The organism is Pseudoalteromonas sp. SG43-5 (assembly GCF_014164345.1).
Lineage (GTDB): Bacteria > Pseudomonadota > Gammaproteobacteria > Enterobacterales > Alteromonadaceae > Pseudoalteromonas > Pseudoalteromonas distincta.
Genome location: NZ_JACJFA010000011.1, coordinates 57,672 through 115,342, shown reverse-complemented (window position 1 = coordinate 115,342; position 57,671 = coordinate 57,672). Strand labels below are relative to the sequence as shown.

53 protein-coding genes and 1 pseudogene (2 of these 54 cut by a window edge) are annotated in these 57,671 nt (G+C 39.7%); 31 read left to right on the top strand and 23 right to left on the bottom strand.

Going from position 1 to position 57,671, the window contains the following annotated elements:
* The 3 genes from ubiD to H5161_RS12880 form a co-directional block, all read left to right on the top strand.
* Nucleotides 1–252, top strand: the 3' portion of a protein-coding gene (ubiD, locus tag H5161_RS12890) for a 4-hydroxy-3-polyprenylbenzoate decarboxylase (RefSeq protein WP_182769466.1). Its footprint begins 1,215 nt before the window's first position; only the last 252 of its 1,467 coding nucleotides appear in the window; its start codon lies off the left edge, out of view; the stop codon is at nt 250–252.
* A 109-nt stretch (nt 253–361) separates the two neighbouring features.
* Nucleotides 362–1,075, top strand: a complete 714-nt coding sequence (gene fre, locus H5161_RS12885) for an NAD(P)H-flavin reductase (protein WP_149594663.1) — start codon at nt 362–364, stop codon at nt 1,073–1,075.
* A gap of 167 nt (nt 1,076–1,242) precedes the next feature.
* On the top strand, nt 1,243–1,653 hold the full coding sequence (locus tag H5161_RS12880) for a CBS domain-containing protein (protein ID WP_138489806.1): 411 nt from the start codon (nt 1,243–1,245) through the stop codon (nt 1,651–1,653).
* A 54-nt stretch (nt 1,654–1,707) separates the two neighbouring features.
* Here the strand turns inward: H5161_RS12880 and add are convergent, their stop codons facing one another.
* The 8 genes from add to cyaY form a co-directional block, all read right to left on the bottom strand.
* On the bottom strand, nt 1,708–2,709 hold the full coding sequence (gene add, locus H5161_RS12875; RefSeq protein WP_182769465.1) for an adenosine deaminase: 1,002 nt from the start codon (nt 2,707–2,709) through the stop codon (nt 1,708–1,710).
* Between the two features lie 127 nt (nt 2,710–2,836).
* Nucleotides 2,837–5,524, bottom strand: a complete 2,688-nt coding sequence (locus H5161_RS12870) for a CHASE domain-containing protein (RefSeq protein ID WP_182769464.1) — start codon at nt 5,522–5,524, stop codon at nt 2,837–2,839.
* Nucleotides 5,525–5,575: 51 nt separating this feature from the next.
* Nucleotides 5,576–6,685 carry a heme biosynthesis HemY N-terminal domain-containing protein gene (locus H5161_RS12865; protein ID WP_182769463.1) on the bottom strand — a complete coding sequence of 370 codons (1,110 nt, stop codon included), beginning with the start codon at nt 6,683–6,685 and terminating at the stop codon, nt 5,576–5,578.
* A complete protein-coding gene (locus tag H5161_RS12860) occupies nt 6,682–8,523 on the bottom strand; it encodes a uroporphyrinogen-III synthase (RefSeq protein ID WP_182769462.1) in 1,842 nt (613 codons plus the stop codon). The genes H5161_RS12865 and H5161_RS12860 overlap by 4 nt, the downstream gene beginning before the upstream one ends.
* Nucleotides 8,524–9,462: a hydroxymethylbilane synthase gene (gene hemC, locus H5161_RS12855; protein WP_024594617.1), complete on the bottom strand. Its 939-nt coding sequence runs from the start codon at nt 9,460–9,462 to the stop codon at nt 8,524–8,526.
* Between the two features lie 35 nt (nt 9,463–9,497).
* The gene (locus H5161_RS12850; protein WP_182769461.1) at nt 9,498–10,475 is read right to left on the bottom strand and encodes a DUF2914 domain-containing protein; all 978 of its coding nucleotides are present in this window, start codon (nt 10,473–10,475) and stop codon (nt 9,498–9,500) included.
* A 22-nt stretch (nt 10,476–10,497) separates the two neighbouring features.
* Nucleotides 10,498–11,154: an alpha/beta hydrolase gene (locus tag H5161_RS12845; protein WP_002960978.1), complete on the bottom strand. Its 657-nt coding sequence runs from the start codon at nt 11,152–11,154 to the stop codon at nt 10,498–10,500.
* Nucleotides 11,151–11,474, bottom strand: a complete 324-nt coding sequence (gene cyaY / locus H5161_RS12840; protein WP_002960979.1) for an iron donor protein CyaY — start codon at nt 11,472–11,474, stop codon at nt 11,151–11,153. Before cyaY ends, H5161_RS12845 begins: the two co-directional genes overlap by 4 nt.
* 168 nt (nt 11,475–11,642) lie before the next feature.
* On the opposite strand from cyaY, the gene H5161_RS12835 reads away from it, so the two are divergent.
* The 8 genes from H5161_RS12835 (at nt 11,643) to H5161_RS12800 (ending at nt 17,763) form a co-directional block, all read left to right on the top strand.
* Nucleotides 11,643–11,837, top strand: a complete 195-nt coding sequence (locus H5161_RS12835) for an LPS translocon maturation chaperone LptM (RefSeq protein WP_024594615.1) — start codon at nt 11,643–11,645, stop codon at nt 11,835–11,837.
* A complete protein-coding gene (lysA, locus tag H5161_RS12830; protein ID WP_002960983.1) occupies nt 11,838–13,091 on the top strand; it encodes a diaminopimelate decarboxylase in 1,254 nt (417 codons plus the stop codon).
* 64 nt (nt 13,092–13,155) lie between these two features.
* Nucleotides 13,156–13,986 (top strand): diaminopimelate epimerase, encoded by an 831-nt coding sequence (gene dapF, locus H5161_RS12825; RefSeq protein ID WP_002960987.1) that lies wholly within the window; start codon nt 13,156–13,158, stop codon nt 13,984–13,986.
* Complete coding sequence (locus tag H5161_RS12820; RefSeq protein WP_182696170.1) at nt 13,983–14,594, top strand: DUF484 family protein; 612 nt, start codon at nt 13,983–13,985, stop codon at nt 14,592–14,594. The genes dapF and H5161_RS12820 overlap by 4 nt, the downstream gene beginning before the upstream one ends.
* Complete coding sequence (locus tag H5161_RS12815) at nt 14,591–15,535, top strand: tyrosine recombinase XerC (protein WP_024594613.1); 945 nt, start codon at nt 14,591–14,593, stop codon at nt 15,533–15,535. The genes H5161_RS12820 and H5161_RS12815 overlap by 4 nt, the downstream gene beginning before the upstream one ends.
* Before the next feature lie 10 nt (nt 15,536–15,545).
* On the top strand, nt 15,546–16,253 hold the full coding sequence (locus tag H5161_RS12810; protein ID WP_182753011.1) for an HAD-IA family hydrolase: 708 nt from the start codon (nt 15,546–15,548) through the stop codon (nt 16,251–16,253).
* Between the two features lie 28 nt (nt 16,254–16,281).
* Entirely contained in the window at nt 16,282–17,385 is a 1,104-nt protein-coding gene (locus H5161_RS12805; protein WP_182769460.1) for a retroviral-like aspartic protease family protein, read from the top strand.
* Between the two features lie 21 nt (nt 17,386–17,406).
* Nucleotides 17,407–17,763, top strand: coding sequence for a HopJ type III effector protein (locus H5161_RS12800; protein ID WP_182769459.1), 357 nt, complete (start codon nt 17,407–17,409; stop codon nt 17,761–17,763).
* A gap of 22 nt (nt 17,764–17,785) precedes the next feature.
* Here H5161_RS12800 and H5161_RS12795 read toward each other — a convergent pair whose 3' ends face one another.
* Together H5161_RS12795 and H5161_RS12790 are read right to left on the bottom strand one after the other, a co-directional pair.
* Entirely contained in the window at nt 17,786–18,181 is a 396-nt protein-coding gene (locus H5161_RS12795; RefSeq protein WP_182769458.1) for a GNAT family N-acetyltransferase, read from the bottom strand.
* Nucleotides 18,182–18,221: 40 nt separating this feature from the next.
* Nucleotides 18,222–18,527 carry a DUF6482 family protein gene (locus tag H5161_RS12790; protein WP_002961002.1) on the bottom strand — a complete coding sequence of 102 codons (306 nt, stop codon included), beginning with the start codon at nt 18,525–18,527 and terminating at the stop codon, nt 18,222–18,224.
* Between the two features lie 89 nt (nt 18,528–18,616).
* Here H5161_RS12790 and H5161_RS12785 point away from each other — a divergent pair, with 89 nt between their 5' ends.
* The 3 genes from H5161_RS12785 (at nt 18,617) to H5161_RS12775 (ending at nt 21,015) form a co-directional block, all read left to right on the top strand.
* Nucleotides 18,617–19,315 (top strand): pseudouridine synthase, encoded by a 699-nt coding sequence (locus H5161_RS12785; protein ID WP_182769457.1) that lies wholly within the window; start codon nt 18,617–18,619, stop codon nt 19,313–19,315.
* Nucleotides 19,316–19,422: 107 nt separating this feature from the next.
* The gene (locus H5161_RS12780) at nt 19,423–19,797 is read left to right on the top strand and encodes a BlaI/MecI/CopY family transcriptional regulator (RefSeq protein ID WP_007377323.1); all 375 of its coding nucleotides are present in this window, start codon (nt 19,423–19,425) and stop codon (nt 19,795–19,797) included.
* 9 nt (nt 19,798–19,806) lie between these two features.
* Entirely contained in the window at nt 19,807–21,015 is a 1,209-nt protein-coding gene (locus H5161_RS12775) for a TonB family protein (protein ID WP_182769456.1), read from the top strand.
* A 73-nt stretch (nt 21,016–21,088) separates the two neighbouring features.
* Here H5161_RS12775 and H5161_RS12770 read toward each other — a convergent pair whose 3' ends face one another.
* On the bottom strand, nt 21,089–21,472 hold the full coding sequence (locus tag H5161_RS12770) for an MAPEG family protein (protein ID WP_182696178.1): 384 nt from the start codon (nt 21,470–21,472) through the stop codon (nt 21,089–21,091).
* Nucleotides 21,473–21,711: 239 nt separating this feature from the next.
* On the opposite strand from H5161_RS12770, the gene H5161_RS12765 reads away from it, so the two are divergent.
* Nucleotides 21,712–22,590, top strand: coding sequence for an EamA family transporter (locus H5161_RS12765; RefSeq protein ID WP_404936165.1), 879 nt, complete (start codon nt 21,712–21,714; stop codon nt 22,588–22,590).
* A 66-nt stretch (nt 22,591–22,656) separates the two neighbouring features.
* On the opposite strand, the gene H5161_RS12760 is transcribed toward H5161_RS12765, so the two are convergent.
* The 4 genes from H5161_RS12760 to H5161_RS12745 form a co-directional block, all read right to left on the bottom strand.
* On the bottom strand, nt 22,657–22,974 hold the full coding sequence (locus H5161_RS12760; RefSeq protein ID WP_182769455.1) for a multidrug efflux SMR transporter: 318 nt from the start codon (nt 22,972–22,974) through the stop codon (nt 22,657–22,659).
* Nucleotides 22,974–24,506, bottom strand: coding sequence for a bifunctional GNAT family N-acetyltransferase/carbon-nitrogen hydrolase family protein (locus H5161_RS12755; protein ID WP_024595458.1), 1,533 nt, complete (start codon nt 24,504–24,506; stop codon nt 22,974–22,976). The genes H5161_RS12760 and H5161_RS12755 overlap by 1 nt, the downstream gene beginning before the upstream one ends.
* An 88-nt stretch (nt 24,507–24,594) precedes the next feature.
* The gene (locus H5161_RS12750; protein ID WP_182769454.1) at nt 24,595–25,443 is read right to left on the bottom strand and encodes an MBL fold metallo-hydrolase; all 849 of its coding nucleotides are present in this window, start codon (nt 25,441–25,443) and stop codon (nt 24,595–24,597) included.
* A 58-nt stretch (nt 25,444–25,501) separates the two neighbouring features.
* Complete coding sequence (locus tag H5161_RS12745; protein ID WP_182769453.1) at nt 25,502–27,787, bottom strand: penicillin acylase family protein; 2,286 nt, start codon at nt 27,785–27,787, stop codon at nt 25,502–25,504.
* Nucleotides 27,788–27,943: 156 nt separating this feature from the next.
* Here H5161_RS12745 and ycaO point away from each other — a divergent pair, with 156 nt between their 5' ends.
* The 7 genes from ycaO to folX all read left to right on the top strand — a co-directional run bounded on the left by ycaO (nt 27,944) and on the right by folX (nt 36,634).
* Nucleotides 27,944–29,704, top strand: a complete 1,761-nt coding sequence (ycaO, locus tag H5161_RS12740; protein ID WP_024595461.1) for a 30S ribosomal protein S12 methylthiotransferase accessory factor YcaO — start codon at nt 27,944–27,946, stop codon at nt 29,702–29,704.
* Nucleotides 29,705–29,819: 115 nt separating this feature from the next.
* Nucleotides 29,820–33,182 carry an ATP-binding protein gene (locus H5161_RS12735; protein WP_182769452.1) on the top strand — a complete coding sequence of 1,121 codons (3,363 nt, stop codon included), beginning with the start codon at nt 29,820–29,822 and terminating at the stop codon, nt 33,180–33,182.
* 43 nt (nt 33,183–33,225) lie between these two features.
* Nucleotides 33,226–33,855, top strand: coding sequence for a YceH family protein (locus H5161_RS12730; RefSeq protein ID WP_182694489.1), 630 nt, complete (start codon nt 33,226–33,228; stop codon nt 33,853–33,855).
* Nucleotides 33,856–33,923: 68 nt separating this feature from the next.
* Nucleotides 33,924–34,754 (top strand): ammonia-dependent NAD(+) synthetase, encoded by an 831-nt coding sequence (gene nadE / locus H5161_RS12725; protein ID WP_182769451.1) that lies wholly within the window; start codon nt 33,924–33,926, stop codon nt 34,752–34,754.
* Between the two features lie 222 nt (nt 34,755–34,976).
* Entirely contained in the window at nt 34,977–35,696 is a 720-nt protein-coding gene (gene folM, locus H5161_RS12720) for a dihydromonapterin reductase (protein WP_039486916.1), read from the top strand.
* 22 nt (nt 35,697–35,718) lie between these two features.
* A complete protein-coding gene (gene folE, locus H5161_RS12715) occupies nt 35,719–36,273 on the top strand; it encodes a GTP cyclohydrolase I FolE (protein ID WP_002962341.1) in 555 nt (184 codons plus the stop codon).
* A gap of 4 nt (nt 36,274–36,277) precedes the next feature.
* Nucleotides 36,278–36,634, top strand: coding sequence for a dihydroneopterin triphosphate 2'-epimerase (gene folX / locus H5161_RS12710; protein ID WP_002962340.1), 357 nt, complete (start codon nt 36,278–36,280; stop codon nt 36,632–36,634).
* 16 nt (nt 36,635–36,650) lie between these two features.
* On the opposite strand, the gene H5161_RS12705 is transcribed toward folX, so the two are convergent.
* Together H5161_RS12705 and H5161_RS12700 are read right to left on the bottom strand one after the other, a co-directional pair.
* Nucleotides 36,651–37,085, bottom strand: coding sequence for a YqaA family protein (locus tag H5161_RS12705; protein ID WP_182769450.1), 435 nt, complete (start codon nt 37,083–37,085; stop codon nt 36,651–36,653).
* A gap of 226 nt (nt 37,086–37,311) precedes the next feature.
* Nucleotides 37,312–37,677 (bottom strand): DUF4870 domain-containing protein, encoded by a 366-nt coding sequence (locus H5161_RS12700; RefSeq protein WP_182769449.1) that lies wholly within the window; start codon nt 37,675–37,677, stop codon nt 37,312–37,314.
* 185 nt (nt 37,678–37,862) lie between these two features.
* On the opposite strand from H5161_RS12700, the gene H5161_RS12695 reads away from it, so the two are divergent.
* The 4 genes from H5161_RS12695 (at nt 37,863) to H5161_RS12680 (ending at nt 41,595) form a co-directional block, all read left to right on the top strand.
* Nucleotides 37,863–38,564, top strand: a complete 702-nt coding sequence (locus H5161_RS12695; protein WP_007580506.1) for a spondin domain-containing protein — start codon at nt 37,863–37,865, stop codon at nt 38,562–38,564.
* A 10-nt stretch (nt 38,565–38,574) separates the two neighbouring features.
* The gene (locus H5161_RS12690) at nt 38,575–39,309 is read left to right on the top strand and encodes a spondin domain-containing protein (protein WP_182769448.1); all 735 of its coding nucleotides are present in this window, start codon (nt 38,575–38,577) and stop codon (nt 39,307–39,309) included.
* Nucleotides 39,310–39,371: 62 nt separating this feature from the next.
* Nucleotides 39,372–40,097, top strand: a complete 726-nt coding sequence (locus H5161_RS12685) for a response regulator transcription factor (protein WP_007580488.1) — start codon at nt 39,372–39,374, stop codon at nt 40,095–40,097.
* Nucleotides 40,098–40,107: 10 nt separating this feature from the next.
* Nucleotides 40,108–41,595, top strand: coding sequence for a cell wall metabolism sensor histidine kinase WalK (locus tag H5161_RS12680; RefSeq protein WP_182769447.1), 1,488 nt, complete (start codon nt 40,108–40,110; stop codon nt 41,593–41,595).
* Nucleotides 41,596–41,638: 43 nt separating this feature from the next.
* Here H5161_RS12680 and H5161_RS12675 read toward each other — a convergent pair whose 3' ends face one another.
* Complete coding sequence (locus H5161_RS12675) at nt 41,639–43,813, bottom strand: S9 family peptidase (RefSeq protein WP_182769446.1); 2,175 nt, start codon at nt 43,811–43,813, stop codon at nt 41,639–41,641.
* Between the two features lie 190 nt (nt 43,814–44,003).
* Here H5161_RS12675 and H5161_RS12670 point away from each other — a divergent pair, with 190 nt between their 5' ends.
* Together H5161_RS12670 and H5161_RS12665 are read left to right on the top strand one after the other, a co-directional pair.
* Nucleotides 44,004–44,474 (top strand): DUF2721 domain-containing protein, encoded by a 471-nt coding sequence (locus tag H5161_RS12670; RefSeq protein ID WP_007377300.1) that lies wholly within the window; start codon nt 44,004–44,006, stop codon nt 44,472–44,474.
* 92 nt (nt 44,475–44,566) lie between these two features.
* Nucleotides 44,567–45,019: a cytochrome c gene (locus H5161_RS12665; RefSeq protein WP_024595584.1), complete on the top strand. Its 453-nt coding sequence runs from the start codon at nt 44,567–44,569 to the stop codon at nt 45,017–45,019.
* A 114-nt stretch (nt 45,020–45,133) separates the two neighbouring features.
* Here the strand turns inward: H5161_RS12665 and H5161_RS12660 are convergent, their stop codons facing one another.
* A complete protein-coding gene (locus tag H5161_RS12660) occupies nt 45,134–48,289 on the bottom strand; it encodes an efflux RND transporter permease subunit (RefSeq protein WP_182696054.1) in 3,156 nt (1,051 codons plus the stop codon).
* Nucleotides 48,290–48,303: 14 nt separating this feature from the next.
* Nucleotides 48,304–49,482: an efflux RND transporter periplasmic adaptor subunit gene (locus H5161_RS12655; RefSeq protein ID WP_182769445.1), complete on the bottom strand. Its 1,179-nt coding sequence runs from the start codon at nt 49,480–49,482 to the stop codon at nt 48,304–48,306.
* Between the two features lie 288 nt (nt 49,483–49,770).
* Between H5161_RS12655 and H5161_RS12650 the strand changes: the two genes are divergently transcribed.
* Nucleotides 49,771–52,278, top strand: a complete 2,508-nt coding sequence (locus H5161_RS12650; protein WP_182769444.1) for a zinc-dependent metalloprotease — start codon at nt 49,771–49,773, stop codon at nt 52,276–52,278.
* Nucleotides 52,279–52,347: 69 nt separating this feature from the next.
* Here H5161_RS12650 and H5161_RS12645 read toward each other — a convergent pair whose 3' ends face one another.
* Both H5161_RS12645 and H5161_RS12640 read right to left on the bottom strand, forming a co-directional pair.
* Entirely contained in the window at nt 52,348–53,136 is a 789-nt protein-coding gene (locus H5161_RS12645; protein ID WP_182769443.1) for a PhzF family phenazine biosynthesis protein, read from the bottom strand.
* Nucleotides 53,137–53,208: 72 nt separating this feature from the next.
* On the bottom strand, nt 53,209–53,823 hold the full coding sequence (locus tag H5161_RS12640) for a PQ-loop repeat-containing protein (protein WP_182720423.1): 615 nt from the start codon (nt 53,821–53,823) through the stop codon (nt 53,209–53,211).
* A 290-nt stretch (nt 53,824–54,113) separates the two neighbouring features.
* On the opposite strand from H5161_RS12640, the gene H5161_RS12635 reads away from it, so the two are divergent.
* The gene (locus H5161_RS12635) at nt 54,114–55,247 is read left to right on the top strand and encodes a PepSY domain-containing protein (protein ID WP_039486942.1); all 1,134 of its coding nucleotides are present in this window, start codon (nt 54,114–54,116) and stop codon (nt 55,245–55,247) included.
* 49 nt (nt 55,248–55,296) lie between these two features.
* A pseudogene (locus tag H5161_RS12630) lies at nt 55,297–56,455 on the top strand (tetratricopeptide repeat protein).
* Between the two features lie 16 nt (nt 56,456–56,471).
* On the opposite strand, the gene H5161_RS12625 reads toward H5161_RS12630, so the two are convergent.
* On the bottom strand, nt 56,472–57,671 hold the final stretch of the coding sequence (locus H5161_RS12625) for a hypothetical protein (protein ID WP_182769442.1). 1,617 nt of this gene lie beyond the right edge of the window; 1,200 of the gene's 2,817 nt are visible here — the last part of the coding sequence; the start codon falls outside the window, past its right edge; the stop codon is at nt 56,472–56,474.

Genomic DNA, 57,671 nt, shown 5'->3' with positions numbered 1-57,671 from the left:
GATTGGGAAGATGTTATTTGGGCTATAACTACCCGAATGGATCCAGCGCGTGATACAACATTAATAGAAAACACACCTATTGATTATCTCGATTTTGCATCGCCAGTCTCTGGCCTTGGTTCAAAAATGGGAATGGATGCTACCAATAAATGGCCTGGCGAAACCACCCGCGAATGGGGCGAGCCTATTGTTATGGATAAAGACACCAAAGACCGCGTAGATGATATTTGGGAAAGCCTTAATATTCTTTAAGTGTTTATATGTAAGTACATAACAGGCTATAAAATAACCCTGCAGATATGCTAGAATCTAGCTATTCGATTGCGTATCTGCTGTTAAAAGCGCTGCTAAAAGGTAAAAAATGCAAACATTAAAAGCTGAAGTTGTAGCTATCAGCCCACTTACAGAATTTGTTCATAAAGTAATTTTAAAGCCACAACAACCTGTGACCTTTGAAGCTGGCCAATACATGCAACTCGTATTAGGCGAAAAAGACAAACGTGCTTTTTCTATAGCTAGTCGCCCTTCACAGTGCGATGCAATAGAACTGCATATTGGCGCCTCAGGTGCCGATTCGTATGCAATGCAATCGTTAGAGCATTTACGAAACGCCCATACCACAGGGCAGTTAGTAGACATTGAAGCTGGCTTGGGTATTTCACAGTTGCGCCTGCAATGTGAGCGCCCTATTATTTTACTCGCCGGTGGTACTGGTTTTTCATACGCAAAATCAATGGCTGATCATTTAGCTGAAATAAAATGCGACCGTCCTGTGTTGTTTTACTGGGGCGTAAAAGAAGAATCTGCTTTATACGCACACACAGAAATGCAAGCATGGGCAGATAGCCATGAGAACTTTAAGTTTATTCCTGTAGTAGAAAATCCATCTGCTAATTGGCAAGGACACACTGGCTACGTACACAAAGCAGTAATGCAAGATATTGTGTCACTAGAACCATACGATATTTATATGGCAGGTCGTTTTGACATGATAGGTATTGTCCGTGATGACTTTATTACTCATGGTGCAATTCGTGAAAACATGTACGCAGATGCATTCGCATTTATCAAATAATTGAAATTTACTTTCAGTTATAAATAAAGGCACCTAATCGGTGCCTTTATTTTTATAACAATAAATATTTAATAGTTAAAACCTATCAACTCCATCAATATAAACAATTTCCTAAATCCCTATCTATAAACCATACTTTGTATAGAACATCAGCGGGAGAGACCCAAATGCTAAATACAAAAGTAAAAGATTTTATGCAACGCAAGTTGCCAAATATCACACCAGATACAGAAATGACGACAGCCATAGCAGAACTACAAAAATTTAAACTACTTGGCGCACCAGTATTTGATAAAGATAAATGCTTAGTTGGATTTATATCAGAGCAAGAGCTGTTACAACCACTTACGCAAAGCAGTTATTTTTGTGATGGGATGGTTAAAGTATCGCAGCTTATGCAAACAGAGGTAGTGACCGTCAGCGGCGATACCAACATTATTGAGCTTGCACAGCAGATGCAGCCTGGTAAACCAAAAAACTACCCTGTTGTAGAGGGCATTAAAGTAATCGGTATGATCAGCCGAGCAGATGTACTTAAAGCACTTTACGATAATTACATAAGCTGCCAAACACACTAAATTGCAGATACAAAAATGCCGCTTATATAAAGCGGCATTTTTAATGCTCTTACATTAACGTGCGCTAACGAGTGATAAAAGTTCTTTTTTATCGCCATCGCTTAAAAATGCTATTTCTAACGCATTTTTTTGGGCTTTTTCCATATCAGCTTGAGATAAGCCTGCTTTAGGTGCAGCAACGGTATATTCATACTCAATTTCAATACCTTCAACCGCAGGATCATCAGTATTAATACACGCTAAAATACCATGATCTAAAAACTGTTTAAGTGGGTGCTTAGTTAAATCGTTTACTGTACTGGTTTGAATATTACTTGTTAAGCATGACTCAATACCAATACGGTTATCGCGTAAATAATCCATTAGTTTTGGATCTTCAATTGCTTTAACGCCATGCCCTATTCTGCTCGCACCCAACTCATTAATTGCTTGCCAAATACTTGGAGCGCCAAGTGCTTCTCCAGCATGAATAGTCGAAGCTAAATACGCATTTCGTACTTGTTTAAAGTGCTCTACAAACAACTCACCCGGGAAACCAATTTCGTCACCGGCTAAATCAACAGCGACTAAATCATTTTTAAATGCGAGTAATGCATCAAGCTCTTTTTGACACGTTTTTACGCCATAAGTACGCGATAAAATACCAATCAAGTTAGCTTTTATATTTGCGCCCTTTGTTGCTGATTTAATACCATCAACAACTGCCTCTGCAACGCCTTCTGGGTGTAAACCTTGGCTTTGTGCCATGTAGTAAGGGCTAAATCGAAGCTCCACATAATCAAGACCTTGTGCTTGTGCATCTTCAATGTTTTCAATTGCGATACGTCTACACGCATCGTAGTCGCCAAGCACAGTAACTCCCCAATCTAACTTTTGTAAAAAAGCCATGAGGTTTGGTTCAGGATCAATAACTTGAACATGAGGGATTAATGCTTCAACGTTATCTGCAGGTAGCTCTATATTAAACTGTCGACCAAGTTCTAATATGGTTTGCGCACGTACATTACCGTCTAAATGGCGGTGAATATCTAGCAAAGGTAATTTTCTATTGATCATAATAGCAACCCAGTTTAGTTAAATTTGCGCGCATGATACGCAGATACAGTTATTTTTCAAGTCTATATGATTTGCGGTAAGTTTTAGCGGTCATATGTCTGCTTTTTGTGCAAAAAAATGATATGGCTTATTTTCCTGATAAGTGATGCCAAAGAGTTTTAAAAAGCGTATTTGCATCAATAGGTTTGGTAATATAGCCATTCATTCCACAGGCTAGTGCCTTTTTAACGTCATCGTCATGGGCGTTCGCCGATAGCCCTATTATGGGTAAATCAATTAACTCTAAATCACGACGAATTACTTTTGTTGCTTTGAGTCCATCCATTTTTGGCATTTGAATATCCATAAGCACAATGTCGTAGCTATTTTCGGCTAGCTTTTCTATGGCTTCAAAACCATCGTTAGCAATGTCGGCAATACAGCCTTTCGTTTTTAAAATAGCATTAGCAACATGCTGATTAAGTGGATTATCTTCTACTAAAAGTAATTTATAGCCTGTAAATGATAATGTACTTACGTCTATTTCGTTGTATTGCTGCTGAATTTGCTCTGCCTTTGGTAAAGGCGATATTAGCGGCAAACTAAATGTAAATGTAGAGCCTTTACCTTCATAACTAACTAAATCAATTGCACCACCCATTAACTCAACCAGTTTTTTGCAAATACTTAACCCTAAGCCTGTACCACCATATTGGCGTGAGGTTGAGCTATCAGCTTGTGCAAACGGTTTAAACAATTGTTTTTGTGCTTCGCTACTAATACCAATACCCGTATCGTTAATACTAAAATAAGTCATTTTTTTCGATTGCCAAATTTTCAGAGTGATTTCACCTTCCCCTGTAAATTTAACCGCATTATTGAGCAGGTTCAGCAGCACTTGTTTTAAGCGGATTGGATCGGTATTAATGACCAAATTTGATGTTTTATCAAAATCGAGACTTAACTTTATTGATTTAATATCAGCCTCAAATTGAAGTAAATTAAGCATTTCATCAGCTAAACTCGCTACATTAATAGGCTCTTGCATTAAGTCTAGCTTGCCTGCTTCCATTTTTGAAAAGTCGAGCACATCGTTTAATACCCTCAGTAAAACACCAAGTGCCCCATCTGCTTGCTCTATGTAACTTCTAGCTTGTTGCCAATCGTTTTGCTGGAGCGCTAAATAATGCAGCCCTTTTATACCGTTAATAGGGGTGCGGACTTCGTGGCTCATGTTTGCTAAAAACTGCCCCTTTATATGACTCGCTTCATCTGCTTTTTGTTTTTCTTTGCGTAGTGTATGTGTTTGCTTGGCCACTTGTTCGCGAATTTGTATGTTTGTACCAGTAACTGAAATCAAAAATGTAATCAATAACCACACAAACAACATACCTACTATTTGTGCAAGCCAATATACTAACCAAGACGTTCTAACTATTGGCTCATATAACTCAACCTGCCACATACGTTTGCCAATCAACAATTGATATTCTTTAAATAGCGCTTGCGAATTAGCGGTATCTGCAATATAAATTGCCTGCTTTTTCCCTGGTATCGTTGTATCAAAAAAACTAGCTGAAATTGAGCTGTTGTGATCAAATAATAGTGTTTGCGATAAGCGTTTCAGACTGACTATCGCTGCCACAAAGCCTTGAAAATCATCTTCGGTAGAGGACTCTCTAAAAACAGGATATAAAAAAAGCACACCGTGTTCGGCTGTATTTTGGACCAAGTTAATTGGCTCACTTAGTGCAAGTTCATTAAGCTCTTTCGCTTTGCTAAGCGCTGCACCTCTTACTTTACTAGAAGCTAAATCAAACCCTAAAACATCTTCATTACCTTTTAAGGGATATACGTACTTTACTGGAAAGTAATTACTACGCGTACCTGCTGGTTGCCAAGCTCCATCTAGTGACTTTTCTTTTATGTATAGAGGTTTGCCTGTGGCTGGATTTTCATGCATTTCAAAATCTGCGAGTTTATTTGCTGGTATATAAGGTATCCATTCAAATGCTAAAATTTCTTGGCTGTAGCCCAACTGCTTTGAAGTAAATTGTTTAAACTCTTTAAAATCCACGTCACTGCTACTAGCAAAATATGTAGCTAATAAGCCTAAATGAGCAGTAATACCATCAAGCTTTTGGCTTATAGCATTTTGCACAGAAAGTATTTTGGCTTCTTGCTTTTGAATATCTTTTTCTTTTTTAACACTAGCAGCGCCATAAAAACTAACGCTGATCAGTATGTAAATTAATAGCGAGGGTAAAATTACCAGCATACGGTGGCGTACTTGTGTGTAATTAAAAGCGGCGAGTACTAAAGGTGTAAATATAAGTACGCCAATACTGTCGCCAATCCACCATGCTATAAAGTTATCAAAAATAGCATTGGTCGGAATCACATTATTCAATGCTAATAAACTTGTTCCTACACCTGCAGCAATAACACAACATATTGGCCCCGCTACTATTAAGCTTTGAACACTGTGTTTTAAAGAAGATAAATCCAACGGCGCTTTTATAACATTCACTATAATTTGTCGGCCAATCCAAGCCTGTAAAACAGAGGCTAAAGTAATGCCTATAGCTTGTAAAAGAACAATAAAATGAAAAATATCTACGGTGCGTTCAAGATGAATTAAGTTAGTACAAAAAGCCCCAATAATAAGGCCAATAAATGACTTACGTCCCCAAATTAAAAAGCTCGCTAAAGCAATTCCTGAGGGCGGCCAGGAGGCGACCGCATAGCCATCTACAGAAAGAAGTGAGTTGCTAAAGTATCCTGTAAAGAAGTAAGCACAAGCCAAGCTAAGGGTTAATATTAAAAACTTTCTCAAAGCTTGTGCTCCTGAACTACAAAAAATGCTAAGTAGTTATAGTGTAGTCATTTATTGATATAAAACGAGCGCCTTTTCTGCCTGTGCACTATTTTTATAACTCAACACAGCTTGTTCAGAGAACTGTTTTTTATTTTCACTATTCAGTGCTTTATCAAATATTCTAGCTGCTAAGTCATAATCACCCTTAGCATTAGCAAGGCAAGCTAGCGCAAGTAATAGTGAATTATTTGAATCATCCTTCTTAAGCCGTTCTTGAATGCTTATTTGCAACTTAGCTGCATCGGCTGCTGTTGCTTTACTTAATATATTTGCAAGCTCTAAGTGTTGCTCACTATGCTTAACCATCTTAATTAAGTCACTTTCAATAACAGCCAATTGACCTGCTTGCGCCATTTGCATTAAATATGCGGTGTGGGCATGAGCTTGCAGCTTTTTAGGCAGCTGTTTATATTTTTCACCCAGCTTGTCTGCATCTAACGCATTAAAATAAGCACTAAATAACTGCGTCCACTGTGCATCAGTAAGTGCTTTTTTGCGCAGTAAACGCGGCAAAAAGTCTTCCAGCGCACCAAAGTGTTGTTGCTGTACTAATACTTCTGCATAAAGTTTTAACTCAAGTGCGGTGGCTTTTTTAGCTTCTGCGCTAATACGCATTTGTGATTCAATCGCACTACTATCGCCACTTGCCAACCATAGCTTTGCTACTTTTAATTGATGCTCTGGGCTTATTTCAAATAAACGCTCAAGTGCTTTATCTGTTTGATTATTAGCAAGCGCTGCTTTTGCAAGTAATGCTAAGCGAATATCTTCAAACTTATCTGGTACGCTATTACCCGATAAAGCCTGTTCTACGTGCTCGTAATCATCATTAATAGCACTCCAAAGAGCCTGCTCAATAGCTGCTTGTTTGCGCTCTTGGCTACGTGCAAAAAAGCCATGCTTAGTATTATGATAAATCGATAATAAATAACGAATTAACTTATATGTTAAATATAAAACAACAGCGGTAATGACTGCCATTATACAAAACGATACTATCGTGCCTTCTATCGTCGTATTGTTAAATGAAATAAGTACATAACCTTTTTCATCTAGAACAAATGGAGTAACCGCTAGTACAACAACAATAGCTACAATTAAAATAATTAGCCCTATCATTGCGCCCACTCCTTAACCTTTTGTGTACTGTTTAAGGTTACTTTTGGATTAAAGTTAAGCTGCTCTTTTTCAAGTTTAGACAACGCTTTAAGTACCGTTTTAGTTGTATCATCGTCTTGCTTAAAGTACTCACCAACTAAACGTTTTGCTTCACTTAAGGCGCTAAAGAAAATACTCGCCTGCTTACTCATAAGTGCATCTTGTGCCTGAGTTATATTAAGCTTGATTCGTTGATTTATTAAATGGCGCTCTTGATCCGTAAGTAATGGCTCAATGGAAACACCCTCGTGCTGACGAATAGTAATAAAGCTATCCACAATTTTATTCCAGCTATTACTCAAGTTTTGCTGCCAATCACTCACGTCACCACTTAAAGCATTTTCATCTATTGCAGCTGCTTCTTCTGGTAAATTAACTGCATTAAAAACTAAGTCGTCAATACTGCTTAGTACACTGTTTAGCTGTAAATAAATAGCCTCTGTTGCAATAGGTTTAAGGCTATCAAGTGTTTGTATATCTTGCATAATCGCTTGGCGAACTTCAACTGTTCCTGGATGTTCACTAAGTAATCCATCTAAGCGCTTTAAAACAGCACTAGTGCCTTGGTAGTCTTTTTCAGCCCATAGTTTAAACTCAGCCATACGCTGTAAGCTGGTTACTTCTTGCGGGTTTAACGATGAGCCTTGTTGCTGCGCCTTTTGCAAAGCCGCTTTTAGTTCTTGCTGATTTTGAACTGCACTTTCATTTAGGGCTGCGGCAACTTTTTCTTCACTATTAAACAGCGCTTGTTGCAAATTAGATTGCGCCGATTTAAGTGCTTGCAGCTCCTGGGTGAGTAACTTATTTTGCTCGCTTAACTCATTAACGGCTAGGTTTTGCGCCTTACCAGCATTTAATTTTTGATAAAACTCGTATCCAACACCAGAGGCCACAATTAACGAAATAAGAAGCGCAAGTACTGCAACCTTACTTATTTTTTGTTTACTTTTGTCTGCCGTATTTTTTGTAGCTGTAGGCTCTTGCTTAGTTGATTTAGCAGAGGTCGTGTTAGCTATTGTTGGTGTGGCTTTTTCTGCCGTTACTGGCTTTGACTGTTCGCTCATGTTGCTACCTTGCTGATTTATGCAGGTAAACATAGCATTATCGCTAGCCCCTGCTGCAATGTGTATATTAGCCGAACTTACCTGTTGCAGCTTTAAATAAGCGGCTATACGCTCGCTAGCAACATAAAATCGGCACTGTTGTAACCATTGTAGTTGGTCTGCAGTAAGGCTTTTAAATATAGCATCAACTGCTGCATTACTTGTTATGACTATACCGTGTACATTCTGGCTTTTCCAGTGGTCTGTCCAGTTAGAGGTAATACTCTCTGTCGGTTCACGTTTGTACACAACACAATTATTCAAAAAAGCACCGCGCTCTTTGAGCGTTTTAGCTAACTCAGGGCGGCCACCTTGGCCCTTAACTAATACTATATTACAGCCATCCACCTCGGCGAGTGATTTAAGCGCAAGTAACCCTTCTGAATCATACTGCTTTGGTACTGCTGCGCGCACACCAAATTGCTCATATATAACATCGGCTGTTTGTTGTCCAACCGCATAAAACTGCGCTTTGGTATTTATATCTGGTTTTAATTGCGAAAGTGCACTGACTGCATCTTGCGATATAAATATTATTTTATCTGCATTTAATAGTGGACTAAGCTCAGTGCTGGAGGGTGTTAAATGCGTTATTTTTAATACCGGAAATAAAGACGCCTGATAACCCGCTTGCTCAAGTTGCTGTGCAAGGGCTGCGCCTTTTCCTTCGGGCCGAGTTATCAGAATATGTGTCATTTATGCGTCTCTATAAACTTCAGCTAGTATTTTGTCTGCACCTTGAGCTAGTAATTTTTTAGCAAGCTCAATACCTAGTTTTTCTGCGTCATTTACATGGCCTGTTACTTCGTCACGTAAAATTTCGCTGCCATCAACAGCACCAACTAAACCACGTAAATGCACTTGTTCGCCATCAACCAATGCATAAGCACCAATAGGAACTTGGCAACCACCTTCTAAATAGCGATTCATCGAACGCTCTGCGTTTACGCGAATACGTGTTTGTGTATGCTCAAGTGGTGCAAGTAATGCTTTGGTTACTTCATCATCAATACGACATTCAATACCTACAGCGCCTTGACCATTTGCTGGTAATGACACTTCTGGCTCAATGTAGTCAGCAATACGCGACTCCATTTCTAAACGAATAAGCCCTGCAGCCGCTAAAATAATAGCATCATATTGGCCGTCATCTAATTTACCTAAACGCGTATTTACATTGCCGCGTAAATCACGAATATCTAAATCAGGGCGAAGTGCCTTAATTTGGCACTGGCGGCGTAGGCTCGAAGTACCAACAATAGCGCCTTGTGGTAGCTCACTTAAATTAGCAAAATTGTTTGATACAAACGCATCGCGTGGATCCTCACGCTCACAAATAGTATGCAGTGCTAGCCCTTGAGGAAACTCTACTGGCACATCTTTCATAGAATGTACGGCAATGTCAGCTCGGCCATCTAACATTGCTTGCTCTAGTTCTTTAACAAATAAGCCTTTACCGCCAATTTTAGCCAATGGCGTATCTAAAATTATATCCCCTTGCGTCGACATTGGGACTAATTCTACGCGCACATCTGCATGAAAACGCTCAAGCTCTGCTTTTACAAATTCGGCCTGCCAAAGTGCTAGAGCGCTTTTGCGCGTTGCGATGCGTACTAATTTTGTTTTTTCTGTCATAGGGGTATCCAATTAATTACTGCGTTTAGCCAGTTTTAGTCAGCTAAAATTCTAAATTCTTTTTGGGCAATTAAATTACCTTGCTCATCAACTACATCAACACGCCAATGACCTGTTTGTGTGTTCATTATATTTTTTGTTGAGTACGTTCTGTAACGAGGCGAAGTAACATTAAGTGTAATTTCAGCCATCGTTTCACCTTCAAACGACCAAACATGCTTAACTTGCTGGCCTTGAAGGTTTTTAATCTCGCTAAAAAACGATAACCCTTCCTCAAACTGGCTTAACCTAATATCAGCAGCAAACACATTAGTAGGCTCACGCTTACTTACTTTACGAGTAAGTACCGCGCGACTAATTTTACCCGTGTCTATTTGCGCCCCCAATGCCACACTTGCCACATGTGCTGTAGAGGAAAAACCTTCAGTGCCACTCAATGCGCCATCATCACTTTCTAACTCTAAAAGTAAGTCACTTTGACTTGCAGGCTCAGTTACGTTTTGGGCTTCTGCGGTTTCTTCTTGCACATCATTATCAAGGTTTGAGTTTAACTCTGTATTAATACTTTCGCTTTGATCAGTAACAATATCGTTGTTAGCCAACAAAGCCGGGGGATTATTTACAAGGTCTACTTCGGCAGGTGTATTACTTGAAATGCTTAGTTGAGTCTCATTTTGCTCAGCTAACAAAGGTTCAATACTCGCTTGAGTTACCTCTACAGACTCAGCAGGGGTATTGATTCCTGATGATTGAGGCTCAACATCCATTACCTCATCGCTTGTTTGGTTTTCAGCGTTACTGCTGAAATTTAAGAATTGTTCCTGCTCATTTGGGTGCTCACCTTGCTCTGCATTAACAGAGGTGGTTAAGCCATAAACAACTGCTGCAGAGGTCATTAATACCAACATAGCAATACTCACAATACGACGCCAATTCCACTCGTAGCTTACCGTTGGTACGCTCTGTTGTAATTCGCGTTTAACATTTGCTTTTATAACTATTTTTTGACTCATATTGACCTCAGCGGTTCCAAAATTAGCTTAAACGAGCAATTAACCATTGGCGAATAGCTTGCAATTCTTCTGCGCAAACTTGATGAGCCATTGGATATTCTTGCCAGCTTACATCCATGTTATGTGCTGTTAATACTTCAAACGCATTTCTACCCGCACTGTGCGGTACAACGTTATCTTGGCTACCATGAGCCATAAATACGTTTAAATCAGTATGTTTTGCTTCATCAGCAAATTTGTGTGGCACACACATATAAGTAGAAAGCGCCATAACACCCCCAAGCTTTTGCTCAAAGCGCGGCGCTAAATGCAAAGACACAACACCACCTTGAGAAAAACCAGCTAAAATTATTTTATTAGCAGGAATGCCATTAGCAATTTCTTTATTAATTAACTCTTCTACCTTTGCAGCAGAATCTCTTACGCCTTGTTCATCGGCACGCTTATCTAATTCTATAGACTTAATATCGTACCAAGAGCGCATTTCCATGCCACCATTTATGGTGACCGGTTGCACTGGCGCATGCGGAAAAATAAACCGTATACCAAGCTCGCTTGGTAAATTTAGCTGCGGGGCTACTGGCGCAAAACCATCCCCAGAGTCACCTAAACCATGTAACCAAATAACCGTTGCTTTATGTTCACTTTGGGCTGCATATTCTACAAATTCTAAACTCATAGTGATGATTGCCACTTAACTTCTTGGCCTGCTTGGCGAGTTGAGGCTTCATTTATAAACGCCCAAAATTCAGCGCCAGAGCGGTTATCAATCCATAACCCATCACGCATTTCAAAATGATGTCCGTTAAACTTAGTCGCAACCCATACTTGATGAAGAGGTGCTTGCTTATTGATCACTATTTTACTTTTATCAGGAAAAATAATTTCTAAAATACCTTGTGCCGATTCATAATCTAAATCAGCTTCGCAATCATCAACCTGCTCTTCAATAGTGAACATAAGAGCTTCGGCTAATTGGTGATATTCGTGTTCAGTCATTGTTATTTCCTTTGCAGGCGAGCCGCCTAATATTGGGTACGTTTTAGCTTTAAATTAGCTTTAAAAATGTGCAGCTAGTGTAACAGGAATAAAATCATCCGCGAATAGCTGCATTTTTTAGATATTCTGTTACTCTGCGATTATAAAGCCAGCAACCGTATTAATCTAATGAAAGCGACACATACCTTACAATTAAAAAGACTATTAATAAGCACTGTACTGTTAAGCGCCTTAGCTGGCTGCGGACAAAGCGGTCCGTTATATTTACCAGAGCAACAAACAGAGCAAAACCAACCTCAAAATACAGCTAAACCAGCCACTACCGCTGAGCAAGCTAAAGCATCGCAAAGTCAGGAGCAATAAATGGATTATTTTAACTACAAAAACAACCAATTATTTGCCGAAGACGTCAGCGTAGCAAGCATAGCGCAGCAATACGGCACGCCGTGTTATGTATACTCGCGTGCTACATTTGAGCGCCATTACTTAGCATTTGCTAACGCCACTAAAAATCATAAAAGCTTGGTATGTTACGCTGTAAAAGCAAACTCAAATATTGCCGTACTTAATATATTAGCGCGCTTAGGATCGGGTTTCGATATTGTATCTAAAGGTGAACTAGCGCGTGTAATTAAAGCGGGAGGCGATGCTTCTAAAGTGGTTTTTTCAGGCGTGGCTAAAACGTCTGACGAAATAGCTTACGCATTAAAACTGGGCATTAAATGTTTTAATGTAGAGTCGGCGTCTGAGCTTGAGCGTATTTCTGAAGTGGCTTGCGAGCTTAACCTAGAAGCGCCTATTTCTATTCGCGTAAACCCAGACATAGATGCAAAGACACATCCGTATATTTCTACCGGTTTAAAAGAAAATAAATTTGGTATTGATATTCAAACAGCAGTGAGTGTTTATCAACAAGCAGCGGCTTTACCTGGTTTAAAAGTAATTGGTGTCGATTGCCATATTGGCTCTCAATTAACGCAAGTTAGACCTTTTTTAGAAGCCCTTGATAAATTAATGGCGCTTATTGATGAGCTAAAAACTAACGGTATTGAGCTAACTCATTTAGATATTGGCGGCGGTTTAGGTGTGCCATACGACAACGAGCAACCACCACACCCAAGTGAATATGCAGCGCAAGTTACCGAACGCTTAGCTAACTACAAACATCTTGAACTTATTTTTGAACCAGGGCGCGCTATTGCAGCTAACGCAGGTATTTTGGTCACTCAAGTTGAATTTATCAAACAAAACCAAGACAAGTTTTTTGCAATTGTAGATGCTGGTATGAACGATATGCTTCGCCCTGCGCTTTATCAAGCGTGGCAAAAAATTATTCCGGTATCCGTTCGCGACGACGAAACACCTACTCACAACTTTGATATTGTGGGTCCGGTGTGCGAAACCGGCGACTTTTTAGGAAAAGACCGCGAACTTGCACTCAAACAAGGCGATTTACTTGCACAACGAAGTGCGGGTGCATATGGCTTTACAATGAGCTCAAACTACAACTCGCGCCCGCGTGTTGCAGAAATTATGGTAGATGGTCAGCAGCATCACCTTATTCGTGAACGCGAAACTATTGAAAGCCTTTATCAAGGTGAGAAAGTTTTACCATAAACGTTTTTGTCTACTAGCTGCTCTGTGGCATGATTAGCACAGAGCAAAACCGAATTAGAGCGCTATGTTAGTTAATTTTTCCAAAATGCACGGCTTAGGTAACGACTTTGTTGTGATTGATAACATTACACAAAATGTTTTTTTGTCGCGAGACCAAATCAAAAAACTGGCAGATCGCCACTTTGGCATTGGCTTTGACCAATTGCTGATGGTTGAAGCACCATATTCACCTGATCTCGACTTTCATTATCGAATTTTTAATGCCGATGGTACCGAAGTAGAACAATGCGGTAACGGCGCACGCTGTTTTGCCCGCTTTGTACGCATGAAAGGCCTTACTAACAAGCACAAAATTAGTGTATCGACTAAGTCGGGCAACTTAACGCTCTACATAGAAAAAGACGGTCAAGTAACTGTTAACATGGGCCATCCTAATTTTGAGCCAAGTAAAATTCCGTTAAAAGCCAGCAAACGCGAGCTTACTTATATTATTAGAACGCAAGAACACACTGTATTTAGTGGCGCGGTATCTATGGGTAACCCGCATTGCGTGCTAGAGGTTGACGACGTAACCACCGCGCAAGTTGATATATTGGGTCCATTACTTGAAAACCATGAACGCTTTCCCCAAAAAGCGAACATTGGCTTTATGCAGGTTGTATCGCAAGAACACATTAAGCTAAGAGTGTGGGAGCGTGGCGTTAACGAAACCCTAGCCTGTGGCACAGGTGCGTGTGCAGCAATGGTGATTGGTCATATGCAAAATAAATTATCAACAACCGTTCAAGTAGATTTGCCGGGCGGTACTTTGCAAGTGCGCTGGAGTGGTGAAGGTCACCCGGTACGTATGACTGGTCCCGCAGAGCATGTTTTCGACGGACAAGTAGCACTATGAGCGAGCTAAGTACAGAGCAGATTATTAATTACTTACAGCAACATCCTGACTTTTTAGTTCATCACCCCGAGCTACTCGCACAACTTGAGCTGCAACAGCAAGCTCAAGGTGCAACGTCACTAGTACATATTCAGCAACGTCAATTACGCGAGCACAACACGCTTTTAAAAAGCCAAATAGATGCTATGAGCAAGCATGCAACGCAAAACGAGCTCGTATATCGTTTGTTTAGCCAATGTCATCGCCAGCTTTGGAATCATGACGACTTTGACACTCTTGCAAATAATCTACGCAATATAATCTGCTCAAGTGAAGATGTTAACGACTGCAAATTAGTAAAATATAATCCCGAGTACGACGAGCTTATTGCGCATCGCCTTACCCATTCTGGGCATTATTTAGGGCGAATTAATAAACAAGAGCGCGAACAATTATTTAGTGAAGATACACAATCCGTCGCTATTTATTTAATTGGCGACACCAAGCACCCTATCGCTATTTTGGCGTTTGGTAGCAATAACGTAAACCATTTTGAGCCCGCGCAAGATAACCTGTTTGTGCTCGACTTTATAAACGCATTACACCTGCGGTTACAAAAACTAGCATGAGTGACGATGCGCCTAATATTACCGCGCTAAGCGACCACTGGCGTACACCCATAACGCTATTTAGCGATTATTTAAAGTTTGAAAAACAATATTCAGCGCACACAGTTAATCAATACGTAAGCCAACTTGGCTTTGCAGCCCTTTATTTTAGCAAACTATGTGATGACTGGTTTGGCGTACAAGGCGAACATATTCGCCGCTACAGCATGGCACTGCGATCAAAGCAATTAAGTGGCCGTACAATTAGCTTAAAGCTCAGTTGTATTCGCAGCTTATATAAGTTTTTAAAAGCAAAAAATATTGCCGAGCAATCGCATTACCATAATCCGGCAATAGGTATAAAAGGCCCTAAGTTTGCAAAGCCCCTACCTAAAAATCTCGATGTAGATCAAATGGCACGCTTGCTCGAAATACCCGACGACGAACCTCTCGCAATTAGAGATAAAGCAATGATGGAGTTAATGTATTCTTCAGGGCTGCGTATAAGCGAGTTAGTTGGCGCTAACATGCAAGATATTAGCGCTGCCAATGGTGAAATTTTAGTGCGTGGTAAAGGTAATAAAGAGCGATTAATTCCGGTGGGCAAAAAAGCGTTAGACGCATTAAAAAAATGGCTCACAATACGCCCTCAGTTTGCAAAGCCCGATGAAATAGCAGTATTTTTAAGTAGCCAAAAAAACCGTATTTCGATTCGCCAAGTGCGCCTACGCATGCAAGAGTGGGGAATAAAACAAGGCATTAGCTCGCAGGTTCATCCGCATAAGCTGCGCCACTCGTTTGCGTCACATATTTTAGAATCATCTGGTGATTTACGCGCCGTGCAAGAGTTACTAGGGCACAGCAGTTTGTCGGCTACACAAGTGTATACGCATTTAGATTTTCAACATTTAGCCAAGGTGTACGACAACACTCACCCTCGTGCAAAAAAACGAACTGATTAGGTAAATAAAAATGATCCGATTTAATCGTGCTATTAAGCCATTTTCTGTCATGAGCTTTGATTTAGACGACACTCTTTACAACAATCACCCCATTATAAAAGCAGCGGTTAAAGCGCAGCAAAATTATTTAAACGCGCTCCCGAGCTACTTAGCCCAAGGCCCAAAATACTGGCAACAATGCCGCAATGAGGCCGTATTAAAGTTACCTGAACTTGCTGATAACGTCACTAAATGGCGCCAACATACACTGCGCTTAGCCCTCTCTAAACTAGATTTGAACGAGCAAGAGGTAGAGCATCATGCCGATGCTGCCTACAACGCCTTTGCCGATGCGCGCAGTAAAATAGTGGTAACCGACGACGTACTAAAGCTGCTAGATAACTTAGCCCAGCACTTTACGCTGGTTGCTATAACTAATGGTAACGTTGAAATTGAACGCTTTAACTTACACGATAAATTTGAGCTTGTATTACAAGCCGGCATGCATGGTAAAGCAAAACCTCACAGCACCTTATTTGATAAAGCCGCCGAGCACTTAAACGTTGCTAAAAGTGAAATTTTACACATTGGTGATAGCCTTGATACAGACGTACAAGGCGCAAATAATGCCGGTTGCCAATCGGTATGGTTAAACGATCAAGGCGCCAATTATGCTTATAAAGGGCTGGCTGATATTGAAATAGCCAATATTCATGCCTTAACGCACTTTATTAAATAATACCAATTGCATTAAATAAGAGGTCACAATGAGCCACTATACCAAGCTAATTACCTTGCTATTAATTGGCTCACTTAGCCTTAACGCTTATTTATTGTGGCCGCAGCCCGCGCCAACCAAAGTACAAAAAACGCAAGGTGCTGAAAAAAGCATATCGCCTAAACAACAAAATACGCTATTAAATACGGCAAAGCAGCAGTTTAAAAAACACCAATTTGAAGCCGCACTTAGTAGCTATCAACAACTCAAAAACAGCAATCCAGAAATCGCAAAAAACCTTTATTCATCGTGGCTAGTGCAGCTTAAAACATGGCTAAATAGCAATTTATTACTTAGCGAATCATTTCTCAATGCGCTATTAAATAACAGCCCTTATAACGTAGAGTTACTTAATTTACAGGTTGAGTATTTAATAAATAGCGAGCAAACACAAAATGCCATTATTGCTTTATTTGAGCTTAATTCATTACTGCCTGCTGATCAGCAAAGTAATGCAAATACACTTTTAAATACGCTCACTCAAAACGAATTACACACATTAACTGAGCAACAAAATTGGCAAGCTATTATTGAGCAAACACAAATTTGGCTTGATTATAAAAGCGATAACGCGCAGTTTTTATATCCGCTTGCGTACGCCTACTTTCAGCAAGGCGATTTAATTAGTGCACAAGCAACCCTTGATCGAATGCCAAACCAGCACAATCTAAAAAGCCAAGTGCAAACACTGCAAGCGATGATCAATAAAGCACAATCGCAAGACGACTTCGTTGCTTTAACGCCGTATGGCGCGCATTACTTAATAAACACCGAAATAAATAATAACCTATCAACCGAACTAATGATTGATACAGGCGCAAGCGTAACCTCACTACCTACAAGTATAATTGAGCAAATTTCGCCACAACCTTTGTATTTAGGCGATGTAACGGTCAACACAGCTAATGGTCAAATTGTTGTAAAGCGTTATCAAATTGAATCGTTTAAAGTGGGTTCGCAAATTATTTATGGTTTTGAAGTGCTAAGCATTGAAAACACCCGTGGGCAAGGTTTGCTAGGAATGAATTTTTTATCGCGATTTAAATTCAATATAAATCAGCAAACAGATGAGCTAGAGTTGAGCGCTAAATAATTAAAAATCCAAAGGTAACACATGACACTAAATAACTATTTAAAAGCACTTGCTGAAAACCCAAAAAGCATTCAATTTACCGATACAATGACGGTGATAGAAGCAAATTACGACTTTACTGCATGTGGCTTTAATAACCATGGATTACTTAGCGCTGCGAGTGAGAACAACGGCTCGTGTAAAATTTTTGCATTTGCTAAATTAAACGATTTAAGTAAACAAAATACGTTGGATTGTTTTGGTAAGTTTTACCGAGAAGACGTGCAGCAAAACCCTAAAGGGGATGATCATATGAACATTCGCACGTTTATGTTAGCACCAGAGGCAACACCTTTTTTAGGTATTACCTTTGAAGGCGAGCCACTAAAAGCAAAATAGTCAGCAAAAATTAAAGTGGTTTTTACATAAAGTAACGCGTACCTGAGCGTGGGTAATTATTAAGTTGATACTTAACACTATAACCGCGCTTTTCATAAAAGGGTTTTGCTTGAAAATCAAGTGTATCAAGCTGAGCAGTTGTAGCACCTAGCTCAATAGCTGCTTGTTCAAGTGCCGTTAGCAGTTTATCTGCAAGCCCTTTACCTCGCGCACTATCGCTACACCAAAGCCAACTAATCATCAGCCAGTTTCCAAACACACACCCACTAATACCGGCAACAAGCTCGCCCTGCTCATCAGTAAATTTATAGCCTAATGGCACTCTTTGCGCATCAAAGTGATCGGCGTTAAATTCAACCATTTGTGCGCGAAGCGCTGAGTTTAACGCATCGGTATTATCTACTTTTAATTGATACATTTATCGCCCTTAAAAAGCAGATACTAGCAAATTAGCTCAATCAATAAAGATTATTTTTACCATAAGGTACTTCAAGCATATTGCTGCTGGTTTTATCCGGCTGGCCGCACATTTCGTCGTAAGCGCTTGTTTGCCTTAACATCATCTGTGCGTACGCTATTTTTTCAAAACGTTTTTGTACATGCAGTGGGCTGAGTGCTCTTAAAAACTCACCGCTGTCTTCTGTTACATAATATTCAACGTTATTAATCATCACTGATACTTGATAAAGCGCCATATCTAACGAGTGAACAATAACTTTTTGTAGCGGTTCGTGCTTTTTTAACTGTGAAAATTTAATACCCATCATGTTTACCTTTTTATATTTAGCATTATCGATACGCAGCTTTGCTATAATCGCGATCAAATTTTTATTAGCCGCTGGCGTCACACGTTATGATCACAAAAATTCGACTCGCTAAATATATTGCCCATGCAGGTATTTGCTCTCGTAAACAGGCATCGCGTTTAATTGATGAAGGTGTGGTGACTGTAAATAATCGCCCAGCAAATCATATAGATCACGTTGATGAGCAAGACACAATAATAGTGAACGAAAAAGAAATTAAAGGTGCTGCCGATTTAGTTTATTTTGCGTACCACAAACCAGTAGGTATTGACTGTAAATTAAATATTGATGACCCTGCCAGCCTTATTCACCATTTGCCCACACTCACCCGTGTTTACCCTATTGGTCGATTAGATAAAGACTCTCGCGGTTTACTTATTTTGACCAACGATGGGGATTTTTGTAATCAACTAATACATCCTGATTTCCACCAGCCTAAACATTATTTAGTCACCGTAAATAAGCCTTTAGACGATGGTTTTTGTAAAAAAATGGCAGCAGGCGTACCCGTTGATAAACACATAACCCTGCCTTGTGAGGTAAATAAAATAGCCAGCAATCAGTTTAGTATTGTTTTAAAACAAGGGCTAAACAGACAAATACGTAAAATGGCGCATTACTGCGGATACAAAGTTATTGATTTATATAGAGCGCAATTTAGTGACCTTGCACTAGAAAGTTTAAACCTCCCTGAAGGGCAATATATCCGCATTAATAAAGCTGATATTTTAAAAGCCCACAGCTAACCTCCTGCCTATTAGGTAAAATAACACGCTAAAAAGTTAAAAATAAACTTGCAAAAATAGATTACAGGTGTAGTCTTAAATTAAAGATTACACTTGTAGGCGATAAAATGATTGAATTATCAAAAGCAGAGTTTGACGTGCTCGACGCACTTTGGATTAACTACCCCGCCACCGCGAGCCAAATAATTGAGCGCTTAAGCGACGATAAGCAATGGCACGAAAAAACCATTAAAACCCTGCTAGGTCGACTAGTAAAAAAAGGCGCACTTACATTTGAAAAAGAAGGTCGCCAATATATTTATACTCCCTGTATGGAGCGCGCCGACTACACCCTAAAAGAAAGCCAAAACTTTATTGAGCGATTTTTTAGTGGGCGTATTGCGCCACTTGTGAGTGGCTTTGCTAAATCGGAGCAGCTTTCTCAGCAAGATATAAACGAGCTTAAAAAAGTTATAGATGACTGGGAAAAAAACCAAAAGTAAGGGATTAACATGGTTATTCAAACTGGTTTTAATTGGTTAATTGAGCAGCAATTACTATTAAGCATTTTGTTTTGTGGTTTTATTTTACTTGAGCGATTTACTTTAAAAGCCCTTGGCTCGCGGTTTGTATATAAATTAGCATGGCTATTACCTGCGGCATTGGTGATTGCTAATTTACCAAATGCGATTAAACCACTGCAAAATAGCAATATTAGCCATTACTTAATCACCCCTAACCAATCTTTTACAAACGAGGTAGGTATTAGCTGGGCGCTCATGTATGTACTTATTACCGCTGGGTTATTAATAGCTAGCTTTATTACGCATACCCGCTTTGTTAAAAGCCTGCAGTTAACTGAGTTAACACAATTTGAAGGCACTCTTACCGCTGATGTTAAAACTTATACCAGCCAACATGTAGCCACGCCAATGGTGGTCGGTATTTTAAACAGCAAGCTGGTGTTACCGAGTAACTACAATACCCAGTTTGATAAAGCCACATTAGCGCTTATTTTAGAGCACGAAAACGTACACATAAAACGCAAAGACAACCTAACAAACGCACTTATATTACTACCTACTATTTTACTTTGGTTTAACCCACTAGCTTGGTTTTGTTACGCAAGCATGCGCCGACTACAAGAGTTGACTTGTGATGAACGGGTACTTGCCAATAAAACCACACAACAACATATTTTATATAGCAAAGCCTTAATAAACTGCGCGGCAAATGCGCCCACAGGACTTATGGCTTATTCACACTACGGAGATAAAAAAACCATGTTACAACGACTAATTAATATAAAACACAGCGGGGAGCGTTCAAAGTTTGCTAAAGGTGGCTTATTACTTGTAGCCGCAAGCATGCTAAGCGGCTTAGCAATTGCAAAGCAACCAGAAGCAATGACTAAAGAGGATTACATTTCACCGACAATACGTATTGAACCTGCTTACCCAATACAAGCAGCTCAACAAGGGATCAGCGGCTCTGTTGTATTAAAATACGATATTGCAGCAAACGGTAAAACAAAAAACATTAGTGTTATTCAATCTAAACCTAAAGATATTTTTGATAAATCAGCGAAAGAGGCGCTAGCAAAATGGAAATATAAAGCATCTGATTCAGGTTTTGAAGATGTACTTGTGCAACTAGATTTTGCGATTAATAGTGAAGTGGCGCCTACCGATTTAATTGAGCGAATTAAAGTATCGCATTAACGCCACGAGTTGTTCAAGACTACAAAGCAAGCGCCCTTTTAGGCTGCTTGCTTTGTGGTTTTAAAATATAAACCTACAAACTCACCACAATCATAGCAATGGCTGTACCCAAACCAATAAACCACACTAATGAACGAATTATATCTAGGTTCATATAGTAAAATACGCAATACAAAATACGCGACACAATATGCGTAACCGCTAGCGATTCGGTCACTGCACCTACAGAGTTAGTGCCCAGCACAACTGCAATAGCGACAGCAAAAACAGCAAGCGATTCAAAACAGTTTTGATGAGCAGAGAGCGCCCGTGCACCAAAGCCGGTTAATTTTGTTTGTTGCGCCCTTGGGTGTTTATTGTCGTATCGACCTAATTTTGCCATTGCTATAGCAACCGGCACTTTTGCAAAGTAAGGCATTAATACCGCAAGTAATGCACATACAACTAATGTTGTCATAATTTATCCTTTTGATGTTTCGGATAATTTAGCATAAGCATAATAAAAAAGCCGCCAGATACGTTTTATGACAAACTCTGGCGGCTAACAATAACATCAGACCTACTATAGCTAAATTTATCCTAAAACCCATGCGACATAATGTCGCAGATGATGAATATTCAACATCATAGTTAATGCATCGCTTTACTTCACAAAGCTTGTTAACTTTACTGCCTTACATTTTAACGATGACGACCATGACCTGGATATTTTTCACTTTTTTAGCCGCCTTCATGCAAGCATGGCGTAATGCCCTGCAAAGTAAATTAAGTAACGATGTGAGTGTGGCTGGCGTAACACTCTCTCGCTTTATTATCGCAGGCCCTATTGCTGGCGTGTATTTATATGGTTTGTATCAATATCAAGATACAGCCATGCCTACGTTTAATAATGCCTTTTGGGGATTTATTGTAGGCGCAAGTGTGATGCAAATACTTGCCACTGGTTTAATGGTTAAGTTATTTAAAATGAATAATTACGCCGTAGGTGCTGGTCTTGCCAAAAGCGAGGCGTTAGTAGCAGCCATTTTAGGTGTATTATTTTTTGGCTCGGCACTTTCTTTGCTCGGTTGGCTTGGTGTGTTTTTTGGCGCTATTGCCGTATTGCTACTCAGTGGCATAACAAGCGTTAAACACTTTAATGCTAAAACAGCATTACTAGGACTGGCTTGTGGTACTTGCTTTGCACTTACATCGCTGTGGGTACGAGAAGCGAGCTTAAATTCAGGATTATTATTTCCTCACTCAGCAGCTTGGGTTTTGCTGTTTGTAATTAGCTTACAAACACTAATACTACTGGGCTATTTATTATTAAAAGAGCCGCAAACACTTAGTAAACTTTGGCAATACAAAGGTACTACAGCCGCAATTAGTGTTTTTAGTTGTGTCGGTTCTATTGGCTGGTTTAGTGCAATGAGCTTACAGCACGTTGCTTACGTTAAAACACTTGGACAGGTTGAAGTGTTTTTTACCATGCTAATTGCCGTTCTTTGGTTAAAGCAGCCACTTAAGACACAAGATACTGCTGGCTTAATACTCATAGCCATTGCCGCTGTTTTGGTTATGTTGCCGAATTAAGGGCATAAAAAAGCGCAGGCTTTTATACCTGCGCTGTTATAATTTTTATAGCTTTAAGAACTGGTTCTAAGAGCTGATTTTTAGTGTTATCACACCACTAATAATCATTAATACTCCCGCAATACGACCAAATGTAGCGGCATCGTTATAAAACAATATACCCACTAAAAACGTACCGGCGGCGCCAATACCTGTCCATACGGCGTATGAGGTACCCATTGATATTTGCCTTTGTGCAAGCCACAACATAAAACCACTAGCGACTAAGAATACCACCGCTATTGCGATACCCTGCCAGCGAGTATCTGGGTTTTGCGACACCTTTAAACCTATCGGCCAGCCAATTTCAAGTAAACCGGCAATAATTAAGTACACCCACGCCATTAAACGTCTCTCTTTTTAACAATCACTTCGTATAAATCTTCGCGGCGATCTTTTAAATTACGCACTGTGCCTTCGCTGTGAAGTATTTTAAGCTTATCCATATCAAGGTCACTAAATAGCAGCATTTCGGTGTTTGGTGTGGCTTCGTTAAGTGTTGCATCGTGCGGGAACGAAAAGTCCGATGGCGTTAATACCGCCGATTGTGAGTACTGCACATCAAGACTTTCTACCTCTGGTAAATTACCCACCGAACCTGCAATAACCACATAACATTCGTTTTCTATTGCACGCGCTTGTGCACAGTGGCGCACACGTAAATAACTGTTTTTAGTATCAGTCCAAAATGGCACAAACAGAATATCTAACCCTTGTTTGGCCAATATGCGTGAAAGCTCTGGAAACTCTACATCGTAACAAATTTGAATACCCACACGACCGGCATCGGTATCAAACACGGCAATTTTATCGCCGCCTTGAATAACCCAATCGTTTTGCTCATGCGGGGTAATATGAATTTTACGTTGCTCGTCTATCTTACCGCTACGATGGCATAGGTAACTTACGTTATAAATTTTATCATCTTCGGCAAGTGGCATAGAGCCGGTAATAATATTAGCGTTGTATTCTATTGCCATACGCGACATGGCGTTTTTAAACGTTTCGGTATATTCCGCTAAATAGCGAATCGCTTCTGTTTGATTACTTTGATTCCCTAGCCCCATTAGTGGCGCATTAAAAAACTCAGGGAATAGTATAAAGTCACTTTTGTAGTCAGATACGGTATCTACAAAGTATTCAACCTGCTTTAGCATTTCTTCAACCGATTCAACACAACGCATTTGCCATTGCACAGCACCTACACGCACGATTGATTTAGTTGACTCAAGTACCGTGTCTGTTGGCTCATACATAATGTTATTCCACTCAAGTAAAGTGGCGTAACCAACGGACTCTTGATCCTCCGGTAAATACTTTTTAAGTAAGCGTTTTACCTGAAAATCGTTAGATAACTGAAAACTTAAAATAGGATCGTATAATTCTTTTTGATCTACTTTTGCAATGTATTCCATTGGCGTCATTTCACTGCTGTGATTGTAATAACGCGGAATACGCCCACCTGCTAAAATAGCGCGTAAGTTATATTGGCGGCACAATTCTTTACGGGCATCATAAAGGCGACGACCTAAACGCATGCCTCTGTGACTTTCGCTAATAGCAACATCTAAGCCGTATAGCGCATCGCCGTCGGTATCGCTAAATACACGGTCGTGACCGTCTGCAATATCTTCGTATGTATGCGGGTTTGAAAAACGCGTGTAATCAACCTGCACGCTTAATGCTAAGCCCACCAGCACGCCGTCATCCACAATACCTATTTGCCCTTCAGGAAACTGGTCTATTAATCTAAAAATGGTATGACTTGGCCACGCACCGCCTAAGTCGGGATACGCTTGATCCATCAAGGTTTTAATTTGCGGATATTGCTCTCTGGTTAAATTACAAATTTCAAGATGGGTTTTTTCTGCCGACATACACAACTCCTTTGGGCATAAGAAAATAAAAGCCGAATGTACGTTAAAGTACACTCAGCTTTGTATCATGTTTTTTACGTTACGCGTACTACTTTAAGCTACGATAAAAAAGTGTGGTTACTTTCTCTTTTGGTAACCAGCCTGCGTATTCAAGATTCAGCTCAGCCAATGGATCGGCTTTAAGTACTTGCTCTAAGCTTGCATTATTTTGCATTGCTTTTAGCATTACGTCTTTCGCGTTTTGAACTAGCTTACCATACGCTATCAGTCCTGAACGGTCACTTACCTTGCCGTGTCCTGGTATTACTTTAGTGTTGTCGTCAATTTGATTAACTACATCGTTTACTGCCGCTAAAATACCATCAACGCTGCCGCCGCTATCTACATCAACAAACGGTAAGCTACCAAAATTAAAGTAAATGTCGCCCATGTGCACTATGTTGTCGTTATTAAAAAAGATAACCGAATCGCCATCGGTGTGTGCATGTTCGTAATGCACAACATGGGTGTGTTCGTTATTAAAATGTAGTTTTAAGTCGTGACCAAAACTAATGCGCGGTAAAAAGTCTGACCCTTCCCCGTGCTGCTCTTCTAAACGTTTGTGTACATTGTCGTGGGCTATAACGTGCGCACCCGCTTTAGCAAAGTTCTCGTTGCCACCGGTATGATCGCCATGATGGTGAGTATTGATAACAAACTCTGCACTGCCTGGTTTTAAATCGCTAATGGTTTTTTTAATATCATCTGAGAGTTTGGCAAACTGATCATCAATAATATAAATGCCATCATCACCTACACTTGCTGCAATATTGCCGCCTTGCCCAAATAGTACGTATACATGCTCACTTAGCTTTTGTGCTGTTACTGGGCCATCGTCTGCTTGCGCTGTAGTGCTTAGTAATAAACCTGTTATTAATGCGGGTAGTATTTTTTTCATTTTAGTTCTCTGTTGTTTTATTGGTAATTATATAGAACGTGTTTAGCTATACTTTAGTTCATCGTGTCGGCTTTATTACTATTTGATGTATTAACTCTTGAGGCAATAAAGGTGTATGCTTACCTTCTACGTAATCACTAAACCCCGCTCTGTAAAATTCAGAAAGAGGGTGCCCCGATTGCCCACCCGGAATAGCCATAATTGCATGTTCTAAATGCCCAGGTTGAGCAATAAAACGCTGCGATGCGCCAAAACTACGCCCTTGTACGGCGGGCATATAACTATCACCAAAACCCGCTGCTGTGGGCATATTTAATAACTTAGCAAGTAACGGCATTTGCTTTGCAAACGGATGCTCTATCACTAACTCATTTACCTTGCCCCACTGCCAGTTTTGTACGTTATTACCAAATTGTTCTGTAAGCTTAGTAATAGTTTGGCTAAATGCTCCTTGTAACTGCTCATCCCAGCTTTTAAATTGTGGGTTTATCCATGTGTCGGGCCTGTTGTTTATAAGCTGCCAAACAGCGGGCTCTAAATCTCGTTTTACGTATTTAAGTGTGCCTTGTTGTTTATTTAATTCATCTTCCATACTGCTAAATAAAATATTAATCACTTCATCGCGGTAGCGCTTAACTAAAGTATACCCTATGGAGGTTGAACACGCACATTGCTGCCAATTTTCAAGCGCTGTTATATATTGCTGATTTTTAGTTTGATCGGCTTTTAATTGCTTTAATAGCAGAGCATGCCAAGGCATTAAAAAGCGAGCTTGATTATCAAGTTGTAATGCGTAAAAGTCGCTCTCAGCAAATGTTTGTTTTTCAAATAATCTATCGCGAATTTGACTCGAACGTGCGCCGAGTGCATAACCACCATTACCAAAACGCGCGTCATCCTCAGCCGATACCACGCGAGAATTACCAGTCCATAATCGACCGTTTTGCGGGTTTTTAATAAAAGGGCGTTGTAATTCATTTTGCTGCCAAAGCGCTGAGTAGTCATCGGCATTTACGCCAAGCACACTTGACGCTTTACGAGCCGGTATACCCCCCATGTTTTTCCACGCTGCGCTACCAAGGCTGTCTACCACCATAAGATTTTGTACCGGAATACCTACATCGCTTGCTACAGCAAGTGCATCATCTACCGTTTTGGCTTGCTCTAATTTTAATAACTCCATATTAACGGCATAAGGCTGATGGGCAGCCCAGCTCAACGCATAAGGTTTTTCGTTAATATATTTTACAGGGCCGTATTCACTGAGTATTAATGAATAGTTTTCAACCTCCCCATCGGGTAATGCAATAGGTTCATCTACTTGCCATGTTTTACTATCATCGTTTAATACAACCCAATCGGCTGTATCTAAATAACCGTTAGTAAATCCCCATGCAACATTGTTGTTAGTGCCAACAACAATGGCAGGTGCGCCGGGCAGCGATACACCGGTTACCTGAGTCTGCTCACCACTGTGCATGTAATTTAATTGTGCCCTGTACCAAATTACAGGTACTGCCATCGATAAATGCATATCATCCGACACCATACCAGCCCCTGTTTTAGTCAGCGCTCCTGTAACAGCCCAGTTATTACTGCCGCGCTCTTGGTTGGCTTCAATGCTTTTAACTATATGCTCTGTTTGAGTTGGAAAGGTAGGTATGCCGCCGCTATAAAGCGCTAATTTACTGCCATCAAGCGCGGCTTGGTACTTACTCGGTTGCGTTAAAAAATCAACCATTTGCTTTGTGTACGCTTGCTCAATTTGAATAAGTGCTTGGTCACGCTCAAATGTGGCGCTTTGTAAATCAAGGTACATGCTAAATATCACAAGTAGGCTGTCTTCACTTTGCCATGGCTTTTGCGCTGCACCTGTTAGTAAATATTCAAAGCTTGAATACCCTACTTGCGCTAAGCCTTCGTTTACACCTTGAGCGTAACTTTTAAGTAATTGCTTATCGGTCTCTGGCAGGGTTTGTAAAATAATTTGGCTACGTTTACGTAATTGATGAAAACGCATTTTTTTATCGAGCCCCAACGCTGCTTCGCCAAATAATTCACTTAACTCACCTGCGGCATTACGCCTTAGTAAATCCATTTGAAAAAACCGGTCTTGCCCATGCGCATAACCTAAACCGTAGGCGGCGTCGTTTCGGCTATTGGCGTTTATTACTGCTTGCCCTAATGCATCTCGCGAAATTTTTACAGGCTCTGCTACCGCGTTACTGCGTCCGTTTCCATCAAGGGCGGGTAAACTTAAACTAAGTACCCCATAAACAACAGCGGTACTTGCCAGCCCTAATATCACAATTAATAACAACAAGCGTTTGATTACTTTAAACATCACCGTTTCCTTTGCACGTTTTGACCAAGCGTTAAGCGCATATAATAACCACAGTTTTATTAAATAATAATGTTCTTGCTCGCAAAGGGTGAAATAAACATCAAAATCCACGATAATGTCAGCTCCACACATCGTGCAGAACTAGTTGAGATCAATATGACTGAAAAAACATTTATCAAAGGTAAAGACCGCGACCTAGAATCGTCAATCTCTACCATGCAAAACAAGCTTAAAGCCCTAAACATTAATGTTGAAGAAGCGCTTTGGCTTAACCCTGTAGCTAACTGTTATTCGGTTCATATAAAAGACAGCGACTGCGGTGTTATGTTTACCAATGGTAAAGGCGCAACCGACAAAGCCTCTATTGCCTCAGCACTCGGTGAATACTTTGAACGTTTAAGCTGTAACTACTTTTTTGCAGACTTTTATCTAGGTGAAGAATTTGCTAATGGCGAGTTTACTCATTACCCAAGCGAAAAATGGTTTAAAGTTGAAGGCGATGAAGTGCCAGAGGGTATTATGGATGAAAGCTTATGGGATTACTTTGACCCAGAGCGCGAACTAAACGCATCACACCTTTTTGATTTTAACTCAGGCAATATCGATCGTGGTATTTGTACCCTGCCATACACACGCCAACGCGATAACCAAGACGTATACATTCCGGTAAACGTTATCGGTAATATTTTTGTATCTAACGGTATGAGCGCAGGTAACACCAAGTTTGAAGCTCGCGTACAAGGTTTATCAGAAGTATTTGAACGTGCTATTAAAAACCGTATCATCGCCGAAGGTATTTGTTTACCAATCGTGCCTGAAGATGTTGTTAAGCAATACCCTAAAATTCACGAAGCGTGTGAAGAGCTTCGCAGCCATGGCTTTCATTTACGTATTGCCGATGCGTCACTTGGGGGTAAATACCCTGTAATGAGCGTAACGCTTATTAACCCAACAGATGGTTCTGTATTTGCTTCTTTTGGTGCTCACCCATCATTTGAAGTTGCGCTTGAACGTACCGTGACTGAGTTACTACAAGGTCGTCGTCTTGATCAGCTAGATGTATTCCAACCTGCTACCTTTGATAACGACGAAGTAGCAACACCAGAGAACATTGAACTGCACTTTATTGATTCAAGCGGTTTGATTTCGCATGATTTTTTCCGTGCAAAACCTGATTTTGAATTTGTACACTGGGACTTTAGCGGAACAACTGAAGAAGAATATAACTTCTGTACTGATCTAATTCATAGCATGGATCATGATATCTACATCATGGATTACACGCACCTAAACGTATACGCGTGTCGTATTTTAGTACCTGGCATGTCTGACATTTACCCTGTTGATGAGCTTATTTGGCGTAACAACAACGAAGGCGCAAAATTTCGCGAAACATTCCTATCGCTTGATCAGTACGATGCAGAGCAATGGATGGAAATTTACGACAGCCTAGAAGAAGCAGGCCACAGCGATATTATCCGCGCCGCAGAATTTATTGGCCTTGCAACCGATGCCGACACACCATGGCACACACTGCGTATAGGTGAGCTTAAAGCACACCTATGTTTAGCTGCAGGCAGCGAAGAAGCCATTGATTGGGTTGACTGGATACTTCATACAGGCCAAGTAAACGAAGAGGCAATGCGCCACTTCCGCTGTTTAAAAGCAGTTCTTGAAATTAAATACGATGACGAGCGCGAATACGCAGATTACCAAGATGCACTAGGCTTAATGTTTGGTGCTAATAATGTAGCGCTGGCTATAGAAATTGCCGAAGGTAAAAAGCAGTTTAACGGTTTAACTTTCCCTGGTTTATCGCTTGAAGGCTTTAAAAAGCATGCGGCGCTACTTGATGGTTACCGCAAGCTACATGTAGCAAAGCAAAATCACTGGGCGCGTGAAGTTAGCGACTCGTAACTCGCTAAACTACTAATTATAAAAAATAAACGGCGCATTTGTTAATGCGCCGTTTTCATTTGTGTAATAAATTAGCTATAGTTAATTTGCCTAAATTAACGCCACGATGTAGCAAATGCCACCATCTACTAACAATAAAAAAACGAACGTTCATAACTTTAAGTTGACCTTTTGGTTATCGCTTACGCTAACTGTACTAGTTGGTATCGTACTTGATCGTATTAACTACAATCGTGTTAAAGATGCTCATCGCCTACAAATTCTTTCTGAAGTAAGTACATATCGAGCTCAATTAGAATCTATTTTAGTTTCTAATATCCAACTAGTTCGAGGCTTAGGTGTTGCCGTCGCAGCACAGCCTGATTTACAGCAAACACAGTTTGAACAAATTGCCCAACCACTATTTAAAACCTCAAATGAGCTTCGCAATATTGGTGGCGCACCCGATATGGTAATTCGTATGACTTACCCCTTAAAAGGTAATGAAAAAGCACTCGGTTTAAACTTTTTAGAAGAAAAAAACCAACGCGCTGATGCTATTAGAGCTCGTGATACAAATACCATTGTAATGGCAGGCCCATTAAAATTAATCCAAGGTGACATAGCACTTATAGCCCGCGTTCCTGTTTACATACCGCCAGAAAATCGCTTTTGGGGATTACTTTCAGTTGTTCTCAACATTGACAAAGTCTATGAAAATTCAGGTATTTATGAGCTAGAAAAAGAATACAACGTCGCTTTACAAGGCAGGCATGGACTTGGCAGCAAAGGGGAGTTTTTTTACGGTAATCAAAACATAATAGAGCAAGACCCCCTTGAGTTTACGTTAAGCTTTCAAGGTGGCAATTGGCAACTTTACGTAGCACCTAAAATAGGTTGGAGCCCACCAAATTCAGCTGTATGGCCACTTAGGCTATCAATTATTATTATTTGCGGATTATTAATTTGGGCCTTTTTATTCTTTTTGAAAATGCTTAATCGTCAGCAACAAAACGAAAAAATGCTTGAGGCAATGAGTGATCTAGCCCAAATAGGCGCATGGTCATTTAACTTAGAAACGAAACAAGTGTATTGGTCTGATATGACCAAAAAACTATTTAAATACCCATTAAATAGCCAACCAGAATGGCCTAAAGATTTAAATTACTTTAAAAAAGGCACTAGCAGAGAAACAATTAAACCTTTAATTGAACGAGCCATAAAATATGGTGAAAGCTACGAAGTTGAATTAGAAGTAATGGATGAAGAAGGTGAATCTGTTTGGGTACTCGTACATGGTGAAGCAGAACGAAAAAATGGACGATGCACACGTATTTTTGGCTCATTACAGAATATTGATACCCGTAAAAAAATTGAATTAGAAAATAATAAAACCGCATTACACAACGAAATTTTAGCCTCCCTGACCGTTAATAAATTAATATTAAATGGGCAACTTAGCCAATCAAAAGACATTATTACTAAAGCAATCTGCCAAGCATTTGATATTAAACGTGCCAGTATTTGGTTTTTTAATGAAGACAAATCCCAACTAAGCCCTTTTGCCATACATAGTAAACATTCGTCTAGTGATAAAATTGACTCTATTTGGCTAAGAAAAAATCTTCCCGGCTTTTTTAATGCAATAGATCACCAGCCTGTATTTAATGTGCCTGACGCCCAAGAACACCCAATACTCGAGCCAATTAAAGAACAGTATTTAATGACTCTCGAGATTAAATCAATGCTGTGCGTAATAATTCCTGCGGGAAGTGGCGCTATAGGAGTCGTCTGCGCAGAGCAATGTCAATCAAAACGCCACTGGTCTAAAAACGAAGAAAGCTTTTTAATTGCCGTTGCAGCGTTAATAGGCAGCTTGCACTCAAGCCAACAGCGAATTGAAACCGAACAAAAACTAGTTTCTGCCAAAGAAACCGCCGAACAAGCTGTTAAAGCTAAAAGTGAATTTTTAGCGAGTATGAGCCACGAAATTCGCACCCCAATGAACGGTGTTTTAGGTATGCTTAACATAATTAAGCAAACTCAATTGGACCTACAGCAAAAACATCATATTGAACTTGCTCAATCATCAGCTCAATCTTTGCTTAATATAATTAATGACATATTAGACTTTTCTAAAATTGAAGCCGGTAAGCTCGATATTGAAAACGTGCAATTTAATTTACCTCGGTTATTAGGCGAAGTGGTGGAATCCTTTGCTTTAAAGGTAGAACAAAACAATACAAAACTTATTCTAGATGCTACTCAAATAACTGTTAGCGAGATAATTAGTGACCCTAACCGCTTGCGCCAAATTTTAAATAACTTAATTGGCAACGCGGTTAAATTTACTATTGATGGCGAAGTAGTCATTACCGCCAGAATAGATGAAACAACGGATGGCTCGTTCCTACAGTGTTCGATTATTGATACTGGTATTGGTATTGACCCTAAAAAACAAGCGTCGTTATTTGACTCATTCACACAAGCCGATGCTTCAACAACACGCCAATTTGGGGGCACAGGGCTTGGTCTTGCCATAGTAAAACAATTGTGCGAACTGATGAACGGTGAAGTGAGTGTAAACAGTATGCAAGGTGAAGGAAGTACATTTTCTTTCACAGTACAAATACAACCGCGCTTAAGTAAAGAACAAGATTTACCGAGTCATTTAATTAAAAACAAACATATTTTAATTATTGATGAGTGCTCGTTAAATGCTAACACCGCTAATAAGCAGCTCACTGTTTGGGGTGCAAAAGTTAATTGTATACATAACTATCATGAGGTTGATGATTACTTAAGTAATGTAACCACCCACCCTGGTGCTATTTTAGTTGATTACTACTTTTTTGAAAAAGCCCCACAAACGCATATCACCGCGCTTAAAAACTTTATAAATATGCATAGTTGCAAGTTAGTTATTATGGCGCCAATGAGTTATTCGTCTGAGGAGTCTAAAGTAGGTATGGAAGTCGACTGTATGATTTTCAAACCTCTCACACCGTCTGATTTGTTTGACTCACTCACAAACGATAAATACATTGAACAACAGCAGCAACAAGCACAGCTTCAAAACAAGCTAACTAAAGCGCCAGTACTCGATTCATCAGAACCACAACTATTGCTTGTTGAAGACAATAAAATAAACCAAGTGGTTGCCTCTGCGCTATTAAAGCAGGCGGGTGTTACTTTTGATATTGCCGAAAATGGCCTTGAGGCAATTGTAAAGCTCAATGCAAAACAAGGTAAACCATATAAGCTAGTTTTAATGGATTGCCAAATGCCCGAAATGGATGGCTACCAAGCCACTAAAGCCATTAGAGAAGGTGATGCAGGTAAAGATAATGAAAATATTACTATTATTGCGCTAACAGCCAATGCCATGCAGGGCGATAAAGAAAAATGTCTAGCCGCAGGCATGAACGACTATTTAAGTAAGCCTCTCGATTTAGCTGCATTACAACCAAAGCTTCAACAATGGCTTGGCATTCAATAAAGGTGTAAGCTAATAAAATACGCTTACTAATTTGAGATTATTTATGCAGTTATCAACAAATCAACAACGTATTCTTGGTTGCCTATTAGAAAAACAAAGCACGACGCCAGAGCATTATCCGCTATCGTTAAACGCTCTCGTGAACGCATGTAACCAAAAGTCTAATCGCGATCCTGTGTTAAGTCTTACAGATGAAGACGTGCAAAACGCACTTGATGAACTAATAGAAATGCGTTTGGTTACAATAGATGAAGGTCTTTCGGGTCGCGTAAATAAATACGATCACCGCTTTTGCAACACTGAATTTAGTAATCTGCAATTTTCTGCTCAGCAGCGTGCCATTGTTTGTTTATTACTTTTGCGTGGTGCTCAAACCCCTGGTGAATTAAGAACCCGCAGTGCTAGACTTGCTGATTTTAATAACGTAAATGAAGTAGAGACAGCGCTCAATAAACTGATTGAAAGCGAGTACGTCACAAAGCTAGAGCGTGAAGCTGGTAAACGTGACAGCCGATATATTCATTTATTTGGCGAACAACAAAATAATCCTGCCGATGCCTTCGTTGCTCTACCAAGCGAAGTAATTAAAGACAAAGAATTAAGCGATTTACTTGAAGAAGTAGAAAAATTAAAAGCAGAGCTTCGCCAAATAAAAGCTCATTTAAAACTTTAATTAACTAAAACTAAATCACATAATAAGTTTATTGCGTATCACATATTAAATTTTATAAGGAGCTGGCAATGCGCGCCGAAATTATGGCTGAAATGAAGGTTCAGCCAACGATTGATGTAAATGCTGAGATAACTCGCCGAGTTAATTTTATTAAAACACGTTTGGTAGCAGCTCATTCACGCTCGTTAGTACTGGGTATTAGCGGTGGTGTTGACTCATCAACCTGCGGCCGCTTATGTCAACTTGCTGTAAACGAGCTAAATAAAGAACACGATACTGACAAGTATCAGTTTATTGCAGTGCGCCTACCTTATGGTGTACAAGCTGACGAAGATGAAGCACAAATGGCGGTTGATTTTATTCAGCCAAGTAAACGTATGACCGTAAACGTACAACCTGCGGCTGATGCATTGCATGAGCAAGCGCTAGCTGCCGTAGTTGGCTGTGGTGAAGCACTGCCTGAGCAAGCTCAAATAGATTTTATTAAAGGTAATGTTAAAGCGCGTCAACGTATGGTTGCTCAGTACGAAATTGCAGGTTTTTGCCAAGGCCTAGTAGTGGGTACCGATCATAGTGCTGAAAACATTACTGGTTTTTATACTAAATTTGGTGACGGCGCGTGCGATTTAGCCCCTCTGTTTGGTTTATCAAAACGCCAAGTTCGTGCACTTGCTACTGCGCTAGGTGCGCCAGCTTTATTGGTAGATAAAGCACCTACAGCTGATTTAGAAAGTGACCGCCCAGGTTTAACAGACGAAGAAGCACTTGGTTTGAGCTATGAGCAAATTGATGACTTTTTAGAAGGTAAACCTGTGTCTAATGATGTTGAACAAAAGCTTGTAAGCATTTACACGCGTACACAACATAAGCGTCAACCAATTCCGACAATTTACGATTAATGTTTAGTAGCTAAAATAAAGCAATTAATGCTTTGAGGATTAATTGCTTTTTTGATCGACAGATTAAGAAGCTGCGTATATTTTAATAAATTAACGCTTTGAATTTTATAATACCAATTGCATTAAATTAGTGAGCTATTATAGCCCTATGAAATAGCGATAGAACGATGATATTTTTAATGATATTGGTATAACTACCCGCCAAAGAGAACACTGCCTTATATGACATCGCCCATTTTAATTACCGGCGCAGGCCAACGTATTGGTTTAGCACTCGCTCAGCATTATATAGCCCAAGGGCAGAGTATTATTATCACGTATCGTACTCGTCACGCCGCTGTTGATAAATTAGAGCAACAAGGCGCTGTATGTATTTATGCCGATTTTAGTACCGATGAAGGTATTAGTGCATTTATAAATACGCTTAAAGAGCATACAACATCGCTGCGCGCTATTGTTCATAACGCATCAAGCTGGGACTGCGAAGCTAACAACCCTGACTTTGCAGCACTGTTTGATAATATGATGCGAATACATGCCAAAACACCGTATTTAATTAATTTAATGTGCGCAGAGCTGCTTTTAAACTATCAGCAAAATGAAAAAGTACCTGCCGATATAATACATCTTACTGATTATGTAGTTGAAACAGGCAGCCCTAAACACTTAGCTTATGCAGCAAGTAAAGCAGCACTCGACAACCTAACCAAATCGTTTAGCGCTAAATATGCGCCAAATATAAAAGTGAACTCGGTTGCTCCATCGCTCATTATTTTTAATGAACATGACGATGAACAATATCGAGCTAAGACCCTTAAAAAATCATTAATGGGCATTGAACCCGGATGCCAAGAAATTATCAATAGCATTGATTTACTATTACAAAGCCACTACATCACAGGGCGCTCTTTGCCTATTGATGGCGGTCGTCATTTAAAGTAAATATAAATAAACTGAGATATTTATGCACAATGAATTAAAAGAAAGTTATGAAAAAATCATCACCGCTGTAGGCGAAGATGCTAACCGCGAAGGCTTACTTGATACGCCAAAACGTGCTGCAAAAGCAATGGAATATTTAACGCAAGGGTATCGTCAAACGCTTGATGAAATAACTAATAAAGCAGTATTTACATCTGACGCTGACGACATGGTGTTAGTACAAGACATAGAGCTCTACTCTATGTGTGAGCATCATTTACTGCCTTTTATTGGCCGTTGCCATATTGCTTATATACCAAACGGTAAAGTATTAGGCTTATCTAAATTTGCACGTATTGTTGATATGTTTTCACGCCGTTTTCAAATTCAAGAACAGTTAACGCATCAAATCGCTAAAGCAGTTGAAGAAGTTACTGGCGCTAAAGGCGTAGGCGTTATTGTTGAGGCAAAACACATGTGTATGATGATGCGTGGTGTAGAAAAGCAAAATTCAAGCATGCGTACATCAGTAATGTTAGGTAACTTTAGAAGCGATCCTAAAACACGTAACGAATTTTTGCAGCTTATAAAAGGTTAACCCTATGGCTAATGCAATTATTAACGTTACTAATTTACGCCTGCGTACGTTTATTGGCTTTAACCCCGATGAGCGTGAAAAAAAGCAAGATGTAGTGATCAATCTAGAGATTCACTACCCTGCTGATGATGCGTGTAAAACGGATGAAGTTGACCAAGCACTTAATTATAAAGTGATCACCAAAGAAGTTATTAGCTTAGTAGAGCAAGGGCACTTTTTACTGCTAGAAAAATTAGTTGCTGAAATTCTTGCCGTTTGTCACGCACACCCAAGCGTTCATTACGCTAAAGCACGTGTTGATAAACCACATGCACTGCGTTTTGCCGACTCAGTGTCGTTAACGCTTGATTGGGCTAAATAAGCACTTAAAAACTTATTTAAAAAAGCTTTTCGAATCCTACGGCAAGGGCGATAACCGCTAAATAGCGAGCGCCTTTGCCTAGTGTTACTAACAATAAAAAGGTACTAAGTCGTACTTTAAATATGCCTCCAATCACCGTTAATGGGTCCCCCACAACCGGTAACCAAGCAAATAACAAACTATACACTCCATATTTATTAAATTGCTTTTGTGCGCTATCAAGCCCTTTTTGCGATACAGGAAACCATTTTTTATCTTTAAAACGCAGTACCTGCGTGCCTAACCAGTAATTAACACAACTCCCTAACACATTTCCAAGTGTTGCTACGCACCACATAAGCCATAAATTAACTTTACCTTGAGTAATCATACCCACCATTATCACCTCAGAAGAGCTAGGCAGTAATGTCGCAGATATAAATGCGCTAATAAATAACGTGAGATAAAGCATAATGCCCTTATGGCTAAACGTAAAAACCCAGCCTATAGCTGGGTTTATAATACCAATTTTATTAAAAACATGATCATTCTAGCGTATTAAATAACTCACTAACTACGTTAAAAATTATTTATATAGAACAACTATGTATCATAATTTTAGCCTTGTTATTAAGCTATTTTCTTATCGCTATAATAGATCACTAATTTAATGCAATTGGTATAAAAATAAACTGTGTTTATTTTATCAAATTTAAACTAAACGGGTAATTAAACTCTTTACCTTCGTTAGCTTTAATACTTGCCATTACAACCATTACAAACCCAAAAATTGCCACTATAGGTAGTAATATTAAGCCTACTGCTACAAACATCAGTAAAAAACAAACTACATATGCAATTGCCATCGTTATTTGAAAGTTAAGCGCCTTTTTACCGTGCACGTCAACAACTGGCATTTCATCTTTTTTAATTAACCACACAATTAATGGCCCAATTATTGAGCCAAACGGCACAACAAACCCAGCAAGCGCACTTAAATGGCATAACATAGCCCACGTACGGTCATCTTTATTAACTGGTTCAACCTGCTGATTTTCTTCCATAACACTCTCCTTATTGTTTTATGTATGTTGCCTCTTAACTAAACAAATGTCTACAAATCAACCAACGTATTTATGTTTAAAAATCACAGCGTGAAATCTTGTGATAAAAAAGTGATAAGTTTGTGAGAGTTTCTGGAGACGATTATTCAATACTTAACTCGAATCATCACTTACAGGAAATAATAATGAAAACTTCTACATTAACAATCGCAATTCTTTTAGCGGCAGCTAGCCAATCGACTATGGCCGCAGAATTAGACCTAAAAGTTACTAACCTAACCAAAGGTATTCACTTCACTCCACTGTTAATTACAGCACACAACAGCGAAGACACACTATTTGAAGTAGCAACGCAAGCATCTACAGCATTACAAACAATGGCTGAAGGCGGCAATATTGCAGAGCTAGTTGCACAAGCAACTGCAGCGGGCAGTGATATGGCTGCAAATCCAGCTGAAGGCTTACTTGCACCAGCCGCATCTACAACGGCAACACTTACCACTACCGACGGTAACGAGTACCTATCTTTAACTGCAATGATGCTACCAACTAATGATGGCTTTGTAGGCTTAAACAGCTGGAAAATCCCAACAGAAGCGGGTACTTACACTATTAATTTAAATGCTTACGATGCAGGCACAGAACAAAACAATGAGCTTGTAGTTGAAGGCTCTGGTGCTCCAGGTACTCCAGGTATTCCTGCAGCTCCAGGTGGCGACGCTGGTACTGGCGGTACAGGTATATTAAGTGGTGATACAAATACAAGCATCCATATTCACCCAGGTAGCTTAGGCGATGACGATTTAGAAGCGGGTAATAGCGATTTAAGTAATACAGTACACAGATGGTTAAACCCAGTAGCACAATTAACCGTTACAGTTAAGTAGGAGCATGATTATGTCATCTGCTAACAACCTTAAAAAAAGTCTACTAGTGCTTGCACTTGCAACCACACTTGCAGCGTGTAGCGATAATGATAACGACCCAGTTGTTGAAGAGCCGGTCGTTGTTGAGCCAATTGTTGTAGAACCTGTGATCAGTGAGTTTACTATTACTTTTAGTAACTTAACTGCAGGACAGCCTTTGTCACCACTCTCTGTCATTGCTTTTGAAGATGAAGCACCTTGGGAATTCGGCACCACAGCTTCTGTTGGCTTAGAAATGCTTGCAGAAAGCGGTGCAAATGAAGAATACCTCAGCTACGAAAATGCACTTGCTGCAGTTTCAGCTGAAGGCGCTATTGCCCCTGGCGAAACCACCACAGTAATCATTACTGTTGAAGAGCAAGAAACGCTTAATTTATCATTTGCTGCCATGCTTGGGAATACAAATGATGCTTTTACCGGTCTTAGTTCTTTAGATGTATCAACATTAGAAGTTGGCGGTTCGTTATCACGCACTACGACTGCTTATGATGCGGGTACGGAAGCAAATACAGAAACAGCTGAAACTGTGCCAGGTCCTGCCGCTAGCGGTGAAGGGTTTAACGAAATACGTGACGATACAGCCGATATAATAACGATGCATCCAGGCATTGTTTCAAATCAAGATGGATTATCTACATCAGCACTTGGTGTTGAACATAAGTTTGATAACCCAGTATCGAAAATAGTAATTACGCGCACGCAGTAACGTTCCAGCTTGTAATGGGGAAGTAAGGGAGCATGGATGCCCCCCTTTTTACGAGGTAATACATGCGTCACGAAAAAATATTAGTAGTAGAAGATGACAGAGAAATAGGTAAGTTAATTACCACGCAGCTAACGTCGCTTAACTTACATGTTGATCATGTTGTAAGCGCAGAACTTGCCTTAAAAAAAATAGCTAAGCATCCCTACGGACTTATTTTACTCGATATAAACTTACCCCAAATGGATGGCTTAAGCTTATGCCGAAAAATAAAAGAGCATTACCCTACTACCTCCGTTATTTTACTCACCGCGCTGAGTAGCGATATGGACAGAGTTATTGGCCTTGAAATGGGCGCCGATGATTATATTTGTAAACCCTTTTTTGCACGCGAATTACAAGCCAGAGTAAAAACCCAATTACGCCACAGAGCACAACTACTCGCGAGCCAAAACAACGACAACTCTCCCGTTGATAGCGAACAAACACTAAATGTAGGCTCACTCAATATAGAATTTAGTTCGCACCAAGTGTATTTAGGTAAACAAGCCCTTAACCTTACCGCCACCGAATTTGATTTACTCGTTTACTTTGCACGCCATCCTAATCATGTTTTTAGTCGCCAGCAATTACTCGATAAAGTGTGGGGTTACCAACACAGTGGTTACGAGCACACGGTTAATTCACATATAAACCGCTTACGTGCCAAGCTAGAAGAACACCAACAAGCGCCTATTATCGAAACCGTTTGGGGTGTTGGTTACAAACTAAACCCTAGCCAACTCAATTAAGACACCTATTATGAAATTATCTTTGTATCAAAAATTAGCTATATCGCTAGTTGTCATTTTTTGTTTTATTTGCGCCCTAGTTTACGGCTGGAGCAAGCAACTGGAACTCACCTCAAAACATCATGCTGAGCAAAATTTACATTTGGCGCTTGCCGAGCATTTAGTACAAGATAACCCATTAATAAAAGAAGGTGTTTACGACTATAAAGCGCTTGAAAACCTCTTTCATACCTTGATGTTATTAGGCCCGGCGTTTGAATTTTATTTTGTAGACGAAACCGGAAAAATTCTTACTTACTCAGCAAAGCCGGGTAAAGTTAAACGCACGCATATTAGTTTAACGCCTTTAAAAAGGCTGATTAACGACCCAAGCGCTGCACCTATTTATGGTGATAACCCTCGTAATAAAGAGCAACAAAAAATATTTTCAGCCGCGCCAGTATTTAATCAAGATAAGCTACAAGGTTATTTATATGTAATTATTGGTGGCGAGGCTTACGATACCTCACTAAGCACTGTAAAAAATAATGATAAGTTATGGCTAGCCGCTTTATGGCTTAGCTCTGCACTTGCATTTTTATTTATTGCGATGCTAATTTTACTACGCTTTTTTACCAACCCAATTCAGCGTTTAGCACGCGATGTTAGTAATATTGAAGCCGCTAACTACAGCCTTACCGACACCAAGCTAAGTAACTATTCAACGCAAAAAAGTAACGAAGTGCATAGCTTAGGACGAAGTATTCAAGCCATGCTAACGCGTATTAACGAGCAGTTTAAAGCACTTGAACAAGGCGATAAACAACGCAAAGAGTTACTGACTCACTTATCGCACGACCTACGCACACCACTTGCTTCACTGCAGGGGTTTTTAGAAGTATTAAATCAGTCGGGTGAACAACTAAGTAAACAAGAGCAGCAAGAATACTTACAGGTATCGCTTAATAATTGTGGGCAATTAAAGTTACTCATAGAGCAAATATTTGAGCTTGCTCACTTAGAAAATGGCGAAATAAGTATAAATAAAGAAACCTTTAATTTAGGCGAACTCATTTACGATTGCATGGCAAAATTTAGTTTAGCCGTTGATAAAAGAGGCATTAGTTTGTCGGTAGAACCTGCGATTTGTGATTTTCCTGTAGTTGCCGATATCGCTAAGCTAGAGCGAGTACTGAGCAATTTAATTGATAATGCAATTAGGCACACCCCTCGCGGCGGCAGCATTGCAGTACATGTAAAGCGCAGTGACGATAATCAACTATTTGTGCATGTATCAGACACAGGCGTAGGTATAAAAGAAGATGAGCTGAATGCTATTTTTGACCCGCACTACCAAGCAAGTAATTCTAATAAAGAAGGGCGCCAGCAAGGTGGTTTAGGATTGGCCATTTGCAGAGGGTTATTAAAACTAATGGATAGCGAAATTTACGTACAAAGTGAAATTGGTAAAGGCACTATGTTTAGCTTTAATTTGCCACAAAAAAAGGTGCTTTTTTAAAAAGCACCTTATTGAGTTAAATCTATTTAAATATAAATATTAACTACTTTTTAATACCCGCTAAATCAAGCATAAATGCATAGTTTAGCGCGGTATCTTCTAGGCGCTTAAAGCGACCCGATGCACCACCGTGCCCTGCTTCCATATCTATTTTAAACAGTAACTTATTGTCATCAGTTTTATAGTCACGCAGCTTAGCAACCCATTTTGCAGGTTCAAAGTATTGAACTTGCGAATCGTGCAAGCCAGTCGTTACTAACATATTAGGATATGCTTGCTTAGATACTTGGTCGTATGGCGAGTAAGATAGCATGTAATCGTAATACGCTTTTTCGTTCGGATTACCCCACTCACCGTATTCATTTGTTGTAAGTGGAATACTTGCATCAAGCATAGTGGTTACTACGTCAACAAATGGTACCGCAGCAACCATGCCTTTATAAAGCTCAGGTGCTTGGTTTGCTACTGCGCCCATTAATAAGCCACCAGCACTGCCACCTAACGCAAATATTTCATCTTTTGCGCCATACTTTTGAGAAACCAATGCTTTAGTTACATCAACAAAGTCATTAAACGTATTCTTTTTAGTGAGTAGCTTGCCGTCTTCGTACCAAGGACGACCTAGCATTTGCGAGCCACGTACATGGGCAATTGCAAATACAAAGCCACGGTCAAGTAAACTCAAACGCGTGCTTGAGAAAGTAGGGTCCATGGTTGCGCCATAAGAGCCGTAACCGTATTGCAGTAGCGGGTTAGTACCATCTTTTTTAAACGAGTCTTTACGGTAAACTAAGCTTACCGGTACTTTTATGCCATCACGTGCTGTTACAAAAATACGCTCTGAGGCGTAATTATCAGCATCAAAATCACCTAATACAGCTTGCTGTTTAAGTAGTTTTTTATCGCCAGTCGCTAAATCTACATCGTACGATGAGCTTGGTGTAGTCATGCTTGTGTAATAAACACGTAACGTGCTGCTATCTATATCGTTATTGCCATAAGTACCAATTGTATAAGCGCTATCGTTAAAGCTCAATGGCAACTCTTTACCTGTTTTTAAATGACGAGCAATCAACTTTGATTGGCCCATTTCACGCTCTTGGTAAACTAAGTAGTCATTAAATAAATCAATGCCTTCGAGCTTAATATCATCGCGCGCTGGGATCACACTTTGCCAATTTGCTTTGTCACCAGCTTTATCAATATCCACTTTCATCAGCTGAAAATTTACAGCATCTAAGTTAGTTACAATGTAGTAAGTATTCCCTAGTTTAGATATTTCATATTCAAGCCCTGCTTCGCGCTCAATTAAGCGTTTAGGCATTGCCTTAGCATCATCAGCACTTAGTACCGATACGCCTGATGCTGCTGTGCTGCTGTGCCAAATATAAATTTCTGACTCATCTTTGCTTTTACTCATACCCATGTAGTAACTGGTATCAGTTTCTTCGTAAATTAGCTCATCATCAGCTTGTGGTGTACCTAATGTATGACGATAAACCTGATAACCTAATAAAGTTTGTAAATCTTTTTTAATGTAATAAACCGTTTTATTATCGTTTGCCCAAACTATACCGCCGTTGGTGCCCTCAAGTGCATCTTCGAGTAATTTACCGGTTGTTAAATCTTTTATTTTTATACTATAAATACGACGGCTAACAGTATCTTCCCCATAAGCCATTAAATTGCCATTCGGGCTTACATTTAAGCCACTTACTGCATAATAATCATGGCCTTTCGCAAGCTCATTTACATCTAAAATAACTTGCTGATCGGTACCTGCAAAATCGCTGCTGCGTAAGTAAGTAGTGTACTCGTTATCGCCACGTGTTTGCGTTGAGTAAAAATAATCACCGTTTTTAACTGGGACTGAATCATCGTCTTTTTGGATACGCCCTTTTAGCTCTTCAAACAATTCACTTTGCAGCGTTTTGGTATGTGCAAGCATTGCATCTGTGTATGTATTTTCAGTTTCTAAATAGTTAATCACCTCTGGCGCTTTACGTTCGTCATCACGTAACCAATAGTAATTATCTACACGTGTGTCACCATGAATAGTCATCTCATGAGGCACTTTTTTAGCAACTGGGGCAATAGCTTGGGCTACTTGAACCGTTTTAACTTGTGTATTATTTTTTTTGGTTTCTTCAGGGGCTTGATTACAGCCACTTAAAATAGCTAGCGATAATGCAGCAAGTGCGAATGGAGTACGTTTCATCAGTCAAAGTCCTTGTTGGTTTTTATTTTTTATTAAGTAATTAAATATACCTAAAAATAACCTGTGTTGTGATTTACTTTGTGAAGCTATGTAAAGTAAATCAACGTAATTCCTCTTTTCTTAATAAGCCTACATCAGGTACTCTGTAGATATATAAGTCATTTTCAAGCTCAACTGATTAAGGGTAGGAATGAATAACGAAGTAATAAATATTTTAACTATGGCTAAAGTAATTCAAACAGCTGTTGCCCCGGTATTCTTGATCACGGGTATTGCCGCTACTTTAGGTGTTTTATCTAATCGTTTGGCACGAATTACCGATAGGGCACGTCAGTTAGAACGCAGATTAAAAGTAAGTACTGACGAGGACTTTAATAAATCACTCGCTACAGAGCTGCGCGCTCTTTTAAAGCGTTCTCGATGTATTCATATTGCTTTTAGTTTAAGTGTATTAAGCGCATTACTTGTATGCGCTGTGGTTATGTTGTTATTTTTATCGCACATTCAATCTATAAACTTAGGCGTGACTATTGCTTGTTGTTTTGTAGCAGCAATGGCATTACTCATATGTGCATTTATGTCGTTACTTGGTGAGGTATTCTTAGCAACTAGAAGCATGCGTCGCGGGATGATATTTGCAGATATTGATATAAACGATTAAGTTTTAGTTAAATCTATCGTATTCACTTGAATAAATACGATGTTAGATACAAGATACCGAATTAAGAATTACAATTTTCAACAGGGGCAAACATGAAATTAAAAAAAGTATTAGCAACAATAGCACTGGCAACGTGTGCATTTAGCGTATCGGCAAATTCTGCATTTAAAGAGCCAAGTGACGCGATTGAATACCGCCAAGCAGCGTTTTCAATGATCTCAGTACAAATTGGTGACATGGGCGCAATGCTAAAAGGTAAAGTACCTTTTGACGCAGAGCAATTTAAAAAGCGTGCTAACAACGCAGCTGCGCTTTCAAAAATGCCATGGGAAGCGTTTTACGAAGGAACAGATAAAGGCGACACAGCTGCACTTGCTGCTGTTTGGTCTGAAAACGATACTTTTATGAAAAAAGCAACTGCATTTCAACAATACGCGGATGAGTTAGCAGTAGCGGCTCAATCAGGCGATAAGGCCGTAATTGGTAAAGCTTTTGGTGCATGGGCTAAAGGCTGTAAAGATTGCCATAAGCAATTTAAAGATTAATTATTGTTGTTTTAATACTTAATGTAGTAACAACAAATGATAAAAAGCACTGAATGGTTAATCATTCAGTGCTTTTTTGTACCCGGCATTTAAGCCCGTATGTTATTTATTGAGCTAAACCTTCTGCGGGCGACGTTTAAATACAGTCCTAATCCCACCCAAAATGCGTGTAAACACCTTACCAATATCACTTAATATAATGTACAAGCATGGCACTAATATAAGTGTTATTAATGTTGCAAACATCACTGCAAAACCAAGCGCTACCGCCATAGGTATTACAAACTTAGCCTGCAGGCTTGTTTCAAACATAATGGGCAATACACCTGCAAATGTAGTAATTGAAGTAAGTAATATAGGTCTGAATCGAGCACAACCGGCATCTATTACAGCATTTTTAATACTAACACCTGTTTTACGGGCTTGATTCACATAATCGGTCATAACGAGTGAGTCGTTTATAACCACCCCTGCTGCTGCAATAATACCAAAGCCAGACATTAAAGTTATATCCAAACCAAACCAGTAATGCCCCCATATTGCTCCCGTTAAGCTAAATGGAATCACCGACATAACAATAAGTGGTTGCGCATAACTCTTAAGGGGTACGGCTAATAAAATATACACCAAAATCATACCGCCGAAGAAAAACATCTTCTGCTGATTAGCCTGATCTTGTTGCTCTTCAATGGCGCCACCTAGTTCTGACTTAACACTTGGATACTCTTCTTTAAGTTGTGGTAGTAGCTTTTCTTTAATTTGATCTACAACTTCGTTTGGCTCAATCACTTCTTCATCTATGTTTCCATAAACATACACAGTACGATAGCCCCCTTCCCGGCGGATATAACTAATGCCTGGTGTTTCAGTAAGTTCAACTACATCACCAAGCAGTACTTCACGGCCCTGCGGGGTAGTAACAACCGCATGCTTAAGTGACGAAAATGCCTCTCGAGTCAGTTTAGGGTAACGCACCATTACACGTACTTCCTCGCCTCGGCGAATAACACGTTGAGCCTCACCACCGTAAAAGCTTGCCCCAACTTGATTTGCAATAGAAGCTAAGTCTAAATCTAAATCGTAAGCGACCGGTTTTAGGCTCATTTGCACTTCTTTACTTGCAGGATCTATTGTTGAGCTAATATCAAACAAACCTTCTTGCTGTTGCAGCAACTCTATAAAACGACGTCCTGCATTATTTAATGTATCAATATCAGAGCCATATAATAAATAACCAAATTCGCCGTCACTGCTCCCTCCATTTACATCATCATAAATGGTTAATGATTTAACACCGGCAATATCGGGCATCGCCTCGCGCCAACGTCGTGATAATTCAAACGCGTTATAAGGCCTTATACTTTCATCAACAAGGGGAACAAGCACTTGTGCTTCAGTTCGCCCTTGGTTAAATACTAAAATATCTCTTATGAGTTTTTGACCATATTTGCGTTCGGTATCTTCATCAATCGCAATCACCATCGCTTCTATTTCACGAATAGCATTTATTGTTTGTATGTCTGATACATTGTCATTCATTTCTAGATTTATTTGCGGGTAGTCATGCGGGATCTTTGGCATAAACCCGGTACGAACTTGATTTGATGAGATTAAAGCAAAGGTTACGATTAATAGAGCAATAAATGAAAATAGCACTGACCAACGCCATTCAACACAACGTATAACAAAGCGTTTATATGGGCCATTTACAAAACCAAAAAATCGCGTATTAAACCGATCTCGCCAGCCCCCCTCTTTTATTGGTGAAAAATGAGTGTGAGCAATATGGGCAGGCAATATCAACTTTGATTCAATCAAACTAAATACCAAGCACAGCATTACCACCACAGCTATACCATAAAAGAAGGCACTTTCTGGGCCTGTAGATAACGTAAATGGAGCAAATACTGCAATGGTAGTTAGTACACCAAAAGTTGCAGGGGTTGCTACGCGTTTTGCGCCATTAACCACATTAACAACACCGCCGCCTTTTTTCTCTATTTCGGTGTAGGCACTTTCGCCTATGACAATGGCATCGTCCACCACAATCCCTAGCACCATAATAAAAGCAAAAAGTGATAAAATATTAATGGTTACACCAAACAGTGGCATCATCATCATTGCGCCCAAAAAGCACACTGGTAAACCAATCATTACCCATAATGCCAACTTAAAGCGTAAAAAGATTGATAGCATAATTGCAACCAAAACAGCACCCTGAATAAGGTTTGTAACCATCATGTCTAAGCGAGCATTTAAGTAGTACGTCATATCCATTAATGGCTCTAAGCGAACCCCCAGTGGTAGCTCTTTATTTTTTAATTCTATAAATGCTTTTACTGAATCAGCAACTGGGATAATACTTTGCTCTTCGGTCGCTTTCACCGATATATAAACCGCATTTTCACCATTGAATTTAAAGTAACGCTCACCTTCAGTGAACTGATCTTTAATCACGGCAATATCTTGCAGTAACACTTTAGCGCCATTAGCCCCTATTTTTACCGGTATTTGCCTAAATTCTTCACCAGAGTAAAACTGATTTTCGACGCGAACAGAAATAACACCTGCGTCTGTTTTTAGCTGCCCCGCCGAAAAGTTAGCTGAGTAACGACGCACTGCATTCATTACATCACTAAGGGTTAGGTTATATTGACGCAGCGTATCGGGTTCGATTTCAATTGCTATTTCATCAAGAGGAACATCGTTTACCACTAACGACACGTTAGATAGCTGTAGTAACTCATCCTCTATTTGGTTTGCTATAGGCTTAAGCTCAGTAAGCGGCAAGTCAGCAACGAGCGTCATACCTATAACATCTTGCCTAAACTCAACCTGACTTATGGTGACCGGTTCCATACCGGCAGGAAACGTTGCTATACCATCAACCCGTAACTTAACTTTATCGAGTATATCGGTCAGCTCTACATCAGTATTAATTTCAAGACTTGCTCTACCGCCATTTCTAAATGCCCTGTACACACCTTTTTTAATTTCGGTCACATCTTTTAGCGACTCTTCAATTTTTATAAGTATGCTTTCTTCTATTTCCTGAGGAGAGGCACCGGGGTAATTAGCCTCAATATTAATGTAGTTAATCTCTACATTAGGAAACATTTGGCGTTGGATATTTAGAAAGCTAATAATTCCCATCACCACAATAAAAATCATCATTAGGTTGGCAGCAACGGAGTTATTAGCGAAGTAAGCAATAATACCGGTTTGTTTTTCAGCGTTAGGCGCTGTATTTGGTAGTTCAGTGTTACTCATAACTCAGCCTACCTTTATAATTTTTCAGTGGAAGCATTTTCAAGTGCCTCTGTATTTTTAGTATTTTGAAGGCCCGCAATTTTTACAGCCATGCCTTTTTGCGGATATTCTGGCAAAGTAATCACCAACTTATCATCTGCTTGCAAACCATCACTGATGTAAAAGTACTCACCCTCTTCACGAATAACTGTGACTTTGCGCGGCTCAAGTTGCTGCTCTTCATTAACGATCCATACGGTTTTGTTATTAACTAACTCTTGCGGTAAGCGGTAAATATTATTGAGCATTGCACCTGCAAAATTTACCTGTACGTAGCTACCAAACTTAATGGCTGGTTGTATATTCTTAAGACCGTATGGGTCTTCTATACGCACTACTAAACTGCTCATACGCGTAGCGTTATCAACAATCCCTAGATCGCGGTCAATTACACCTTCACGGGTGAAGCTGTTTAGGCCTTTTTGAATAATCGTTGCGGTAATACCTTTAATACGCTCTGGCAAAAAAACGCTATCGAACCCTGCTATAGGAATAATCACTTCAGCGGTCTCAATATTATTGAGTTCAGCAACTTGCGAACCCATAGTGACAAATTGTCCAACACCTATATTTCGACTAATAACCAATGCGTCGTAAGGGGCTGTAACATCACAATTATCCAAATCACGTTGCGCGCGCTTTAATGCAGCTTGCGCCGACTTAACAGATGCTTGTGCACTGAGCACTTGAGGTTTACGTAAAAATAAATCTGTGCGCGCTTTACTTGAAAAGCGCTTGGCTTCGTCTTCGGCTACTTGAGCTTGAGCTTGTTCCTCTATTAAACCCGCTTGTGCGCGAGCAAGCTCGGCCTCTGCAACAAGTACTGCTGCTTCATAGTTGTCTTTTTCGATAGTGAATAAGGTTTCACCGCGAGCAACTATGCCACCGGCTACAAAATTAGGATGCCAACTTAACACCTCGCCCGACACCTGCGCCGAGAGCAGTGTATTTTCAAGAGGCTTTACTTCACCGTAGCTATTAATAATAACTTGATGATCGTTTGCAATCACTGGCTCAACTTGCACTGTTGGACGAGTATCAATTACTTCTTTTTTTTCTGGATCTTTTGCAATGGCATTGATTCCCATAAAGCCAACAACACCAACAATGAGCGCTACAAATGGAAAAACCCATCTAAGTGAATTTGTTTGCATATCCTATTATCCCCAAAATTCTATTAACGCCATAATACCAGAGCCATATGAAACATTAAGGTGACATTTGTAAGCAACTGTTACAAATGGATATAGGCCACTGCTATTTAGGGTTATAGAATATAACTTCACACGCAGTCCATCTCATTCGTTATATTTTGTTACAAACTTTTATTCATTAATATCAGTTTATTAGCGTTAAACACTTAAATTTCATCGCGAAGATGTGCGAAACTAAATTAATTTACGTACAGTCCAATTAAATTAACAAATATTAAAAGTCTCAAAATGAAATTAACGACCATCACCCTTGCGCTTAGCTTAGCGTTTGGCAGCCATGCATTTGCAGCCGATAAAAAAGACGAAAAAGAGTCAAAAACACTTAGCGAAATGATCAAAGGACAAACCGAATTTGCCGGTATATTTAGCCTTTATCAAGACGAAAAAACCGGTAAGCACCTTATGGTGATTAACGAATCCCAACTCAATACGCCGTTTGTGTATTTTGCGCACACTGTCGATGGCGTTACAGATGCAGGCCATTATCGTGGTTCGTACCGCGAAACTAAGTTAATTGAATTTAGAAAATACTTTGACCGTATCGATATTATTAGCAAAACACCTCGCTACAAATTTGACGAAAGCAGTGCAATTTCAAAAGCGAGTGATGCCAATATTAGTGAAGCGGTACTTGCGAGCATTAAAATAGAAAAAGAAGAAGACGGTAAAATAGCATTTAATGTAAATAAGTTATTTTTAAGCGAAGCACTTCACAAAGTATCACCTACGCCAAATCCAGCAGATAAAAACGCTAAAAAACGCTTTAAAGTAGGTAAACTAGACGATAAAAAATCACGAATTATTAAACAGCGTCCATATCCTAATAACTTAGACGTAGTTGTTGATTACGTATTTACTAACCCAAGCCCAACGGTACGTGGCTCAAATGCAGTAAGCGACCCGCGTAGCGTATCGGTAAAAGTTCAGCACTCGTTTGTCGCTCTACCTAGCAATAACTACGCACCACGTATGGATGATGCGCGCATTGGTTATTTTACAAATCAATTTGATCAAATGACATCTACCGATTGGGCACCTTATCAAGATGTTATAAAACGCTGGGACTTACAAAAGAAAGACCCAAGTGCAGCGCTTTCAGAGCCAGTAAAACCAATTACTTGGTGGATAGAAAACACCACACCCATTGAATGGCGCGATACTATTCGTGACGCTGTTTTAACGTGGAATACCTCTTTTGAAAAAGCCGGCTTTAAAAATGCCTTAGAGGTAAAAGTACAACCAGACGATGCAGACTGGGATGCGGGCGATATCAATTACAACGTACTGCGTTGGACTTCGTCACCTAAGCCTCCATTTGGCGGATACGGGCCAGCACTTGCTAACCCATTAACAGGCGAAATACTGGGCTCAGACATTATGCTTGAGTTTGTATTTATGAAAAACCGCTGGATTTACGACACGCTTTTCACACAAGGAACAATGAGCCACGGTGAAACAACAAATACCGGCGAGCTAAATTGCTCTCTTGGGCATGAGATTCAACAAAATCTAATGCTTGCCAAAGGCCTTGCTAGCGGCGACAAAATTGAAGATAAAGAAATGCTTCGCCAAGGTCTAACGCAATTGGTACTTCACGAAGTTGGCCATACTTTAGGTCTTAACCATAATATGAAATCATCAATTTTGTGGGATGAAAAAGAAGTATACGATAAAAACAAAACCCAAGGCATAGTAACCGGTTCTGTTATGGATTATGCACCCGCTAACATTGCCCCAATTGGTATGCAGCAAGGTGATATTTTTCAAACAAAACCTGGTCCTTACGATGATTGGGCAATTAACTATGGCTACAGCGTAGCGCTTGCAGATGAAGCTTCTGAGCAAGCTCGACTTGAAAAAATACTTGCTCGTTCAAGTGAACATGCCCTTGCCTTTGGTAACGATGCAGACGATATGCGCGCACCAGGTCGCCATATCGATCCACGTGTAATGATTGGTGATTTGTCGTCAAACCCTGCTGCCTATGGCGCAGATCGTATGGCACTAATTAATAAACTATTTACTGAGCTAAAAGATAAAGCAACGGTTAAAGGTGAGTCTTACCAACAGCTTGTTACCTCTGCTAATAGCTTATTTGGTCAGTACCGAGCTCAAGCAGGTGTGGTTTCTCGCCAGATTGGTGGCGTATACGTTGAGCGCGCTGTAGTGGGTGATACAAATGCAGATAAACCATTTACACCGGTATCGCTTGAGCGTCAAACACAAGCAATGGATATACTAGCCAAGTTTGTATTTGCGCCAGATGTACTACAAAATATGCAACCTCTTTATAGCTACTTACAGCTGCAACGTCGTGGCTTTAATCACTACGGCAAAAATGAAGACCCTAAAGCACACCAAATGATTTTAGGAATGCAAAAGTCTGTACTTGCACAGCTATTACACCCAGCGGTATTACTGCGTATTTCTGACACAGCTCTGTACGGTAACGAATATAGCCTAACTCAGTTTATGGAAGATTTAACCGCCAGCATTTTCGTGAAAAGCAAAGACGCAAACTCTATTAGTCACAACTTACAAATTGAGTATGTTAACCAGTTAATTGCAATTGCTGGTCTTGGCAAAGCAAGCAAATACGATAACTTGGCTAAAACAGCAGCGTTATATCAGCTAACTCAAATAGCCGATACCAGTGTTGCTTGGGGTGCAGATACAGCAACTAAAGCGCATAAGAAATATATTGATCGCTTAATTGCAAAAGCGCTAGAAGCATAAAATACCTCTACTAATTGAGTAAACCAAGGCCACGATTTACGTGGCCTTTTTTATAACTTAATTCACAGTTTAAATATAAATAGTGCCTTTTAAATACCTTACAGCATGCCCGGTCAAAGTGACGGTTGTATCATTCACTTTGCAAATTAAATGCCCGCCTCTGCTTGAAGCCTGATAAGCACTTAACGTAGTTTTACCAAATTGCTGCGCCCAGTAAGGTGCCAAGCCAGTATGAATTGAGCCCGTTACATAATCTTCGTCGCCACCGCTTGCAGGCCAAAAATAGCGAGATATAAAATCATATTCAGCACTTGGAGCTGTAGCCACTACATCTAGTGGATAAAGCGTTTTTAAAAGCTCGGAGTTAGTTTTTAATTCAAGTATTTGATCGGCATTTTCATAAATAGCAAAGTAAGCTTGGCGATTTTTAAGTACTTTACTCGGTTGTATAGACAAGCCATCAAGCAATTGCTGCGGTACATTTTGTACCTCAATCGGTGCTTGCTTAGGAAAGGTCATTGCAAAGCTGCCATCAGCGTTTCTATTAACGATTAGCTCGCCCACCGCATCAGCAACAAAGCGAATTTGCGATATGTTATGCTCTTCACATAAAACATAGGCAGCCGCAAGTGTGGCGTGACCACAAAAGTCGATTTCCATCAAAGGTGAAAACCAGCGAATAACAAAACTTCCATCGTCTTGCTGGTAGGTAAAAGCAGTTTCAGATACGTTATTCTCAGCGCCAATCTTTAGCATTAAATCGTCACTTAACCACGATTCTAGTGGGATCACTGCCGCATAGTTACCTTTAAATAACTCATTCGTAAATGCATCAATTTGATGAATAGTTAATTGCATTGTTTAAACTTTGTAATGATTAATAGCTTAAAACTGCCATACCTAAACTAAATTAGCACTTTTATTTTTGCTTTAAGCCATTACAGGTCGCATTCTATAATATTGCATACAACCAAATTGCACAGCATTGGTAAGCAATAGCATAATAAACATAAGTAAGTGCGCCGTGCTTGGAGCCGCTGTTGTAAGCTCAACAACTAAGCCGCAAATACCAGCAATAAACTGCAAGCTAAAGTAGCGCGCGCTTAAATTACTCACATTACCCGTACGCAATGTTTTATAAGTTTGCGGCATAACACGTACCGAACTCATCACAAGACCAACATACGTTAAAGCGCTTAATACCGTTGCAGTATCAAGGCTTGAATTTAAAAGCAGTGAAAAAGGCAGTAACGAAAAACCTAGCATAGTAACCAGCTGTACACGTTCTCGTTTAGCTGCATTGAAACGTGCAAAAAAATATAAAATAAGCCCGCTTAACGCACCGGTTACAATAAATGGTAACGCAATATAATAGCGCTCAAAGAAAATATTGTAGGTTATAAAATAAAGGCTTTGTGCTAATCCAAATGTCATCATTAATAGTGACAAACCAGAGACACTACGATTTTTTCGAATTTTGTTTAGTAATGGTAAAAAACTAAAAACCAAAATAAAAGAAGACAATATAGGCAAATAATGCGCCAAAGCAACCTCGCTCGTTATATAAATGTTAATTAAAAACAGAAATAAAAACATTTAATAAACATCTGTTTTTAAAAGGCTTTTACTATGAGCGCGGCATTGTAGAGCCGCGTAAATTTAACTCAACTAAATAAGATATTCTTATTTTAGGTACTGGAAAGCTAGGTATACAAAAACCGTAGAATTAAGTTCACGGTTTACCTATTTAATAGAAAACCTACTCACAAGCTATTAAATGAAAATGATAGTTGTTATCATGCGCAAGTCATTAACTGCAATATATAAAACTATCTATGAGAAAAACTCTTTTTAAAATTCACAGTTGGATCGCTCTTATAGCTCTCATTCCCTTGATTGTTATTAGTATTACAGGGAGCGTATTAGTTTTTAAAAGTGAAATAGATGGCTTACTTATGCCAAGCAGTCACTATGTTGTAAAAGCACTGCCAGAGCGCATGCCAATCGACAAATTAATCGCAAAAACAGAGCTTGCTTACCCTGAGTATGTAGTAGGTAGTTGGGAGATATTTAACGATGATACTGCTGATCGGGTTTACTTAGTTAAACGCGGGACAGAGCAATGGTATAAGTTTCATTTAAACCAGTATACGGGTGACATTTTGTCAGAGCCTGTTGGTACCAGCCATTATTTTACTGATTGGTTTTTAGAGCTGCATTACACCTTTTTACTTAACGACTTTAAAAACCTGCCAGGTCAAACAGGCACAGTACTTGGCTTCTTTTTTGCTCTGTTTTTATTGGTATTAGGTATTACAGGACTTATTATTTATCGTAAATTTTGGCAGCGCCTATTTAGTGTGCGCTGGCGTGCAACACTGCAAATTGTACTTAGCGACATTCATAAAATGACGGGGGTGATAGGGTCGCCCATCATTATTATTTTAGCTATCACAGGTGGCTACTTTAACTGGGCGGTGTGGTATCACGAAGTTATTGAACACGCTGAGGAAGAGCACTTTGTACTAACCAAAAACTTGCACAGTAGCGATATTTCGTTTCAACACATACTCGATGACAGTAAAAAGCAAATACCCACTTTTAATGGTACGTTTTTAGTTATGCCACTCGAGCCTGACGAAAATATCACCTTATTCGGCGAAGTCGATACAAATAACCCACTTGCGAGCGAATATGCCAATACGGTTAGCTACGATAAGCAAACAGGCGAACATTTAACTAACTGGGATATTCGCGAAGTTGGCGTTGGCTGGCAAGTAATTGATAGCTTTAGAAAACTTCATTTTGGCTACTTTGCAGGGCTAATAAGTAAAATACTGTGGTGCGTAATTGGTTTGAGCCCAGTGTGGCTAGCAGGTACTGGTTTTTACTTGTGGTTTACCCGCCGTAAACGTAAAAAACAATCACAAAAAAATCGCTCAAGTAAACGCAGTACAGCAAGTGCTTGATTAAAAACCCACCACATTGTAATGTAAAATTTAACAATGGAGTGGGTTTATGATGTTTTATAAAATAGCAGTCTGTATTACTTTTTTATATAGTTGGATGTAACACAACCAAGGTTCACCAAGTAGAACAACAAATAGAGCTTGAACAACTATTAAACCATTCTTTGTTTAATAAACTCGACACTCCTTCTGAGTACAGTATTTTCGAGCTGCCAAATGCTGAAAAAGAAAAATTTTTAGCCTATGCCGAAAAACAAAAACAGTCTGAAATCCGTCATGACCGTATTATTTACAACTACCTCGAAAGCAACTTAGCTAACTTTAAATACCACGGCGATACACTTACTTCAGCCCAAGCCTTAAAACTTTCGCAAGGCAACTGCATTAGCTTAGCTGTTTTAACACAAAGCTATGCACAAGCTCTCGGATTAGAAACGAGCTTTCAAGAAGTAACAAGTCAGCCTGTATACGCAAAAGAAAATAATGTTGTTTATGTAGCAAGCCACTTTAGAACAAGAGTATACGCCCCAAAAGTAGATAAAAAGGATGATAATATTGTTGAATTTTTCAGAGCGGGCACCTTAATCGACTACTTTCCTACCCGTCGCAGCTTTTATTCAAGTAGTGCAGATTATAACGATTTAGTTTCTAAGTTTTACAGTAATTTAGCTGCAACAGCGCTAGCAGACAAACAGCTGGATATTGCTTACTCACTTATTCTACAAGCAAACAAATACACTCCCAATGATCCTAAATTATTTAATATAGCGGGCATTTTGCATCGTCGGGCTGGTGATTTACAAAGCGCTAAAAACATCTATCAAACAGCACTTAGTAATAATGAAATAAGTATTAATTTAATCAGCAACTATCAGCTTTTAGCTAAAAAATTAGGCGACAAAGAGCTTGTCAAAGAGCTCACTTCACAATTAGTTAATAAAGAAAAAGACCCATACGAATTACTAGTAATCGCTAAAAACAACTTACAAGCTGGCCACGCTCATCAGGCTAAAGCACACCTTGAGCAAGCTATTACTAAAGCGCCTTACATTGCTGAGTTATACTTGGAACTCGCAAAAGTTCGCTATCAACAAGGTAATATTAAACAAACACAAACCTTACTTGAGAAAGCTATCGAACTAGAACGTGATAACCAAAAAATCGATGTATATCAAGCTAAGTTACTATCCTTGCAGATGGATAAGTAACTTAGTCAATTGATATTTATAGCGAATAATAAAAGCTCAGCCACGCTCGCATTTCATCCTCAAAACTGTCGCCTTCTACTCGCGACAGTCCCATATTAAACGTTAAATCGTTTACACCAGCAGGTCCCATTCCAAAACTAAAGTCACCTTGGTACTTTAAGCCGTAGCTTTGTGCGTATACGGTGTCGTCGAGTTGATGTTGCTTGTAATAAAGCCACGGCATACCTTCTTTTAGGCTAAACCCACCACCATAACCTTGATAACGCTTTGCAGCTGCGCTGTAAAAAGGCAGCTCCGATGAAAGTACATAATCACTACTTTGTTGCTGATTAATAAGATTTGAGCTAAAGCCACCTAATGCAAGGCTGCTGTCATCACGTTGCTTTTGATCAAAGTTTGCATAAAGAGGAATACCAAACGCTTTACCAAAAATTTTGGCGGCTAAATCGTAACCTTGCCAATTGCTACTTTTACTACTGCCATCGTACCAACTTGCATAAATACTTTGGCCTATTACAAAGTCTTGACGATCATATTGCCAATTTTGGGCAACGCCTAAACGCGTCCAATTTTTATGGCGTTGTTTATAATCAGTGTAATTGTAGGCAATCTCTGGCGTTAAACTTAGCTGCCCAAATTTAACTGGGTAACTTACTGCAGCAAAACCACCACGGGCATCTATGTCGGTATTTAAACTTGCTTGGTACTGGCGCGATGTATTTAAATCATAGTCAAACAGTGCAAGTTTTAGTTTTACATCAAGCGCATTATATTTTGCCTGCACATAACCACCGTGCAGTGCTCCATCGTGTAAATCAGTGCTATATCCCGCTTGCAAGTCGAGCTGTTTTAATAAGTCGCTACTTTTAATACTTACATCTAACAAACTGGTAGAAGCCGAATAATACTGCGTCCCTAGTGCAAAAGTAGCGTGCTGGTCAAGTACGTTGTAATTTGTTTGCTGCGTTGTTTGGTGCGTATATATTTTAGCTTTTGGAAGCGTATGTTCGTTTACAATGAGCAGCGGTGCTTTTTTATTAGCCGAAAGTTCAGTAACTACACTGCTGTTTATAGCTTTTGGCAGTGTTTTTACATTTGGCCCATCTGCGGTTATCGAAAAATAGAGTAACGAGCCATCAGCCATTTCAATCGGGTGGGCAACGGCTTCCTGCCCCTGAGTTAACTTGCTGAGTGTTTTACTCTCTATGTTGTAGTT

Coding starts and splice junctions, on each gene's coding strand:
- folM (WP_039486916.1), top strand. CDS start 34,977: ATGACATCGCCCATTTTAATTACCGGCGCAGGCCAACGTATTGGTTTA.
- H5161_RS12705 (WP_182769450.1), bottom strand. CDS start 37,085: ATGCTTTATCTCACGTTATTTATTAGCGCATTTATATCTGCGACATTA.
- ycaO (WP_024595461.1), top strand. CDS start 27,944: ATGACTGAAAAAACATTTATCAAAGGTAAAGACCGCGACCTAGAATCG.
- H5161_RS12750 (WP_182769454.1), bottom strand. CDS start 25,443: ATGAAAAAAATACTACCCGCATTAATAACAGGTTTATTACTAAGCACT.
- H5161_RS12815 (WP_024594613.1), top strand. CDS start 14,591: ATGAGTGACGATGCGCCTAATATTACCGCGCTAAGCGACCACTGGCGT.
- cyaY (WP_002960979.1), bottom strand. CDS start 11,474: ATGACTGAACACGAATATCACCAATTAGCCGAAGCTCTTATGTTCACT.
- H5161_RS12810 (WP_182753011.1), top strand. CDS start 15,546: ATGATCCGATTTAATCGTGCTATTAAGCCATTTTCTGTCATGAGCTTT.
- H5161_RS12635 (WP_039486942.1), top strand. CDS start 54,114: ATGAGAAAAACTCTTTTTAAAATTCACAGTTGGATCGCTCTTATAGCT.
- H5161_RS12650 (WP_182769444.1), top strand. CDS start 49,771: ATGAAATTAACGACCATCACCCTTGCGCTTAGCTTAGCGTTTGGCAGC.
- H5161_RS12735 (WP_182769452.1), top strand. CDS start 29,820: ATGCCACCATCTACTAACAATAAAAAAACGAACGTTCATAACTTTAAG.
- H5161_RS12670 (WP_007377300.1), top strand. CDS start 44,004: ATGAATAACGAAGTAATAAATATTTTAACTATGGCTAAAGTAATTCAA.
- H5161_RS12880 (WP_138489806.1), top strand. CDS start 1,243: ATGCTAAATACAAAAGTAAAAGATTTTATGCAACGCAAGTTGCCAAAT.
- H5161_RS12690 (WP_182769448.1), top strand. CDS start 38,575: ATGTCATCTGCTAACAACCTTAAAAAAAGTCTACTAGTGCTTGCACTT.
- fre (WP_149594663.1), top strand. CDS start 362: ATGCAAACATTAAAAGCTGAAGTTGTAGCTATCAGCCCACTTACAGAA.
- H5161_RS12845 (WP_002960978.1), bottom strand. CDS start 11,154: ATGAGTTTAGAATTTGTAGAATATGCAGCCCAAAGTGAACATAAAGCA.
- H5161_RS12820 (WP_182696170.1), top strand. CDS start 13,983: ATGAGCGAGCTAAGTACAGAGCAGATTATTAATTACTTACAGCAACAT.
- H5161_RS12770 (WP_182696178.1), bottom strand. CDS start 21,472: ATGACAACATTAGTTGTATGTGCATTACTTGCGGTATTAATGCCTTAC.
- dapF (WP_002960987.1), top strand. CDS start 13,156: ATGTTAGTTAATTTTTCCAAAATGCACGGCTTAGGTAACGACTTTGTT.
- H5161_RS12805 (WP_182769460.1), top strand. CDS start 16,282: ATGAGCCACTATACCAAGCTAATTACCTTGCTATTAATTGGCTCACTT.
- H5161_RS12695 (WP_007580506.1), top strand. CDS start 37,863: ATGAAAACTTCTACATTAACAATCGCAATTCTTTTAGCGGCAGCTAGC.
- hemC (WP_024594617.1), bottom strand. CDS start 9,462: ATGACAGAAAAAACAAAATTAGTACGCATCGCAACGCGCAAAAGCGCT.
- lysA (WP_002960983.1), top strand. CDS start 11,838: ATGGATTATTTTAACTACAAAAACAACCAATTATTTGCCGAAGACGTC.
- H5161_RS12790 (WP_002961002.1), bottom strand. CDS start 18,527: ATGGGTATTAAATTTTCACAGTTAAAAAAGCACGAACCGCTACAAAAA.
- H5161_RS12785 (WP_182769457.1), top strand. CDS start 18,617: ATGATCACAAAAATTCGACTCGCTAAATATATTGCCCATGCAGGTATT.
- folX (WP_002962340.1), top strand. CDS start 36,278: ATGGCTAATGCAATTATTAACGTTACTAATTTACGCCTGCGTACGTTT.
- H5161_RS12850 (WP_182769461.1), bottom strand. CDS start 10,475: ATGAGTCAAAAAATAGTTATAAAAGCAAATGTTAAACGCGAATTACAA.
- H5161_RS12680 (WP_182769447.1), top strand. CDS start 40,108: ATGAAATTATCTTTGTATCAAAAATTAGCTATATCGCTAGTTGTCATT.
- H5161_RS12685 (WP_007580488.1), top strand. CDS start 39,372: ATGCGTCACGAAAAAATATTAGTAGTAGAAGATGACAGAGAAATAGGT.
- H5161_RS12835 (WP_024594615.1), top strand. CDS start 11,643: ATGAAAGCGACACATACCTTACAATTAAAAAGACTATTAATAAGCACT.
- H5161_RS12745 (WP_182769453.1), bottom strand. CDS start 27,787: ATGTTTAAAGTAATCAAACGCTTGTTGTTATTAATTGTGATATTAGGG.
- H5161_RS12865 (WP_182769463.1), bottom strand. CDS start 6,685: ATGATAGGGCTAATTATTTTAATTGTAGCTATTGTTGTTGTACTAGCG.
- H5161_RS12665 (WP_024595584.1), top strand. CDS start 44,567: ATGAAATTAAAAAAAGTATTAGCAACAATAGCACTGGCAACGTGTGCA.
- add (WP_182769465.1), bottom strand. CDS start 2,709: ATGATCAATAGAAAATTACCTTTGCTAGATATTCACCGCCATTTAGAC.
- folE (WP_002962341.1), top strand. CDS start 35,719: ATGCACAATGAATTAAAAGAAAGTTATGAAAAAATCATCACCGCTGTA.
- H5161_RS12765 (WP_404936165.1), top strand. CDS start 21,712: ATGACCTGGATATTTTTCACTTTTTTAGCCGCCTTCATGCAAGCATGG.
- H5161_RS12700 (WP_182769449.1), bottom strand. CDS start 37,677: ATGGAAGAAAATCAGCAGGTTGAACCAGTTAATAAAGATGACCGTACG.
- H5161_RS12660 (WP_182696054.1), bottom strand. CDS start 48,289: ATGAGTAACACTGAACTACCAAATACAGCGCCTAACGCTGAAAAACAA.
- H5161_RS12860 (WP_182769462.1), bottom strand. CDS start 8,523: ATGACACATATTCTGATAACTCGGCCCGAAGGAAAAGGCGCAGCCCTT.
- H5161_RS12775 (WP_182769456.1), top strand. CDS start 19,807: ATGGTTATTCAAACTGGTTTTAATTGGTTAATTGAGCAGCAATTACTA.
- H5161_RS12645 (WP_182769443.1), bottom strand. CDS start 53,136: ATGCAATTAACTATTCATCAAATTGATGCATTTACGAATGAGTTATTT.
- H5161_RS12760 (WP_182769455.1), bottom strand. CDS start 22,974: ATGGCGTGGGTGTACTTAATTATTGCCGGTTTACTTGAAATTGGCTGG.
- H5161_RS12800 (WP_182769459.1), top strand. CDS start 17,407: ATGACACTAAATAACTATTTAAAAGCACTTGCTGAAAACCCAAAAAGC.
- H5161_RS12755 (WP_024595458.1), bottom strand. CDS start 24,506: ATGTCGGCAGAAAAAACCCATCTTGAAATTTGTAATTTAACCAGAGAG.
- H5161_RS12675 (WP_182769446.1), bottom strand. CDS start 43,813: ATGAAACGTACTCCATTCGCACTTGCTGCATTATCGCTAGCTATTTTA.
- H5161_RS12655 (WP_182769445.1), bottom strand. CDS start 49,482: ATGCAAACAAATTCACTTAGATGGGTTTTTCCATTTGTAGCGCTCATT.
- H5161_RS12780 (WP_007377323.1), top strand. CDS start 19,423: ATGATTGAATTATCAAAAGCAGAGTTTGACGTGCTCGACGCACTTTGG.
- nadE (WP_182769451.1), top strand. CDS start 33,924: ATGCGCGCCGAAATTATGGCTGAAATGAAGGTTCAGCCAACGATTGAT.
- H5161_RS12795 (WP_182769458.1), bottom strand. CDS start 18,181: ATGTATCAATTAAAAGTAGATAATACCGATGCGTTAAACTCAGCGCTT.
- H5161_RS12730 (WP_182694489.1), top strand. CDS start 33,226: ATGCAGTTATCAACAAATCAACAACGTATTCTTGGTTGCCTATTAGAA.